Origin of the sequence: Photobacterium sp. Hal280 (assembly GCF_037162255.1) — a bacterium.
GTDB lineage: Bacteria > Pseudomonadota > Gammaproteobacteria > Enterobacterales > Vibrionaceae > Photobacterium.
This window is the reverse complement of record NZ_JARLUO010000005.1, coordinates 1-57671: the sequence shown is the minus strand read 5'-3', so window position 1 is coordinate 57671 and position 57671 is coordinate 1. Positions and strand designations below refer to the sequence as shown.

General features: G+C 54.4%; 55 protein-coding genes and 5 pseudogenes (1 of these 60 running past the window's edge). 39 read left to right on the top strand and 21 right to left on the bottom strand.

Annotated elements, in window-relative coordinates; translation table 11 throughout:
• The 4 genes and pseudogenes from gyrB to dnaA all read right to left on the bottom strand — a co-directional run.
• A protein-coding gene (gyrB, locus tag P4S53_RS09300) for a DNA topoisomerase (ATP-hydrolyzing) subunit B (RefSeq protein ID WP_337112468.1) crosses the window boundary here: on the bottom strand, positions 1-403 show its 5' end (the start). Its footprint begins 2009 nt before the window's first position; 403 of the gene's 2412 nt are visible here — the first part of the coding sequence; its start codon is at positions 401-403; the stop codon falls past the left edge of the window.
• A 19-nt stretch (positions 404-422) separates the two neighbouring features.
• Positions 423-1513 (bottom strand): annotated as a pseudogene (gene recF / locus P4S53_RS09295) (DNA replication/repair protein RecF).
• A 3-nt stretch (positions 1514-1516) separates the two neighbouring features.
• Complete coding sequence (gene dnaN, locus P4S53_RS09290) at positions 1517-2617, bottom strand: DNA polymerase III subunit beta (RefSeq protein WP_337112467.1); 1101 nt, start codon at positions 2615-2617, stop codon at positions 1517-1519.
• A gap of 1 nt (position 2618) precedes the next feature.
• Complete coding sequence (dnaA, locus tag P4S53_RS09285) at positions 2619-4001, bottom strand: chromosomal replication initiator protein DnaA (RefSeq protein WP_120513843.1); 1383 nt, start codon at positions 3999-4001, stop codon at positions 2619-2621.
• A gap of 412 nt (positions 4002-4413) precedes the next feature.
• Between dnaA and P4S53_RS09280 the strand changes: the two genes are divergently transcribed.
• From P4S53_RS09280 to P4S53_RS09155, 26 genes and pseudogenes are all read left to right on the top strand, one after another.
• Positions 4414-5169, top strand: a complete 756-nt coding sequence (locus P4S53_RS09280) for an amino acid ABC transporter substrate-binding protein (protein ID WP_337112466.1) — start codon at positions 4414-4416, stop codon at positions 5167-5169.
• Between the two features lie 122 nt (positions 5170-5291).
• Complete coding sequence (locus P4S53_RS09275; protein WP_337112465.1) at positions 5292-5963, top strand: amino acid ABC transporter permease; 672 nt, start codon at positions 5292-5294, stop codon at positions 5961-5963.
• The gene (locus tag P4S53_RS09270; protein WP_337112464.1) at positions 5960-6697 is read left to right on the top strand and encodes an amino acid ABC transporter ATP-binding protein; all 738 of its coding nucleotides are present in this window, start codon (positions 5960-5962) and stop codon (positions 6695-6697) included. Before P4S53_RS09275 ends, P4S53_RS09270 begins: the two co-directional genes overlap by 4 nt.
• Positions 6698-6933: 236 nt before the next feature.
• Positions 6934-7068: a 50S ribosomal protein L34 gene (gene rpmH, locus P4S53_RS09265; RefSeq protein ID WP_081669218.1), complete on the top strand. Its 135-nt coding sequence runs from the start codon at positions 6934-6936 to the stop codon at positions 7066-7068.
• Positions 7069-7082: 14 nt separating this feature from the next.
• On the top strand, positions 7083-7439 hold the full coding sequence (gene rnpA / locus P4S53_RS09260) for a ribonuclease P protein component (RefSeq protein WP_027251744.1): 357 nt from the start codon (positions 7083-7085) through the stop codon (positions 7437-7439).
• Entirely contained in the window at positions 7406-7663 is a 258-nt protein-coding gene (gene yidD, locus P4S53_RS09255; protein WP_081669217.1) for a membrane protein insertion efficiency factor YidD, read from the top strand. Before rnpA ends, yidD begins: the two co-directional genes overlap by 34 nt.
• Positions 7664-7665: 2 nt before the next feature.
• Positions 7666-9285, top strand: a complete 1620-nt coding sequence (gene yidC / locus P4S53_RS09250) for a membrane protein insertase YidC (protein WP_337112463.1) — start codon at positions 7666-7668, stop codon at positions 9283-9285.
• Between the two features lie 129 nt (positions 9286-9414).
• Positions 9415-10781: pseudogene (mnmE, locus tag P4S53_RS09245) on the top strand (tRNA uridine-5-carboxymethylaminomethyl(34) synthesis GTPase MnmE).
• Positions 10782-11212: 431 nt separating this feature from the next.
• Entirely contained in the window at positions 11213-11653 is a 441-nt protein-coding gene (mioC, locus tag P4S53_RS09240) for an FMN-binding protein MioC (protein ID WP_337112462.1), read from the top strand.
• Positions 11654-12083: 430 nt separating this feature from the next.
• Positions 12084-13988 carry a tRNA uridine-5-carboxymethylaminomethyl(34) synthesis enzyme MnmG gene (mnmG, locus tag P4S53_RS09235; RefSeq protein WP_337112460.1) on the top strand — a complete coding sequence of 635 codons (1905 nt, stop codon included), beginning with the start codon at positions 12084-12086 and terminating at the stop codon, positions 13986-13988.
• Positions 13985-14608 (top strand): 16S rRNA (guanine(527)-N(7))-methyltransferase RsmG, encoded by a 624-nt coding sequence (gene rsmG, locus P4S53_RS09230; RefSeq protein ID WP_337112459.1) that lies wholly within the window; start codon positions 13985-13987, stop codon positions 14606-14608. The genes mnmG and rsmG overlap by 4 nt, the downstream gene beginning before the upstream one ends.
• 17 nt (positions 14609-14625) lie before the next feature.
• Positions 14626-15420 (top strand): ParA family protein, encoded by a 795-nt coding sequence (locus P4S53_RS09225; protein WP_027251738.1) that lies wholly within the window; start codon positions 14626-14628, stop codon positions 15418-15420.
• 12 nt (positions 15421-15432) lie between these two features.
• A complete protein-coding gene (locus P4S53_RS09220; protein WP_337112458.1) occupies positions 15433-16329 on the top strand; it encodes a ParB/RepB/Spo0J family partition protein in 897 nt (298 codons plus the stop codon).
• 177 nt (positions 16330-16506) lie between these two features.
• Positions 16507-16896, top strand: coding sequence for a F0F1 ATP synthase subunit I (locus P4S53_RS09215; protein ID WP_027251736.1), 390 nt, complete (start codon positions 16507-16509; stop codon positions 16894-16896).
• A gap of 8 nt (positions 16897-16904) precedes the next feature.
• Positions 16905-17711, top strand: a complete 807-nt coding sequence (gene atpB / locus P4S53_RS09210; RefSeq protein ID WP_337112457.1) for a F0F1 ATP synthase subunit A — start codon at positions 16905-16907, stop codon at positions 17709-17711.
• 65 nt (positions 17712-17776) lie between these two features.
• Positions 17777-18034, top strand: a complete 258-nt coding sequence (atpE, locus tag P4S53_RS09205; protein ID WP_005302247.1) for a F0F1 ATP synthase subunit C — start codon at positions 17777-17779, stop codon at positions 18032-18034.
• A gap of 49 nt (positions 18035-18083) precedes the next feature.
• The gene (gene atpF, locus P4S53_RS09200) at positions 18084-18554 is read left to right on the top strand and encodes a F0F1 ATP synthase subunit B (protein ID WP_027251734.1); all 471 of its coding nucleotides are present in this window, start codon (positions 18084-18086) and stop codon (positions 18552-18554) included.
• A 17-nt stretch (positions 18555-18571) separates the two neighbouring features.
• A complete protein-coding gene (gene atpH / locus P4S53_RS09195) occupies positions 18572-19105 on the top strand; it encodes a F0F1 ATP synthase subunit delta (RefSeq protein WP_027251733.1) in 534 nt (177 codons plus the stop codon).
• A 16-nt stretch (positions 19106-19121) separates the two neighbouring features.
• Positions 19122-20663: a F0F1 ATP synthase subunit alpha gene (atpA, locus tag P4S53_RS09190; RefSeq protein ID WP_027251732.1), complete on the top strand. Its 1542-nt coding sequence runs from the start codon at positions 19122-19124 to the stop codon at positions 20661-20663.
• A gap of 44 nt (positions 20664-20707) precedes the next feature.
• Positions 20708-21574 carry a F0F1 ATP synthase subunit gamma gene (atpG, locus tag P4S53_RS09185; RefSeq protein WP_027251731.1) on the top strand — a complete coding sequence of 289 codons (867 nt, stop codon included), beginning with the start codon at positions 20708-20710 and terminating at the stop codon, positions 21572-21574.
• A gap of 32 nt (positions 21575-21606) precedes the next feature.
• On the top strand, positions 21607-23013 hold the full coding sequence (gene atpD, locus P4S53_RS09180; RefSeq protein ID WP_337112456.1) for a F0F1 ATP synthase subunit beta: 1407 nt from the start codon (positions 21607-21609) through the stop codon (positions 23011-23013).
• 17 nt (positions 23014-23030) lie between these two features.
• Positions 23031-23453, top strand: a complete 423-nt coding sequence (locus P4S53_RS09175; RefSeq protein ID WP_027251729.1) for a F0F1 ATP synthase subunit epsilon — start codon at positions 23031-23033, stop codon at positions 23451-23453.
• Positions 23454-23675: 222 nt separating this feature from the next.
• Positions 23676-25037 (top strand): bifunctional UDP-N-acetylglucosamine diphosphorylase/glucosamine-1-phosphate N-acetyltransferase GlmU, encoded by a 1362-nt coding sequence (gene glmU / locus P4S53_RS09170; RefSeq protein ID WP_337112455.1) that lies wholly within the window; start codon positions 23676-23678, stop codon positions 25035-25037.
• 167 nt (positions 25038-25204) lie between these two features.
• Complete coding sequence (locus P4S53_RS09165; protein WP_337112454.1) at positions 25205-25984, top strand: DeoR/GlpR family DNA-binding transcription regulator; 780 nt, start codon at positions 25205-25207, stop codon at positions 25982-25984.
• Between the two features lie 20 nt (positions 25985-26004).
• Positions 26005-27837, top strand: coding sequence for a glutamine--fructose-6-phosphate transaminase (isomerizing) (glmS, locus tag P4S53_RS09160; protein ID WP_337112453.1), 1833 nt, complete (start codon positions 26005-26007; stop codon positions 27835-27837).
• A gap of 286 nt (positions 27838-28123) precedes the next feature.
• Positions 28124-28504, top strand: a complete 381-nt coding sequence (locus P4S53_RS09155; RefSeq protein WP_120513863.1) for a helix-turn-helix transcriptional regulator — start codon at positions 28124-28126, stop codon at positions 28502-28504.
• A 110-nt stretch (positions 28505-28614) separates the two neighbouring features.
• On the opposite strand, the gene ilvA is transcribed toward P4S53_RS09155, so the two are convergent.
• The 5 genes from ilvA to ilvG all read right to left on the bottom strand — a co-directional run bounded on the left by ilvA (position 28615) and on the right by ilvG (position 34946).
• Positions 28615-30168: a threonine ammonia-lyase, biosynthetic gene (gene ilvA / locus P4S53_RS09150; protein WP_337112452.1), complete on the bottom strand. Its 1554-nt coding sequence runs from the start codon at positions 30166-30168 to the stop codon at positions 28615-28617.
• A gap of 5 nt (positions 30169-30173) precedes the next feature.
• On the bottom strand, positions 30174-32015 hold the full coding sequence (ilvD, locus tag P4S53_RS09145) for a dihydroxy-acid dehydratase (protein ID WP_337112451.1): 1842 nt from the start codon (positions 32013-32015) through the stop codon (positions 30174-30176).
• A 76-nt stretch (positions 32016-32091) separates the two neighbouring features.
• Positions 32092-33024 carry a branched-chain amino acid transaminase gene (locus tag P4S53_RS09140; protein ID WP_337112450.1) on the bottom strand — a complete coding sequence of 311 codons (933 nt, stop codon included), beginning with the start codon at positions 33022-33024 and terminating at the stop codon, positions 32092-32094.
• Between the two features lie 15 nt (positions 33025-33039).
• Positions 33040-33300 carry an acetolactate synthase 2 small subunit gene (gene ilvM / locus P4S53_RS09135; RefSeq protein ID WP_027251721.1) on the bottom strand — a complete coding sequence of 87 codons (261 nt, stop codon included), beginning with the start codon at positions 33298-33300 and terminating at the stop codon, positions 33040-33042.
• Positions 33297-34946 carry an acetolactate synthase 2 catalytic subunit gene (gene ilvG / locus P4S53_RS09130; RefSeq protein WP_337112449.1) on the bottom strand — a complete coding sequence of 550 codons (1650 nt, stop codon included), beginning with the start codon at positions 34944-34946 and terminating at the stop codon, positions 33297-33299. Before ilvG ends, ilvM begins: the two co-directional genes overlap by 4 nt.
• A gap of 414 nt (positions 34947-35360) precedes the next feature.
• On the opposite strand from ilvG, the gene P4S53_RS09125 reads away from it, so the two are divergent.
• Genes P4S53_RS09125 through P4S53_RS09115 form a run of 3 tightly spaced genes read left to right on the top strand, consistent with a single transcriptional unit; the run spans position 35361 to position 37825 of the window.
• Entirely contained in the window at positions 35361-36887 is a 1527-nt protein-coding gene (locus P4S53_RS09125; protein WP_337112448.1) for a YifB family Mg chelatase-like AAA ATPase, read from the top strand.
• A gap of 54 nt (positions 36888-36941) precedes the next feature.
• Positions 36942-37469: a DUF2059 domain-containing protein gene (locus P4S53_RS09120; protein ID WP_337112447.1), complete on the top strand. Its 528-nt coding sequence runs from the start codon at positions 36942-36944 to the stop codon at positions 37467-37469.
• Between the two features lie 44 nt (positions 37470-37513).
• Positions 37514-37825 (top strand): hypothetical protein, encoded by a 312-nt coding sequence (locus tag P4S53_RS09115; RefSeq protein ID WP_337112446.1) that lies wholly within the window; start codon positions 37514-37516, stop codon positions 37823-37825.
• A 73-nt stretch (positions 37826-37898) separates the two neighbouring features.
• Here the strand turns inward: P4S53_RS09115 and P4S53_RS09110 are convergent.
• From P4S53_RS09110 to P4S53_RS09095, 4 genes and pseudogenes are all read right to left on the bottom strand, one after another.
• Positions 37899-38499: pseudogene (locus P4S53_RS09110) on the bottom strand (thiol:disulfide interchange protein DsbA/DsbL).
• A gap of 72 nt (positions 38500-38571) precedes the next feature.
• Positions 38572-39561, bottom strand: coding sequence for a serine/threonine protein kinase (locus P4S53_RS09105; protein WP_337112444.1), 990 nt, complete (start codon positions 39559-39561; stop codon positions 38572-38574).
• Positions 39562-39661: 100 nt separating this feature from the next.
• Complete coding sequence (ccoG, locus tag P4S53_RS09100) at positions 39662-41092, bottom strand: cytochrome c oxidase accessory protein CcoG (protein ID WP_337112443.1); 1431 nt, start codon at positions 41090-41092, stop codon at positions 39662-39664.
• A 177-nt stretch (positions 41093-41269) separates the two neighbouring features.
• Positions 41270-41536 (bottom strand): YihD family protein, encoded by a 267-nt coding sequence (locus P4S53_RS09095; protein ID WP_337112442.1) that lies wholly within the window; start codon positions 41534-41536, stop codon positions 41270-41272.
• Positions 41537-41697: 161 nt separating this feature from the next.
• Between P4S53_RS09095 and P4S53_RS09090 the strand changes: the two genes are divergently transcribed.
• Complete coding sequence (locus tag P4S53_RS09090) at positions 41698-42492, top strand: sporulation protein (protein WP_337112441.1); 795 nt, start codon at positions 41698-41700, stop codon at positions 42490-42492.
• Positions 42493-42609: 117 nt separating this feature from the next.
• Complete coding sequence (gene trhA, locus P4S53_RS09085; protein WP_337112440.1) at positions 42610-43278, top strand: PAQR family membrane homeostasis protein TrhA; 669 nt, start codon at positions 42610-42612, stop codon at positions 43276-43278.
• A gap of 19 nt (positions 43279-43297) precedes the next feature.
• On the opposite strand, the gene P4S53_RS09080 is transcribed toward trhA, so the two are convergent.
• The 5 genes and pseudogenes from P4S53_RS09080 to def form a co-directional block, all read right to left on the bottom strand.
• On the bottom strand, positions 43298-44743 hold the full coding sequence (locus P4S53_RS09080; RefSeq protein ID WP_337112439.1) for a TrkH family potassium uptake protein: 1446 nt from the start codon (positions 44741-44743) through the stop codon (positions 43298-43300).
• Between the two features lie 6 nt (positions 44744-44749).
• Complete coding sequence (gene trkA, locus P4S53_RS09075) at positions 44750-46180, bottom strand: Trk system potassium transporter TrkA (RefSeq protein WP_327078759.1); 1431 nt, start codon at positions 46178-46180, stop codon at positions 44750-44752.
• Positions 46181-46272: 92 nt separating this feature from the next.
• A complete protein-coding gene (gene rsmB / locus P4S53_RS09070) occupies positions 46273-47571 on the bottom strand; it encodes a 16S rRNA (cytosine(967)-C(5))-methyltransferase RsmB (protein WP_337112438.1) in 1299 nt (432 codons plus the stop codon).
• 139 nt (positions 47572-47710) lie between these two features.
• On the bottom strand, positions 47711-48655 hold the full coding sequence (gene fmt, locus P4S53_RS09065; RefSeq protein WP_337112437.1) for a methionyl-tRNA formyltransferase: 945 nt from the start codon (positions 48653-48655) through the stop codon (positions 47711-47713).
• 15 nt (positions 48656-48670) lie between these two features.
• Positions 48671-49179: pseudogene (gene def / locus P4S53_RS09060) on the bottom strand (peptide deformylase).
• A gap of 260 nt (positions 49180-49439) precedes the next feature.
• Here def and P4S53_RS09055 point away from each other — a divergent pair.
• The 4 genes from P4S53_RS09055 to P4S53_RS09040 are packed head-to-tail and all read left to right on the top strand — an operon-like array spanning position 49440 to position 52281.
• Entirely contained in the window at positions 49440-50126 is a 687-nt protein-coding gene (locus P4S53_RS09055; RefSeq protein WP_337112436.1) for a hypothetical protein, read from the top strand.
• Positions 50119-51213, top strand: a complete 1095-nt coding sequence (gene dprA, locus P4S53_RS09050) for a DNA-processing protein DprA (protein ID WP_337112435.1) — start codon at positions 50119-50121, stop codon at positions 51211-51213. Before P4S53_RS09055 ends, dprA begins: the two co-directional genes overlap by 8 nt.
• A gap of 2 nt (positions 51214-51215) precedes the next feature.
• On the top strand, positions 51216-51689 hold the full coding sequence (locus P4S53_RS09045; protein WP_046222121.1) for a DUF494 family protein: 474 nt from the start codon (positions 51216-51218) through the stop codon (positions 51687-51689).
• A gap of 31 nt (positions 51690-51720) precedes the next feature.
• Positions 51721-52281, top strand: coding sequence for a DNA topoisomerase family protein (locus tag P4S53_RS09040; protein WP_337112434.1), 561 nt, complete (start codon positions 51721-51723; stop codon positions 52279-52281).
• Positions 52282-52359: 78 nt separating this feature from the next.
• Here the strand turns inward: P4S53_RS09040 and P4S53_RS09035 are convergent, their stop codons facing one another.
• Both P4S53_RS09035 and purE read right to left on the bottom strand, forming a co-directional pair.
• Entirely contained in the window at positions 52360-53484 is a 1125-nt protein-coding gene (locus P4S53_RS09035) for a 5-(carboxyamino)imidazole ribonucleotide synthase (protein ID WP_337112433.1), read from the bottom strand.
• A 2-nt stretch (positions 53485-53486) separates the two neighbouring features.
• Complete coding sequence (purE, locus tag P4S53_RS09030) at positions 53487-53975, bottom strand: 5-(carboxyamino)imidazole ribonucleotide mutase (protein WP_120513885.1); 489 nt, start codon at positions 53973-53975, stop codon at positions 53487-53489.
• 199 nt (positions 53976-54174) lie between these two features.
• On the opposite strand from purE, the pseudogene tsaC reads away from it, so the two are divergent.
• From tsaC to P4S53_RS09010, 4 genes and pseudogenes are all read left to right on the top strand, one after another.
• Positions 54175-54731 (top strand): annotated as a pseudogene (gene tsaC, locus P4S53_RS09025) (L-threonylcarbamoyladenylate synthase type 1 TsaC).
• Between the two features lie 7 nt (positions 54732-54738).
• The gene (gene hemF, locus P4S53_RS09020) at positions 54739-55641 is read left to right on the top strand and encodes an oxygen-dependent coproporphyrinogen oxidase (RefSeq protein ID WP_337112432.1); all 903 of its coding nucleotides are present in this window, start codon (positions 54739-54741) and stop codon (positions 55639-55641) included.
• Positions 55642-55705: 64 nt separating this feature from the next.
• Positions 55706-56545, top strand: coding sequence for a shikimate dehydrogenase (aroE, locus tag P4S53_RS09015; protein ID WP_337112431.1), 840 nt, complete (start codon positions 55706-55708; stop codon positions 56543-56545).
• An 8-nt stretch (positions 56546-56553) separates the two neighbouring features.
• Positions 56554-56817, top strand: a complete 264-nt coding sequence (locus P4S53_RS09010; protein ID WP_337112430.1) for a DUF1488 domain-containing protein — start codon at positions 56554-56556, stop codon at positions 56815-56817.
• Here P4S53_RS09010 and P4S53_RS09005 read toward each other — a convergent pair.
• Positions 56804-57358, bottom strand: coding sequence for a gamma carbonic anhydrase family protein (locus P4S53_RS09005; RefSeq protein ID WP_337112429.1), 555 nt, complete (start codon positions 57356-57358; stop codon positions 56804-56806). The genes P4S53_RS09010 and P4S53_RS09005 overlap by 14 nt on opposite strands.
• Positions 57359-57671 lie beyond the last annotated feature (313 nt).

The following is a 57671-nucleotide window of genomic DNA, read 5'->3' as shown; positions in this document are numbered from 1 at the left end:
GAATCGTCAGTTCCAGTTTGTCAGACAGGGCGTTCACGACGGATACACCGACCCCGTGCAAACCGCCGGAGACTTTATAGGAGTTGTCATCGAACTTACCGCCGGCGTGCAGGACTGTCATGATAACTTCAGCGGCGGACACTCCTTCTTCCGGGTGCATGTCTGTCGGGATACCACGACCATCATCGCTGACAGAGACCGAGCCATCCTCATGAATCGTGACTACGATATCTTCACAGTGACCAGCAAGAGCTTCGTCGATAGAGTTATCGACGACCTCAAAAACCATGTGGTGCAAACCTGTACCGTCATCCGTATCGCCGATGTACATACCCGGACGCTTACGTACCGCATCAAGACCCTTTAATACCTTGATACTTGATGAATCGTAATTGTTGGACATTGAGTTACTCTCGCTTTAATTATCTTGCGGTTATTTTACCCTGTTCGACATGAAACATCTTGCCCTTTTCGGCCTTCATATCGCCCAGTTGCTCCTCGCTGATGGCACTGATGACCACCTGAGCCTGAGTATCATGTAATCCCTTTGCCAGCAGGGCTCGTTTGCTGCTGTCGAGCTCTGAGGCAAAGTCGTCAATCAGGTAAAGACACTGTTTGCCTGTTGCCTGACGCAACTGCTGACCCTGTGCCAGTCGCAGCGCACACATCAAGAGTTTCAGCTGGCCGCGGGACAGAACATCGTCCACAGGCATCGCCGACACCTTGAGCCGCAGATCCGCTTTATTGGGACCGCTGACGGTATAACCGAGCTGCAGATCGCGCTCAAAGTTGGCAGCCAGCAGCTCGCTGTAAGGGGTCGTTTTTTCCCAGCCACGGTAATAACCGAGCTGAATCTCGTATTCCGGCAGAAAATCGGCACAGAAGGCGGTGGCCTGCTCGCGCAGGGCATCCACGTAATCACGACGCCAGCCGTCAATCACTTCTGCCAGTTGGGCCAGTTCCTGATCCCAGTAACTGAGTTCACGGTAGCTGCGGGCGGTTTTCAGCAGCGCATTGCGCTGCTTGGTCAGTCTTTTTACCCGGCTCCAGGCCTGATAAAAGCGCGGTTCCACGTGAAACACCCCCAGTCGATAAACGCACGACGGAACTTGGGGCCGCCCACCATCAGTTCAAAACCTTCCGGGGTGATCAGCTGCAGCGGCAGAATCTGCGCCAGCTGCGCCACTTTCTGGCCCGTCTGGCCGGCTATTTTAACCTGAGTCGTGCCATCCCGCTGCTTTCTGATCCCCAGTGGTCGCTCCAGATCACCTTTCAGTGCACTGTCCGCATGCACCCGGCCATGCAGCACCAGTTCATCCTGACCATGACGGATAATCCGGCTGGTCAGGTGACTGCGAAAGGATCGGCCATGGCCGAGAAAATAGATGGCTTCCAGCAAACTGGTTTTACCGCTGCCATTGGCACCGACCAGAAAATTGAACCCCTCCGAGAAGGTGAGATCGCAGGCCTCAAGATTACGAAAATCTTTCACAATGAATCGCGTTAACGCCATAGGTTACAGCCGGATCGGCATCACCACGTACAGCGCATCACTGTCAGCGACATCTTCAATCAGGGTACTGGCTGTCGCGTCCGTCATCGAAATCCGCACCTGATCGCACTTCAGGGTATTGAGCACATCCAGGATGTAGCTGACATTAAAGCCAATCTCCAGCTCGTCGCCCTGGAAATCGACATCCAGCACTTCTTCCGCTTCTTCCTGCTCCGGGTTGTTGGCAGTGATCCGCATTTCATTGTTGATCAGGTTCACCCGCACGCCGCGGAATTTCTCATTTGATAAGATGGCGGCACGGGAAAAGGCCTGGCGCAGTTCCTCACAGCTGGCTTGCAGAAACTTGCTGCTGTTTTGCGGCAACACGCGGCGATAATCCGGGAAACGGCCATCAACCAGCTTGGAAGTGAAGATAAAATTGTTGACCACAGCCCGCAGGTTCGACTGGCCAATCTGCAGCACCACCTCGGCATCCGGGCTGTCTAACAAACGCATCAACTCCATCACCCCTTTACGCGGCAGGATAATTTGCTTGCCCGGCATGTCAGTCTCGGTATTGACGGTGCAGACCGCCATCCGGTGTCCGTCGGTCGCCACAGAGCGCAGCTGTTTACCGTCGGTTTCCATCAGCATTCCGTTCAGGTAGTAACGCACATCCTGATTGGCCATGGAAAACTGGGTGCTTTCGATCAACTGGCGCAACTGACCCTGCGCCAGATGCAGTTCGACATCGCTTTGCCAGTCTTCAATATTGGGAAAGTCACCGGCCGGCAGCGTTGTCAGTGAGTAACGACTCCGGCCTGAGCGCAGCAGCAGCCTGTCACCCTGCAATTCAATCTTGAGCTGCGCACTGTCTGGCAGTCCGCGGCAGATATCGAGAAATTTACGGGCAGGGACAGTGGTCGCTCCCGGTTCCCAGTCGCCGTCCAGAGCCAGATTGGCCACCAGCTCCACTTCCAGATCGGTCGCAGTCAGAGACAGCTTGCCCGCTTCTACCTGCAGTAACAGGTTGCCGAGGATAGGCAGCGCCGGACGGCCACCCAGTGCACCGTTTACCTGCTGCAGCGGTTTAATGAGATGTTCTCGTTCAACGGAAAATTTCATATTACGACGACAATGTCCTGATCAGGTTAGAATAATCTTCTTTAATATCATGGCTTTCTTCACGCAGCTGTTCGATTTTACGACAGGCGTGGAGCACAGTGGTATGGTCACGGCCGCCAAATGCATCCCCGATTTCCGGCAGGCTGTGGTTGGTCAGCTCTTTAGCCAGCGCCATCGCCATCTGACGAGGACGGGCCACCGAACGGGAGCGGCGCTTGGAGAGCATATCAGCCATCTTGATTTTATAGTACTCGGCCACTGTCTTTTGAATGTTATCAATGGTGACCAGCTTTTCCTGCAGCGCCAGCAAGTCGCGCAGCGCTTCGCGGACAAAATCAATCGTGATCGCCCGGCCGGTAAAGTTGGCGTTGGCAATCACCCGGTTCAGCGCTCCTTCCAGCTCACGCACGTTCGAGCGCAGTCGCTTGGCAATGAAGAAAGCCACTTCGTCGGCCAGACGAATATTGTGGTCTTCGGCCTTTTTCATCAGGATTGCCACCCGGGTTTCCAGCTCCGGCGGCTCAATCGCCACCGTCAGTCCCCAGCCAAAGCGGGATTTGAGGCGATCCTCCACCCCGCTGATTTCACGCGGGTAACGATCGGAAGTCAGGATGATCTGTTGATTCCCTTCCAGCAGAGCATTAAAGGTATGGAAAAATTCTTCCTGCGAGCGCTCTTTATTGGCGAAGAACTGGATATCATCGATCAGCAGGGCATCGACGCTGCGGTAGTAGCGCTTAAATTCTTCAATCGCATTGTTCTGCAGGGCTTTGACCATGTCCTGAACAAAACGCTCCGAATGCATGTAGACCACTTTGGCGTTCGGTTTGCGATCGGCAATGGCGTTACCCACAGCATGCAGCAAGTGGGTTTTACCCAGGCCGGTGCCACCATAAAGAAACAGCGGGTTGTACGCCGCTCCCGGGTTATCCGCCACCTGGCGGCAGGCGGCCAGCCCGAGCTGGTTCGATTTACCTTCGACAAAATTGTTGAAGTTATGTTTCGGGTTCACGTTGGAGCGGTAACCCTTTTGCGATTCCGGCTGGACCGGCGACGGAGCTGGTTCCCAGGTCGGTGACGGCGGATCGATTTTATCCCCGCTCACCACAGCAGCGGGCTGGGGCGGCGGCACAGTCACAGGCTTGCTGCCCACTTCAAAACGCAGCATTGGGGTATCAGCACCGCAGAATTCATTTAACAGGCGGTTGATACTATTGAGGTACTTATCCCGTACCCAGTCCAACACAAAGCGGTTCGGGGCGAACAAGGTCAAGGTGTTGTCGTTTAACTCGGCCTGTAGCGGACGAACCCACATGCTGAATTCCGTGGCAGGGAGTTCTTCCTGAAGGCGTTGAAGGCACTGCAGCCAAAGCGAAGATGACAAGTTCGACTCCACATTGAATAACGAAAATACGAAAAGGGACGCAATTTTATACCTGCTGGCTTAGGATCTCCAGCAAAGAGATCCCAGATCCAGTGAATAAGATCTAAGTTATTCACACAGATCCCACAACCAAGGGCCAGATCAGCACAGTTTAGCCTAGCCTTACCCACAGTTATTTGCACAATCAACAGGATCTTGAGGATAAAAACAGCAGGTTGCCGGTCCAGACGCTAAGATTGTCTACCTTATATAAGCGGTAACCGCTTTTACCGGCACAAAGTTTTCCGCTTGGCCGAGTAATCGCCCCTATAGTTATTACAAATAACTTTTGGTTATTTAAGCATTGTTCTTACTGACAAGTAGGATGATAGGAATCACCCTACAAAAATAACATCATCTCAGGAGCAGACAGATGAAAAACTGGGTTAAAGCTTCATTAACCGCGCTTACACTTGGTCTGAGCGTCAGCCAGGCAGCCATTGCTGCTACTGACGTTAAAGTCGGCATGTCTGGCCGCTACTTCCCGTTCACGTTCGTCAAACAAGATCAGCTGCAGGGCTTTGAAGTCGATCTGTGGCATGAAATCGGTAAACGGAACGATTACAAAGTGGAATTTGTTACGGCGAACTTCTCCGGTCTGTTTGGCTTGCTGGAAACCGGCCGTATCGACACCATTTCCAACCAGATCACCATTACTGATGAGCGTAAAGCCAAATACGTCTTCAGCGACCCTTATGTGATTGACGGGGCGCAACTGGTGGTCCGTAAAGGTAACGACAACATCAAGAGCACTGACGATCTGAACGGCAAAACCGTGGGCGTGAACCTGGGCTCTAACTACGAGCAACTGCTGCGTGGTCTGGATAATGCCGACGAGATTACGATCAAAACCTATGACACAGGGATTGAACACGATGTCGCGCTGGGCCGGACGGACGCTTTCGTGATGGACCGTTTGTCTTCGGTTGAACTGATCAATAAAGCAGGCTTACCGCTGCAATTGGCGGGAGCGACGTTTGAGCGCATCGAAAATGCATGGCCTTTCCAGAATAACGAAAAAGGCCAGCAGCTGCGTGACCAGGTCAACCAAGCGCTGAACGCCATGCGTGAAGACGGCACGCTGACCGAAATCTCACAAAAATGGTTCGGTACTGACATTACCCGCTAATTGACAGTAATTAATCCTGCCATTTCAGGTCACCATCCTTATACTAATACGTAATATCAAGACTCACCTTTCGGTGGGTCTTGTCACTTTCGTTATCAATACTCCACGGAACACGCATCCATATGGGCTTCGATTTTGAATACATGCTGTCGCTCATGCCTATTTTGCTCAAATACCTGGGCACAACCATGGGCATGGCGGTATGGGGACTGGTTTTTGCGCTGGTGATCTCTGTCACCCTGGCCTTGGTTCGGGTCTATCGGTTACCCGTACTGGATCAGCTCAGTCAGATCTATATCAGCTTCTTTCGCGGCACACCTTTGCTGGTACAACTGTTTTTGCTCTATTACGGCTTGCCGCAAATCTTTCCGCCGCTGGTCGGCCTGGATGCCTTCAGTGCGGCCGTGATCGGACTCAGCCTGCACTTTGCCGCCTATATGGCGGAAAGCATCCGCGCTGCCATTATCGGGGTCGACCACAGCCAGCGCGAAGCCAGCCTGTCGATCGGGATGACGGAAATGCAGGCCATGCGCCGCATCATACTGCCGCAGGCGACCCGGGTCGCCCTGCCGTCGCTGATGAACTATTTTATCGACATGATCAAATCCACCTCGCTGGCGTTTACCCTGGGCGTCGCCGAGATCATGGCCAAGGCGCAGATGGAAGCCTCTTCCAGTTTCAAATTCTTCGAAGCCTTCCTGGCCGTTGCCCTGATTTACTGGGGAATTGTGGTGGTGCTGACCCGGGTGCAAAACTGGGCAGAAGTGAAACTGAACAGGGCATACGTACGATGATCGAGCTGCATAACTTAAGTAAACGCTTTGGCGACAATACAATTTTCTCAGGAATTGACCTGTCGATCAGTCAGGGGGAGATCGTGGTGATTATCGGCCCGTCCGGCACCGGGAAATCCACCCTGCTGCGCTGTATCAATTTTCTCGAAACAGCCAATACGGGTCACCTGACCATTGACGGCATCCATGTTGAAACCCCGGTGGCGACCAAAAAAGACATCCTGGCCATTCGGCGCAAAACCGGCTTCGTGTTCCAGAATTATGCCCTGTTCGCCCATATGACGGCCCGCCAGAACATCGCCGAAGGCCTGATCACGGTCAAGGGCTGGAATAAACAGGCCGCCAACGACAAAGCCCAGCAAATTCTCGATGACATCGGGCTGGGTGACAAAGGCGACAGCTACCCGGCAGCCCTGTCCGGCGGCCAGCAACAACGAGTCGGTATCGGCCGGGCCATGGCGCTGGAAGCCGAGTTGCTGTTATTTGATGAGCCGACCTCCGCGCTGGACCCGGAATGGGTTGGCGAAGTGCTGAACCTGATGAAAATGCTGGCGACACGTAACCAGACTATGCTGGTGGTAACCCATGAAATGCAGTTTGCCCGGGAAGTGGCGGATCGGGTGATCTTCATGGCCGACGGTGAGTTTGTCGAACAGGGATCTCCGCAGGCGATCTTCAACCATGCACAGGATCCGCGGCTGAAAAAATTTCTGCGCCAGGTCGGGATCCAGTAAGGATCCTTGCACTCCGCCCAACAAAACGTATAATTCAGCGCCCGGGTGCATCCTGACAAAAACAGGATAAAAACCGACCCACAGGCAGGGGGTAAAGATTGACTCCGAGCGGGTCAGTGATTACAATTCCGCCTCTTTGTGGACGTAATGGGTTTTTTTGAAGACCTTCCAGAGGTCCTTCGGGCAACCGGTTAACACAAAAACTTAAAACTGATCAGTAATTTTAAGGTAAAACCATGAAACGCACTTTTCAACCTTCAGTTCTAAAGCGCAAGCGTACTCACGGCTTCCGTGCACGCATGGCAACTAAGAACGGTCGCGCTGTAATCAATGCACGTCGCGCCAAAGGCCGCAAGCGTCTGTCTAAGTAATCATTGCGATTATTTTGACTAAGTACGCTTTTTCTCGGGAGTTACGTCTGTTAACTCCCGAAGATTATAAACATGTCTTCCAGCAAGCTCACAGTGCTGGCTCTCCTCACTTCACCATTCTGGCCCGCAACAATGACCTGAACCATCCACGGCTCGGTCTGGCAGTCCCTAAAAAACAAATCAAAACCGCGGTAGGCCGCAATCGATTTAAACGCCTGGCACGGGAACGCTTCCGTCTCAAGCAACATGATCTGCCTGCGAAAGATTTTGTGGTGATTGCTAAAAAAAGTGCCAGTGAAATGAGCAACGCCGATCTGTGTAAGTTGCTTGATAAGCTATGGCATCGCCTGTCTCGCCCCTCGCGTGGCTAGTCGTAGGACTAGTCCGCTTTTACCAACTGGCAATCAGCCCGCTGATCGGGCCACGTTGTCGTTTCACCCCGACCTGCTCCCAGTATGCGATTGAAGCACTAAAAACTCATGGGGCAATAAAAGGTTGTTGGTTCACGGCGAAACGTCTATTAAGATGTCACCCTTTGAACAATGGTGGCTACGACCCCGTTCCGCCAACCCAGGATAACGACAGAGAACATTAACGATGGATTCCCAACGCAATATTCTGTTAATTGCCCTGCTGTTCGTGTCTTTTCTGCTGTTTCAACAGTGGAATACCGACACCAGCACGCAACCTCAGAACCAGACAGCTGCGCAAAGCGCGACGACCCAGGGCGATGTCCCGTCACACAGTGGCGAGAGTCAAACAATCCCAGGGCCTAGCAGTTCCGACAAGCTGATCCACATCCGCACCGATGTGCTGGATCTGACTGTTGATACTCTGGGTGGCGACATTGTTGAAGCCAAACTGCTGGCTTATGACAACGAACTGGATTCGAGCGACCCCTTCGTGCTGCTGAAAAACGAACCGGCGCACCAGTACATCGCCCAGTCGGGTCTGATCGGTGCCAACGGTATCGACTCGACCGCCGGCCGCGCGCAACTGACCGCAACAGCCACTGACTTTGTGCTGGCCGACGGTCAGAACGAACTGGTTGTTCCGCTGACCTACAGCAAAGACGGTATTGAGTACACCAAAACCTTCACTCTGACCCGTGACAGTTACGCGGTGGACGTGTCTTACACCATCAACAACCAGTCTGACGCACCTGCCACAGTACAGATGTACGCACAGCTGAAGCAAACCCTGCTCGATGACGGTGGCAGCCTGACCATGCCGACCTATCGTGGTGGTGCTTACTCGGCTGACGACGAGAAATACAAGAAGTACAGCTTTGATGACATGGCCGACAAGAACCTCAACCTGAGCATGACTCAGGGCTGGGCGGCCATGATGCAGCATTACTTTGTCTCGGCGTGGATCCCGCGCACCGAAGACACCAGTAACCTGTTCTCTCGCACCAGCCAGGGCCAGGGTTATATTGGTGTCCGCCTGCCTAGCGCCACTGTGGCACCGGGTACCGAGCAGACGCTGACGGCCACCTTGTGGTCCGGCCCTAAACTGCAGGACAAGCTGGAAGCAACCGCCACGAACCTGAATCTGACCGCGGATTACGGCTGGTTATGGTTCATCGCCAGCCCGCTGCATAAACTGCTGTCGATTATCCATGATTTCGTGGGTAACTGGGGTATCGCCATCATGATCCTGACGTTTATCGTCCGGGGTGTGATGTTCCCGCTGACCAAAGCCCAATACACCTCCATGGCCAAAATGCGCATGCTGCAGCCAAAACTGCAGGCAATGCGTGAGCGCTTCGGCGACGACCGTCAGCGCATGAGCCAGGAAATGATGGAGATGTACAAGAAAGAGAAAGTGAACCCGCTGGGTGGCTGCCTGCCGTTAATCCTGCAGATGCCAATCTTCATCGCCCTGTACTGGGCCCTGATGGAGTCAGTGGAACTGCGTCACGCTCCTTTCTTCGGCTGGATCCATGACCTGTCTGCTCAGGACCCTTACTACGTGCTGCCGATTCTGATGGGTGTCACTATGTTCCTGATCCAGAAGATGAGCCCGACCACAGTGACCGATCCGATGCAGCAGAAGATCATGACCTTCATGCCTGTGCTGTTTACCGGTTTCTTCCTGTTCTTCCCGGCAGGTCTGGTACTCTACTGGCTGGTCTCGAATATCGTGACCCTGATTCAGCAGTACATCATCTTCAAACAGCTGGAGAAGAAAGGCCTGCACAGCAAAAAAGCGTAAGCCTGCTTCTGAGATGAAAGATGACAAGGCGGCCTTATGGCCGCCTTTTTGTTGCCCGCTCGCAGAGTTGGCTATCCTGATCAACACTGATTACAATAGCGCCCACGCTCAAAGACGAAACCTATCATGATGACTCAGACAACGGACACTATCGTCGCTCAGGCCACCCCTCCGGGCCGTGGCGGAGTCGGCATTATCCGCGTATCCGGTCCGCTGGCCGGCCTGGTGGCCGAAGCCGTGACCGGACGCAGCCTTAAGCCACGTTACGCCGAATACCTGCCCTTCAGGGCCGCAGACGGCACAGCACTCGATCAGGGTATCGCCCTGTATTTCCCGAATCCGAATTCTTTCACCGGTGAAGATGTGCTGGAATTGCAGGGCCACGGTGGTCCGGTGCTGATGGACATGCTGATCAAACGCATCCTGCAGATTGAGGGGTCCGCCCTGCCCGTCCGGGCGAGTTTTCCGAACGCGCCTTCATGAACGACAAGCTGGATTTAGCCCAGGCCGAAGCCATTGCCGATCTGATTGACGCCAGCAGTGAAGAAGCCGCCAAGAGTGCCTTCCAGTCGCTGCAGGGCGCCTTTTCCCAGCGCGTCAATGCGCTGGTGGAAGCCCTGATCCACCTGCGTATCTATGTGGAAGCTGCGATTGATTTCCCGGAAGAAGAAATTGATTTTCTGAGTGACGGCAAGGTCAGCGCCGATCTGGACCAGGTCATGGCAGAGCTCAATGCGGTGCGCCGCGAAGCCAATCAGGGCGCGATTATGCGCGAAGGGATGAAAGTGGTGATTGCCGGCCGCCCGAATGCCGGTAAATCCAGTCTGCTCAATGCCCTGTCCGGCAAAGACAGCGCCATTGTCACCGACATCGCCGGCACCACTCGTGACGTGCTGCGCGAGCACATCCACATTGATGGCATGCCGCTGCACATCATCGACACCGCCGGCCTGCGCGATGCCAGCGACGAAGTCGAACGTATCGGGATTGAACGGGCCTGGGACGAAATCCAGCAGGCGGACCGCGTACTGTTTATGGTGGATGCCACCACCACAGATGCCACGGACCCGGCAGAGATCTGGCCCGACTTTATCGAACGGCTGCCTGATTCTATGGGCCTGACCGTGATCCGCAACAAAGCGGAGCTGACCGGTGAAACAACCGGCATCTGCCATGCCAGCCAGCCGACCCTGATCCGGCTGTCGGCCCGGACGGGTGACGGCGTGGAAGCTCTGCGCGACCACCTCAAAGCCTGCATGGGCTTTGCCGGCACCACAGAAGGTGGCTTCATGGCCCGCCGCCGCCACCTGGATGCCCTGGAGCGTGCCGCCATGCACCTGGAGACAGGAAAATCGCAGCTGGAAGGCTATATGGCGGGCGAAATTCTGGCCGAAGAGCTGCGCCTGGCGCAACAGCATCTGAGCGAAATCACCGGTGAATTTACCTCCGATGATTTGCTGGGCCGCATCTTTACCTCTTTCTGTATCGGGAAGTAAAGCCGACTCCGCCAATCACACAGCCCTGCCAGACTGGCGGGGCTTTTTTTCACCTCACAGCAATGATCAGTACGGTGATCCTGTTCAGCAACCGTGACCAGTGCTGCGAGTACAAGATCCTGGGGGCCGGCAACGATCAAAAGCCGTTGATAACTGCCATTTTGAGGATGATCAAGCACAGAGGATCCTTGGGATTAGCTGTTGGTAACTGAGCTAATCGACTGAAATAAATAACAATGCCATATCGATGCTGGTATTGGCCGTCACCGGCCACCTTCTCGACCCAGCCGGATGCCTGACTTGACACTGACCCGTCACAGCTCAGCGGCGCTAAAAGGCGGACAACAGGCACATTTTTCCAGGGGTTTTCTTATCGCCAACTCAGAGTACAATTCAGCCGTTCTGACATTTGTCTATATAAAGAGGCCCCTATGGCGACCATTACCCTAATCACCGGCAGCACTCTCGGCGGCGCAGAATATGTCGCCGATCACCTGGCCGAACTGCTCACCGACGCCGGTCACGACACCGAAACCCTCAACCAGGCCGCCCTGGATGAGCTGAATACAGACCATATCTGGCTGTTGATTTGCTCAACCCATGGTGCAGGCGAATTCCCCGATAATATTCAGCCTTTTGTCAACCAGCTGAAGGATCAGCAGCCCGACCTCGGCGCGCTGAAATACGGTGTGGTGGCCATTGGCGACAGCAGTTACGACACGTTCTGCCAGGCAGGTAAAGAGCTGGATCAACTGCTGGCCGATTTGGGCGCCCAGCGTCTTGGTGAACGGCTCGACATCGATGTTTCTCAGGATCCTGTACCGGAAGACCCGGCTGAAATCTGGCTGGACGGCTGGAAAAATCTTCTTTAAACCATCTCGACTGGCGAAAATTACTCCCAATTACGCCAGTTTTTTATTTTTATTCTGTGTATAACTATAGATCTAAACGGTGTTCAACCACTTGTTATCCAATGAACAACTTGATCATCATTTCCCCCTTGTGGATAAAGTGCCATTTAGATCCCAGGTAGTCCTTGCGAAGATCCCACACACCTAACAAGAAGTGATCCTTCCTAACATCATGATCATTAGGATCAAAAGCCACTTATCCACACGATCGGACGATCCTAATAGTAGATCTAATAAGAGATCTTCTTAAAAGATCTTATATATATTTAGGATCTCAGCGCCTGATCATTTGATCGCCAAGAGTGATTCTTTCTTGCCTGGAAACGAGGTAGAATATCCCCCCTTTGCTTCAAGCAAATTGAATGGCTAATTGATCACCTGAGGTAATTTCATGTTTTACCAGGAAAATTTTGATGTCATCGTAGTTGGTGGCGGTCATGCCGGAACGGAAGCCGCATTGGCAGCAGCACGCATGGGTCAGAAAACCCTGTTGCTGACCCATAATATCGATACCCTGGGCCAGATGTCCTGTAACCCGGCGATTGGCGGGATCGGCAAAGGCCACCTGGTAAAAGAAGTGGATGCTTTGGGTGGTATCATGGCGCAAGCCATTGATAAAGGCGGAATTCAATTCCGTACTCTGAATTCATCAAAAGGCCCGGCTGTACGTGCAACCCGTGCTCAGGCAGACCGGGCGCTTTACAAAGCCGCGGTTCGTGAAGCGTTGGAAAACCAGCCAAATCTGATGCTGTTCCAACAGGCGGTGAACGATCTGATCGTCGAGCAGGATCGTGCTGTGGGCGTGGTGACCGAAATGGGTCTGAAATTCCGTGCCCGTAGCGTGGTATTAACCGTTGGCACCTTCCTGGGCGGCAAGATCCACATCGGGCTGGAAAATTACAGCGGCGGCCGTGCCGGCGATCCTCCGTCGATCGCCCTGGCGGATCGTTTGCGTGCCTTGCCTTTCCGTGTTGATCGTCTGAAAACCGGTACGCCGCCACGCATTGATGCCCGCACGGTGGATTTCAGCCAGCTGGAAGCCCAGCATGGTGATAATCCGACCCCGGTATTTTCTTTCCTGGGCAAACACTCAGATCATCCACGTCAGATCCCGTGTTTTATTACCCATACCAATGAAAAAACCCATGATGTGATCCGCAATAATCTGGATCGCAGCCCGATGTATTCCGGTGTGATTGAAGGTATTGGTCCACGTTATTGCCCGTCGATCGAAGACAAGGTGATGCGCTTTGCCGACAAGAACAGTCACCAGATTTTCATTGAGCCGGAAGGCCTGACGACGCACGAACTCTATCCGAACGGGATTTCCACCAGCCTGCCGTTTGATGTTCAGATGCAAATTGTCCGTTCAATGAAAGGCTTTGAAAATGCCAGCATTATTCGCCCTGGCTACGCCATTGAATACGATTTCTTCGATCCGCGTGATTTGAAACCCACGCTGGAAACCAAATTTATCAGCGGTCTGTTCTTTGCCGGCCAGATCAATGGCACCACAGGTTACGAAGAAGCCGCTGCCCAGGGGCTGTTGGCGGGCATGAATGCTGCTTTGCAGTCACAGGACAAAGAAGGCTGGAGCCCGCGCCGCGATCAGGCTTATCTGGGTGTACTGATTGACGATTTGTCGACCATGGGTACCAAAGAGCCGTACCGCATGTTCACCTCGCGTGCTGAATATCGTCTGTTGCTGCGTGAAGACAACGCCGATATTCGTCTGACCGAACTGGGTCGCCAGTTTGGTCTGGTTGATGACGTACGCTGGTCCCGTTTCAATGAAAAAATGAACGCCATTGAGCAGGAGCGCCAGCGCCTGAAAGACATCTGGATCCACCCGGGCTCAGAGCACGCGGTGACGATCAATGAGATTCTGAAAACCCCGCTGACCCGTGAAGCCAGTGGTGAGGATCTGCTGCGCCGCCCGGAAGTGACCTACGAGCAACTGACGGCTCAGGCGCCGTTTGGCCCGGCCAGCGCCGATGCCGAAGCCAGCGAGCAGGTTGAAATCCAGGTTAAATACCAGGGCTATATCGACCGCCAAAGAGAAGAGGTGGAAAAATCCCTGCGTCATGAGCAGAGCAAACTGCCGGCTGATCTGGATTACAAGCAAGTGAAAGGCCTGTCCAATGAAGTGATTGCCAAGCTGAACGACGCAAAACCTGCGACGATTGGCATGGCATCGCGTATCTCCGGTGTAACCCCGGCGGCCATTTCGCTGCTGCTGGTGTACCTGAAAAAACACGGCCTGCTGAAAAAAGGCGACTCGGAGGTGGCTGCGTGAAAGAGCGTCTGGCACAGCTGATTGCAAAAACTGAACTCAAGGTCACAGAACAGCAACTTGAGCAACTGGTGGGCTATGTTAGCCTGCTGCACAAATGGAACAAAGCGTATAATCTGACGTCAGTCCGGGATCCCAATGAGATGCTGGTCAAGCACATCATGGACAGTCTGGCCGTCAGCCCTTACCTGTCGCAGGGAACGCGGTTTATTGATGTCGGCACCGGCCCTGGCCTGCCGGGCATTCCGCTGGCCATCATGCTGCCCGAGAAGCAATTTACCCTGCTCGACAGTCTGGGTAAGCGGATACGTTTTATCCGTCAGGTGATCCATGAACTGAAGATTGACAATGTCACACCTGTGCAAAGCCGGGTCGAGGCCTTTATCCCAGAACAGGGGTTTGATGCTGTACTAAGCCGGGCATTTGCGTCCATGTCTGATATGGTTAACTGGTGCCGTCATCTGCCTGCTGCGCAAGGTCAGTTTATGGCGCTCAAAGGCCAGGTTACTGAAGAGGAACTGACAGAATTACCGAGCTGGTGTTCTGTGAGTGAGGTCAAATCTTTGCATGTCCCCGACTTGGAGGGGGCGCGTCATTTAGTACTCTTGACGGCAAAGGAATGAATGAACGAGGGTGTTTCGTGGGAAAAGTCATCGCTGTTGCCAACCAAAAAGGTGGTGTGGGTAAAACCACAACCTGTGTCAATTTAGCTGCGTCACTGGCTGCCACCCAGCGTAAAGTGCTGGTGATTGATCTCGACCCGCAAGGGAATGCCACCATGGCCAGTGGTGTCGACAAATATCAGGTTGATGCCACGGCCTATGAGCTTCTGGTCGAAGAAACCCCGTTTTCAGAAGTCGTGATCACCGAAAATGCCGGTGGGTACCACCTGGTGGCCGCCAACGGTGATGTGACTGCTGCCGAAATCAAACTGATGGAAGTGTTTGCCCGCGAAGTGCGGTTACGTACCGCGCTGGAACCGGTACGGGATAAGTACGATTTTATTTTTATCGACTGTCCCCCTTCCCTCAACCTGCTGACCATCAATGCGATGACAGCGGCGGATTCTGTCCTGGTACCGATGCAGTGCGAATATTTCGCCCTGGAAGGTCTGACGGCCCTGATGGACACCATCAGCAAGCTGGCAGCCGTGGTCAATGCCGATCTCAAGATAGAAGGCTTGCTCCGCACCATGTATGATCCGCGCAACAGGCTGGCGAATGAAGTGTCCCAGCAACTGAAGAAGCATTTTGGTGATAAGGTGTACCGCACCGTGATCCCACGCAATGTGCGTCTGGCCGAAGCCCCGAGTCATGGCTGCCCGGCCATGTACTACGATAAGACCTCCAGCGGTGCCAAGGCTTACCTGGCGCTGGCCGGAGAGATGATTCGTCGTGAGGAAACCGCGCGGGAACCAGCTCAGGTAGAGGCGTAAGCAAGCATGACCATGAATAAACGAGGCCTGGGAAAAGGCCTTGATGCACTGCTGGCCACCAGTTCGGTGGCCCGTGAGAGACAACAGGCCGCAGAGGCTGTCAGCAAGGAAGAAACGGTACCGGAAGAAGGCGCGTTGCGCGAACTGCCGGTCAGTCAGCTGCAACCGGGTCAGTATCAGCCACGTCAGGATATGTCAGCAGAAGCGCTGGCAGAACTGACTGATTCTATCCGTGCCCAGGGGGTGATCCAGCCGATTGTGGTTCGCCAACTGGCCCCGCAACAGTATGAAATCATCGCCGGCGAACGTCGCTGGCGGGCGTCACGCCAGGCCGGCCTGTCTAAGGTTCCCTGTCTGGTCAAAGACGTGGATGATCGTGCCACCGTCGCGATTGCCCTGATTGAAAACATCCAGCGCGAAGATCTCAATGCCATTGAGGAAGCTCAGGCGCTGGAGCGATTGCAGAATGAATTCTCCCTCACCCATCAGCAAATTGCCGAAGCGGTCGGCAAATCCCGTGCTGCTGTGTCTAACCTGCTGCGTTTAAACCAGCTGGAGCCACAGGTGAAGCGGTTGCTGGCCCAGCGGCAGCTGGAAATGGGTCACGCCCGTGCATTGCTGTCACTGGTTGCTGAACAGCAACTGGAAGCGGCTCACACCGTCGTGGCGAAATCTCTAACGGTCAGGGATACCGAGCGTTTGGTGAAAAAACTGCTCACCCCTGCCCCTGAGGTCGCCCCTGTCTCTGTCGATCCCAAGGTTGAAGCGATGGAAAATCGTCTGAGTGAGCAATTTGGCACTCAGGTGGCGATTAACCAAAGCAAAAGCGGTAAAGGTAAAATAATCATAAATTTTGACGAGCCCCAGAAGTTACAGCAACTTTTGGCAATGTTAAGTTCAGAAGTGTGACCGGATTCTTACTATTTTTGCCGTAAAAATGACCACTGCGTGATCGGGATAATGTGTTATAAATTCTAACTGTTTTTTTATTGTGATTAGATTGCATTCAATCTAATGAACCGTATAATTTTCGCAGTTTTCCCAGCACGACGTATGTGTAGTGGAACGGACTCGAGGAATGAATACATGGTTTCGACGCTAGTCAGGCCGGGACGCCAATTGGCGAAGCGGTTGTTGTTACTACAATCTGGCGTCGTTTTGACAACGGCAATCATGGCAGTGTTTGCTGTCAATGTTGACTGGGGAATCTCTGCACTGATCGGTGGCGGCATCTTTGTGATAGCTAACGCCGCTTTTTCTGTGTGCGCTTTTCTCTTCGGCGGGGCCACGAAGGCCCGTCTGGTGATGGCGTCATTTTACGGCGGAGAAGTGCTGAAAATCCTCATTACAGTCATCTTGTTTTCCCTTGTCTACCTGTATGTCGAGGTGGAACTTGTTCCCCTCAAGCTGACCTATTTGCTGGCTCTGGGTATTAATATCTGTGCGCCGGTTTTATTCATTAACAACAACAAATAGGATGAGTTATGGCTGCGCCAGGTGAAGCGCTTACACCTTCCAGTTACATCACTCACCACCTGACCAACTTATCAACTGATAAGCTGGGTCTGGTGGCCGAGGGAAGTTTCTGGGCGGTACACATCGACAGCCTTTTCTTTTCTGTTTTGACCGGTGCGATCTTTCTGGGATTGTTCCGTCTGGCAGCGAAGAAGGCAACCTCAGGGGTGCCGGGTAAGCTTCAGTGTTTTGTGGAAATAATGGTGGAATTCGTTGACAACAGCGTTAAAGAAACCTTTCATGGCCGCAACGCGCTGATAGCTCCGCTAGCTCTGACGATTTTCTGCTGGATTTTTCTGATGAACGTCATGGACCTGGTTCCAATCGACTTTCTTCCGTATCCGGCGGAGCATTGGCTAGGTATTCCTTATCTGAAGGTCGTACCGTCTGCTGATGTTAACATCACCATGGCTATGGCGCTGGGTGTCTTTGCATTGATGATTTACTACAGCATCAAGATCAAAGGCCTGGGCGGTTTTGCCAAAGAACTGGCACTGCACCCGTTCAATCACCCGGTTATGATTCCGTTCAACCTGCTACTGGAAGTAGTTTCGCTGCTGGCGAAGCCTATTTCTCTCGGCATGCGTCTGTTCGGTAACATGTTCGCCGGTGAGGTGGTGTTTATTCTTATCGCGGCGCTGATGCCGTGGTGGGCACAATGGCTGGGCTCGGTTCCGTGGGCAATTTTCCACATCCTGGTCATTACGATTCAATCTTTCGTCTTTATGATGCTGACTATCGTGTACCTGTCTCAGGCCCACGAAGACAATCATTAATACGTAAACAATTTTATTTTTTATTTACTGGCATTTAGGCCGACAACAATAAACTGGAGATAGTGATGGAAACTTTACTAAGCTTTTCTGCAATTGCCGTGGGCATCATTGTAGGTCTTGCTGCCCTGGGTACTGCGATTGGTTTCGCCCTGCTGGGTGGTAAGTTCCTTGAAGGCGCTGCTCGCCAACCTGAAATGGCTCCTATGCTGCAAGTTAAGATGTTCATCATCGCAGGCCTGCTGGATGCGGTTCCAATGATCGGTATCGTTATCGCTCTGCTATTCACATTCGCTAACCCATTCGTTGGACAGCTGGCTGGTTAATCCACGAACGTAACGGACCCATAGCTACCCTGTTTAAGGAGATGCCGTTGTGAATATGAATGCAACATTACTGGGTCAGGCTATCGCGTTTTTCCTGTTTGTGGTCTTCTGCATGAAATATGTATGGCCACCAATTATGGAAGCGATTGAAGAGCGTCAGAAAAAAATTGCTGACGGTTTGGCAGCAGCGGATCGCGCTGCCAAAGATCTCAACCTGGCGCAGGCAAATGCTTCTGATCAACTGAAAGAAGCAAAACGTACTGCAACTGAACTGATTGAGCAAGCGAACAAGCGTAAAGCTCAAATCATCGAAGAGGCCAAAGCGGAAGCGACGGCCGAGCGTGAAAAAATTCTGACTCAAGGTCGTGCTGAAATTGATGCAGAACGGAATCGCGCGCGCGATGACCTAAGAAAACAAGTTGCAACTCTGGCTGTGATTGGTGCTGAGAAAATCATTGGGCGTACTATCGATAAAGACGCTCATGCTGATGTTCTTAACAAAGTCACTGCAGAACTGTAATAGAAGGGGCAAGCACCATGTCGGAAATGACTACTATCGCACGCCCCTACGCTAAAGCAGCCTTTGATTATGCGGTTGAGAAAGGTGAGCTGGCCCAGTGGTCAGAAATGCTCACCTTTGCTTCGGAAGTCGCGAAAAACGACACCATTCTGGATGTACTGGATGGTGGTTTTGCGGCAGACAAGCTGACGGAAATCTTTCTGTCAGTGTGCGGCGAGCAACTCAACGACGCCGGCCAGAACCTGATTAAGGTCATGGCCGAAAACGGACGCCTGAAAATTCTTCCTGAAGTCTGTACTCAGTTCCTGTTCTTGAAAGATGAACTGGAAAAAACCATCGAAGCCAGTGTGATCTCTGCGGTCACCCTGGACGAAGGTCAAATGAGTGCAATCATCAGTAAGCTGGAACAGCGTCTGGCGCGCAAGGTTAAGCTGAACTGCAGTGTAGACGAGACCCTGATTGCCGGGGTTGTAATTAGAGCCGGAGACTTAGTCATCGATCAGTCAGTACGAGGCAAACTTGCCCGTCTGAACGATACTTTGCAGTCTTGATTTGGGGAATTGGAGCATGCAACTTAATTCCACGGAAATTAGCGCACTGATCAAGCAACGGATTGAAAATTTCAATGTTGCCAGTGAAGCGCGTAACGAAGGCACCATCGTTTCTGTAAGCGACGGTATCATTCGTATCCACGGCCTTGCAGATGTCATGCAAGGCGAAATGATTGAACTTCCAGGCGGCCTGTACGCACTGGCACTGAACCTTGAGCGTGACTCGGTCGGTGCTGTTGTCATGGGTCCATATGCCAGCCTTCAGGAAGGCATGAAAGTGACCGCAACCGGTCGTATCCTGGAAGTGCCTGTTGGCCCTGCCCTGCTGGGTCGTGTGGTGAACACTCTGGGTGAGCCGATTGATGGTAAAGGTCCGATTGAGACCGATACTTTCTCTCCGGTAGAAGTAATCGCACCGGGTGTAATCGACCGTAAATCTGTTGACCAGCCTGTTCAGACTGGTTACAAGGCGGTTGACTCAATGATTCCAATCGGCCGTGGCCAGCGTGAGCTGATCATCGGTGACCGTCAGATTGGTAAAACAGCCCTGGCGATCGATGCCATCATCAACCAGAAAAACTCTGGTATTTACTCTATCTATGTCGCTATCGGCCAGAAAGCGTCCACTATCGCCAACGTGGTACGTAAACTGGAAGAGCACGGTGCACTGAAGAACACTATCGTTGTTGTGGCGTCTGCTTCTGAAGCAGCAGCACTGCAATACCTGGCACCATACTCTGGTTGTGCCATGGGTGAATACTTCCGTGACCGCGGTGAAGATGCCCTGATCGTATACGATGACCTGTCTAAGCAGGCTGTTGCTTACCGTCAGATCTCTCTGCTGCTGCGTCGTCCACCAGGCCGTGAAGCTTTCCCTGGTGACGTTTTCTACCTCCACTCCCGTCTGTTGGAGCGTGCTGCTCGTGTCAGCGAAGAGTATGTAGAAAAGTTCACGAACGGTGAAGTGAAAGGTAAGACGGGTTCTTTGACTGCTCTGCCAATCATCGAAACTCAGGCGGGTGACGTCTCTGCGTTCGTACCGACTAACGTAATTTCGATCACCGATGGTCAGATCTTCCTGCAAACAGAACTGTTCAACTCTGGTATTCGTCCAGCGGTTGACCCAGGTATCTCTGTATCGCGTGTAGGTGGTGCTGCTCAGACCAAGATCATCAAGAAACTGTCTGGTGGTATCCGTACTGCACTGGCTCAGTACCGTGAACTGGCAGCCTTTGCTCAGTTCTCCTCTGATCTGGACGACGCGACTAAGCGTCAGCTGGACCACGGTCAGAAAGTAACTGAGCTGATGAAGCAGAAGCAGTACTCGCCAATGTCTGTCTTCGAGCAGGCGCTGGTGATTTTCTCTGCTGAGAAAGGTTACCTGAAAGATGTTGAGCTGACTAAGCTGGCAGATTTCGAAGCTGCGTTACTGTCTTACGCCAAGAGTCAATTTGCTGAGCTGGTAGCTCAAATTGATGAAACGGGTGCGTGGAACAATGAAATTGAAGCCCAGTTCGTGAAACTGGTTGAAGATTTCAAAGCGACCCAGACTTGGTAATTGGTTGGTGATCGCATGCGATCACCAGCTCAAGGAGAGTAACGATGGCCGGCGCAAAAGAGATACGTAACAAGATCGGTAGTGTGAAAAACACTCAGAAGATCACTAAAGCGATGGAGATGGTTGCTGCGTCTAAAATGCGTAAATCGCAAGACGCTATGGAATCATCACGTCCATACGCACAAACAATGCGCAAAGTGATCGGTCATATCGCCCTTGGTAGCCTCGAATATAAGCATCCTTATTTAGAGGAGCGTGAGGCCAAGCGCGTAGGTTACATCATTGTTTCAACTGACCGTGGTCTGTGTGGCGGTTTGAACGTGAACTTGTTCAAACAAGCCATCGCAGGGATGAAGTCATGGTCAGATCAGGGAGCTGAGGTTGAACTGGCGCTGATTGGTGCTAAAGCGACAGCTTTCTTTAACAACTACGGCGGCCGTGTTGCGGCTCAGGTAACAGGTCTGGGCGATAAGCCTTCTGTTGATGAGCTGATCGGTACCGTAGGTGTGATGCTGAAGAAATATGATGAGGGCCAGCTGGACCGTTTGTATCTGGTGTACAACAAGTTTGTCAACACCATGGTTCAACAGCCAGTGATCGATCAATTGCTGCCTTTGCCTAAGTCAGAAGACGAAGAAATGAAACGCAGCCATGCTTGGGACTACATTTATGAGCCTGAGCCTAAACCTCTGCTGGATACCTTGCTGGTTCGCTATGTCGAATCTCAGGTCTATCAGGGTGTGGTCGAAAACCTTGCCTGTGAGCAAGCGGCCCGAATGGTTGCGATGAAAGCGGCAACGGATAACGCAGGTGATCTGATTGACGAACTGCAACTTGTGTACAACAAAGCCCGTCAGGCTGCGATTACACAAGAGCTGTCGGAAATCGTTTCCGGTGCATCCGCTGTTTAAGGCAAAGAATTAATAAGTTTAGAGGATTAACGATGGCTACAGGTAAGATCGTACAGATCATCGGTGCGGTAGTCGACGTAGAGTTTCCACAGGACTCTGTACCACAGGTATATGATGCCCTACACGTTGATGCCAAAGAAAAAGGTACGCTTGTACTGGAAGTTCAGCAGCAGCTGGGTGGCGGCGTAGTTCGTGGTATCGCCATGGGTAGTTCTGATGGTATGCGTCGTGGTCTGACTGTTGAAAATACAGGCCGACCAATTGAAGTACCGGTAGGTACAGCGACTCTGGGACGTATCATGAACGTTCTGGGTCAGCCTATTGACGAATGCGGTGCTATCGGTGAAGAAGAGCGTTACGCGATTCACCGTGCAGCACCAAGCTATGAAGAGCAGTCTAACGCGGTTGAACTGCTGGAAACCGGCGTAAAAGTTATCGACCTGGTTTGCCCATTCGCTAAGGGTGGTAAAATCGGCCTGTTCGGTGGTGCGGGTGTAGGTAAGACCGTCAACATGATGGAACTTATCAACAACATCGCCCTGAAACACTCAGGTCTGTCGGTATTTGCCGGTGTGGGTGAGCGTACCCGTGAAGGTAACGATTTCTACTACGAGATGCAGGAAGCCGGGGTTGTAAACCTGGAAAATCCAGCAGAATCAAAAGTAGCAATGGTTTACGGTCAGATGAACGAGCCACCGGGTAACCGTCTGCGCGTTGCACTGACTGGCCTGACCATGGCTGAGAAGTTCCGTGATGAAGGCCGTGATGTACTGCTGTTCATCGATAACATCTATCGTTATACCCTGGCCGGTACTGAAGTATCAGCACTGCTGGGTCGTATGCCATCTGCGGTAGGTTACCAGCCGACGCTGGCAGAAGAGATGGGTGTTCTTCAGGAGCGTATCACCTCGACGAAGACGGGTTCTATCACTTCTGTTCAGGCCGTTTACGTTCCTGCGGATGACTTGACTGACCCATCACCAGCGACCACGTTCGCCCACCTGGATGCGACCGTTGTACTGTCTCGTCAGATCGCTTCTCTGGGTCTGTACCCAGCGATCGACCCACTGGATTCTACATCGCGTATGCTGGATCCGCTGGTGGTTGGTCAGGAGCACTATGACATTGCACGTGGTGTCCAAAGCACCCTGCAGCGTTATAAAGAGCTGAAAGACATCATCGCAATCCTGGGTATGGACGAGCTGTCTGAAGACGACAAGCAAACTGTTGCCCGCGCACGTAAGATTGAGCGTTTCCTTACTCAGCCTTACCACGTAGCACAGGTCTTCACTGGCGACCCTGGTATCTATGTTCCTCTGAAAGATACCCTGCGCAGCTTCAAAGGCCTGCTGGCTGGCGAATACGATGATATTCCAGAGCAGGCATTCATGTACTGCGGCGCGATCGAAGACGCACTGGAAAACGCGAAGAAGCTGTAAGCTGAACAGGAGGCGATATGGCAGCGATAACTTTCCATCTGGACGTAGTAAGCGCAGAAAAGAGTCTTTTCTCTGGTCGTGCTGAAAATATCCAGGTGACCGGTAGCGAAGGTGAACTGGGTATTCACGCAGGCCACACCCCGCTGCTGACCGCTATCACGCCAGGAATGGTTCGGATCGTGAAACAACACGGTGGCGAGGAAGTCATTTACCTCTCCGGCGGTATGCTGGAAGTGCAGCCTGGTGCAGTGACTGTCCTGGCTGATACGGCAATCCGTGGTGTTGATCTGGACGCAGCCAAGGCTGAAGAAGCGAAACGTCAGGCTGAGGAGCGTATCCACAATCAGCATGGCGACATCGACTTCGCCCAAGCGGCCAGTGACCTGGCGAAAGCAATCGCCCAGCTTCGAGTGATCGAGCTGACCAGGCGTAAGCGTTAATCAGGTATCTGTGCAAAAAAGCGGCCTCAGGGTCGCTTTTTTTGCCTGAGGGCGGCGGAATGGCGCCCGACTGGCGGTGAAATGTCTTGGCTGAGTTCACAAAGCCGCGGTTTGTCTGTGTCTGCTGTGTCAATAATGATCGACAAAGACTTATATCGGACGCAGCGAGCCGATACAATGCATCCAGATATCTACCACATTGACAAGAAGGGACACTGATTCATGAGCTTCAGCGCTGTGATCCTGGCCGCGGGTAAAGGTACCCGCATGTATTCTGCTCTGCCGAAAGTTCTTCATACGCTGGCAGGTAAGCCGATGGTAAAACACGTAATCGATACCTGCAGTGATTTGGGGGCCGCGAATATTCATCTGGTGTATGGCCATGGCGGCGATCTGATGCAGGCGCGTCTGGCGGAAGAATCCGTAAACTGGGTACTTCAGGCTGAGCAGCTGGGCACCGGCCATGCCGTGAATCAGGCATCGGGTGATTTTGGGGATGATGAGCAGGTCCTGATTCTCTATGGCGATGTGCCCCTGATCAGTGGCGAAACGCTGGAGAACTTACTCCAGGCCCAGCCAGAAGGTGGTATTGGTCTGCTGACTGTGGTACTGGATGATCCGACTGGTTATGGCCGTATCGTGCGTGAAAATGATGCCGTTGTGGCTATTGTGGAGCAAAAAGATGCCACGCAAGCCCAACAGCACATTCGTGAAATCAACACAGGGGTCATGGTCGCCAATGGCGGTGATCTCAAGCGCTGGCTGAGCCAGCTGAAAAACGACAATGCGCAGGGTGAATATTATCTCACTGACGTGATTGCCATGGCTCATGCGGAAGGCCGTCATATCCAGGCGGTCCACCCGGCCTTAGCGGTTGAAGTGGAAGGCGTGAACAACCGCCTGCAACTGGCGCGTCTGGAGCGGGCTTACCAGTCTCTTCAGGCTGAGCGTTTGCTGGTACAAGGCGTGATGCTGCGTGACCCGGCCCGTTTTGATTTGCGCGGTACCCTGCAATGCGGCCAGGATGTCGAAATTGATGTCAATGTCATCATCGAAGGTCATGTCACCCTGGGTGACAATGTGGTGATCGGGGCGGGTTCGGTGCTGATTGACTGCGAAATCGATGATAACACCCTGGTGCGTCCTTACAGCATTATCGAAGGCGCGACGGTCGGGGAAGACTGTACGGTGGGGCCGTTTACCCGCCTGCGTCCGGGCGCTGAGCTGGTGGGGGATTCCCACGTCGGTAATTTCGTCGAAATGAAGCAATCCCGCCTCGGCAAAGGCTCTAAGGCCAGCCACCTGACGTACCTCGGTGATGCGCAAATCGGTGATCGGGTCAATATTGGCGCAGGCACCATCACCTGTAATTATGACGGTGCCAATAAGTTCCGGACTGAAATCGAAGACGATGTCTTTGTCGGTTCAGACACGCAGCTGATCGCCCCGGTGAAAATCGGTAAGGGTGCCACGATCGGGGCTGGGGCAACCATCAACCGCGATGTGGGTGATGGTGAGTTAGTGATTACTCGCGCGCCGGCTCGGACAATCAAAGGCTGGAAGCGTCCGGAAAAGCAAAAATAATCCGGTATGGTTAACAGACAGGCAGCGCTCAGGCGCTGCTTTTTTTGTCGTAAACTCAGCTTGCCGCACACCTTCTGGCCTGTCATCTTGGTATTTTCTTGATCTTACTTCTTTTGTTTTGCTATATTTGGTTTCAGTTCGAAACTTAAATCACAAGTAAAACTTACATGTCGAAACGAAACACTCAGCAGAGACGCCACGCCATCGTCGCTCTGGTTAATGAACAGGGCGAGGTCAGTGTCGATGCGCTGGCTCAGCAATTTGCCACTTCCGAAGTGACGATTCGTAAAGATCTTGCTGCCTTGGAGAAAGCCGGCCTGCTGCTGCGCCGCTATGGCGGCGCGATTGCCATGCCCTCAGAGATTGTGGCGGCGGGTCATGAACCGGAAGTTTCGATTCGAAAGCAAGCGATCGCCCAGGCTGCTGCAGCCCGTATCCGCGATCATAACCGCATTATTATCGACAGCGGCAGTACCACGGCCGCACTGATTGGCCTGCTCGGTGACAAGCAGGGCCTGATCGTGATGACCAACTCACTCAATGTCGCCAATGCCCTCAATGAGCTGGAAAACGAGCCGACCCTGCTGATGACGGGCGGCACCTGGGATCCGCATTCCGAGGCGTTTCAGGGCCAGGTCGCCGAGTCTGTCCTGCGCTCCTATGATTTTGATCAGCTGTTTATCGGTGCCGACGGCATTGATATCACGCGCGGGACCACCACTTTCAACGAACTGATCGGCCTGAGCCGGGTGATGGCCGAAGTCTCCCGTGAAGTGGTGGTCATGGTCGAATCGAGCAAAATCGGCCGCAAAATTCCGAATCTTGAATTGCCGTGGCACAGCATCAGCACCCTGATCACCGATGAAGGTCTGGATCCGGCTGCCAGGGCAGAAATCGAACAGCAAGGGGTGCAGGTGATCTGCGCCGCCGTCAAAGCATCCATCTAAATTTTTCAGGAGTATTTTCTATGTGTGGAATCGTCGGGGCGGTTGCCCAACGCGATGTGGCTGGCATTCTGATTGAAGGCTTGCGCCGGCTGGAATACCGGGGGTATGACTCTGCCGGTGTGGCTGTAGTCGGCAGCGACAATGCCCTGCAACGTGTTCGTCGTTTGGGTAAGGTGCAGGAACTGGCCGACGCCGTGGCCGCCAACCCGTTGTCGGGCGGCACCGGTATCGCCCATACGCGCTGGGCCACGCACGGTGAACCTTCCGAAGTCAATGCGCACCCGCATGTGTCCGGCGAGCACATCGCGATTGTCCATAACGGCATCATCGAAAATCACGAATCGCTGCGCACTGTGCTCACCGAGCGCGGCTATACCTTCGTGTCGCAGACAGATACCGAAGTGATTGCTCACCTGGTGGACTGGGAACTGCGCAGCGCCGACAACCTGCTGCAAGCGGTGCAAAAGACTGTGTCTCAGCTCGAAGGTGCCTATGGCACTGTGGTGATGGACAGCCGCGATCCGAGCCGGATTGTGGTGGCCCGCTCCGGCAGCCCGCTGGTGATCGGCTATGGCGTTGATGAGCATTTTGTTGCTTCTGACCAGCTGGCCCTGCTGCCGGTGACCCGCCGTTTTGCGTTCCTGGAAGAAGGGGATGTTGCCGAAGTGACCCGTTTTGAAGTGAACATCTTCGATAAGCAGGGTGAACCGGTTGAGCGTGAGATCAAAGAATCGGAAGTGTCGCACGATGCCGGTGACAAAGGTCAGTACCGCCATTACATGCTGAAAGAAATCTACGAACAGCCGGTGGCGCTGCAGCGCACTATGGCAGGCCGGCTGGCAAACGGTAAGGTGCTGGCATCCGCCTTTGGCGATAACGCCGAAGCCCTGCTGCAGAATGTGAAACACGTACAGATCATTGCCTGCGGCACCAGTTATCACGCCGGTCTGGTGGCGCGTTACTGGCTGGAGCAGTGGGCGGGCGTCTCCTGCAACGTCGAGATTGCCTCCGAGTTCCGTTACCGCAAATCCCACGTGTATGAGAACAGTTTGCTGGTCACCCTGTCCCAGTCAGGTGAAACCGCCGATACTCTGGCAGCGCTGCGTCTGGCGAAAGAAATGGGTTACATGGCCAGCCTGACCATCTGCAACGTGCCGGGCTCATCGCTGGTGCGTGAATCTGATCTGGCCTATATGATGAAAGCCGGTGCGGAGATCGGTGTGGCATCTACCAAAGCCTTCACCGTGCAGCTGGCCGGTTTGCTGATGCTGGTGGCGGCGATTGGCCGCGGTAAAACCATCGATGATGCGCTGGAAGCCAAGCTGGTGGCGGCACTGCAAAGCCTGCCGGCCAAAATTGAGCAGACGCTGGCCATGGCTGACGACATTGAAGCGCTGGCCGAAGATTTTGCCGACAAGCACCATGCCCTGTTCCTGGGTCGCGGTGAGCAGTCGCCGATTGCGATGGAAGGTGCGCTCAAGCTCAAAGAGATCTCCTACATCCACGCCGAAGCCTATGCCGCCGGTGAGCTGAAACACGGCCCGCTGGCCCTGATTGATGCCGACATGCCTGTGATTGTGGTGGCGCCGAACAACGAGCTGCTGGAAAAACTCAAGTCGAATGTTGAGGAAGTGCGTGCCCGTGGCGGCCTGATGTATGTGTTTGCCGATGTGAATGCCCACTTCGCCAGCGACGACACCATGACAGTACTGAACGTGCCGCACTGCGACGAGTTCATTGCGCCGATCCTCTACACCCTGCCGCTGCAGTTGCTGTCGTACTATGTCGCGCTGATCAAAGGCACGGATGTCGACCAGCCGCGCAACCTCGCCAAGTCGGTGACCGTGGAATAAGACCCAGCTGTCTTAGCCCTGAGATAAAGGCGTCAATTGTGGCGCCTTTGTTCGTTTTGCCCTTCGCCCCAACGCCCAGCGTCTATGATTTAGTACAGAAGTGACGTTTTTTGTTTGCGAAATCAGATGCTTTGGTTGAATTCTTCCTGTTTTGCGTTGCGCTTTGCAATCCTAAAACGTCTTCTTCTTTAACTGTTTGATTATCCTATAAAAATAAAAACACCTGAGTTGGCTGATTTTATGCTGACCTGTTTGGTCGGAACATATTGCAGTGGTGGAGGTATTGATGACAGATCCTAAAGCGACAATCGCCTCGCGGATCAAGGAAGCGCGAGAGTGGAAAGGCCTGACTCAGGTACACATGGCCCAGCAACTGGGGGTTGCCCGGCAAACTTATCTGGACCTGGAAACCGGTAAAACCGAACCGAAAGTACGTTTGTTGTCGGCGATTTCAGAAATCACCGAGCGACCGCTGACCTGGTTCGTGTACGGGGATGAAGGATTAGAAATTCTGGAAAGCGAATATAAAGAAGAAATTGACCGCTTGCTCCAGTATTTCAGCCGCCTGCCCCACTCGGCCCGGAATGTGATTTTGCAGCAGAGTATCAATCTGGCCGGTTTCATGGCGGAATATACCCGGGCGCTGACCCAGAAAGATAAATCCTGACGGGGTGAGAAAGGGAAATGAAAAGGGATACAGGTGAAAGAAAACAGCCCCGTTATATACGGGGCTGTGTCTTTCCGGCCGGTAGCTGACCGGCTGATTGACGTCTTCGATTACTGGGCAAGGAAAAACTGATAGGCCGGATTGCCAGTCTCGTCTTTCCACTGGTAACCCAGTTCCCGCAGATGGCTGGTGAAGGACAACAGATCATGATCTTCAAGTTCAAATCCGCATAACACCCGGCCGTAGTCGGCACCGTGGTTACGGTAATTGAACAGGCTGATGTTCCAGTGAGTGCCCAATGTGGTCAGGAATTTCAGCAGCGCCCCCGGGTATTCCGGAAACTCAAAGCTGTACAGACGCTCTTGCAGTGGCTTGGACGGGCGGCCGCCAATCATATAGCGCACGTGCACCTTGGCCATCTCATCATCCGACAGATCCACCACAGGATAACCGCCCTTGCGCAGATCGGTAATGATGCTTTCCAGCTCTTCCTGCCCCTGCAGCAAACGGACGCCGACAAACACATTGGCCAGGGTATCGTCGTTGTAGCGGTAGTTGAACTCAGTGACGGCCCTGCCGCCCAGCAGGTGGCAGAAATCAAGAAACGCACCCGGCCGTTCCGGCACAGTGACGGCCAGCAGGCCTTCGCGTTTTTCACCCAGTTCGCAACGCTCAGACACATAGCGCAAGCCGTGGAAGTTCAGGTTGGCGCCCGACAAGATCGATGCCAGCTGCTGGTCTTTCAACTGATGCTGCTCGCTGTATTTCTTCAGACCGGCCAGCGACAGTGCCCCTGACGGCTCGGCAATGGCGCGGGTATCTTCAAAAATGTCTTTGACGGCGGCGCAGATCTCGTCACTGCTGACCGTAATCACATCATCAAGATACTGCTGGCACAGCCGGAAGGTCTCGTCGCCGATCCGTTTTACCGCCACCCCGTCGGCAAACTGGCCTACCTGATCCAGGGTGACCGGCTCACCGGCATCCAGCGCGGCCCGCAGACAGGCGGAATCCTCGGCTTCGACACCAATGATCTTGATTTCCGGCATCAGCTGTTTGAGCAGCACCGACACCCCGGCGGCCAGGCCGCCGCCACCGACGGGCACAAAAACATAATCGAGGTGGCCGTTTTGCTGCACCAGCTCAATGCCGATGGTGCCCTGCCCGGCAATTACTGCCGGGTGGTCGAACGGCGGAATAAAGGTGAATTGGTGCTTCTCAGCCAGTTCAATGGCGTAGGTTTTGGCTTCATCAAAATTGCTGCCATGCAGCACCACTTCGCCGCCGAAGCTTTTGACCGCTTCCACCTTGATATCCGGAGTGGTGCGCGGCATCACAATCACGGCTTTGACGTCCAGCTGGCGGGCTGACAATGCCAGACCCTGCGCATGATTGCCCGCGGATGCGGCAATCACACCGGCCTGGCGTTGTGCTGCGGTCAGCTGAGACATCATGTTGTAAGCGCCACGAAGTTTGAATGAGTGCACTGGCTGGCGGTCTTCGCGCTTGATCTGGATACGGTTCCCCAAACGCTTGGATAACCTTTCCATGTCCTGCAGCGGCGTGACCAGCGCCACCTCGTATACCGGGGCCCGCAGGGTTTCCCTTAAATAGTCAGCGCCGCTGAGAAACTCAGCAGCCCTGGCCTGTGTCACCTCACTCATCATACTTACCCTTCCAGTTTGGATTTGTCGCGGACTGCGCCTTTATCGGCACTGGTCGCCAGGTTGGCGTAGGCACGCAGAGCAAAGGAGACGCTGCGCTGACGATCGACCGGTTTCCAGCCGCGCTGATCGGCAGCGGCACGGCGCTGTGCCAGGGTGGCGTCGTCCACATTCAGCTCGATGCCGCGGTTCGGGATGTCGATGGTGATCAGATCGCCGTCTTCAATCAGGCCGATGGTGCCGCCATTGGCCGCTTCCGGTGATACGTGGCCAATCGACAGGCCGCTGGTGCCGCCGGAGAAACGGCCGTCGGTGATCAGGGCGCATTCTTTACCCAGTCCCATCGACTTGAGATAAGTGGTCGGATACAGCATTTCCTGCATGCCCGGGCCGCCTTTCGGGCCTTCATAACGAATCACCACCACATCACCGGCTTTGACCTTGCCGCCTAAAATACCTTCAACCGCGGTTTCCTGGCTCTCGAACACCACGGCCGGGCCTTTGAAGGTCAGGCAGCTTTCATCAACGCCCGCGGTTTTCACGATACAGCCGTCAACCGCCATGTTGCCCGACAGCACAGCCAAGCCGCCGTCCTGGCTGAAAGCGTGTGCTTTGCTGCGGATACAGCCGTTCTCGCGATCGTCATCCAGGGTGTCCCAGCGGCAGTCCTGTGAGAAAGCCTGGGTGGTCCGGATTCCGGCCGGACCGGCGCGGAAGAAGGTGGCCACCGCTTCAGAGTCGGTTTGTTTGATGTCGTACTGGGCCAGGGCTTCTGACAGCGTCATGCCCAGCACGTTGGGAACGTCTGAGTGCAGCAGGCCGGCACGGTCCAGTTCACCCAGAATGCCGTACACGCCCCCGGCGCGGTGAACATCTTCCATGTGGTATTTCTGCGTTGACGGCGCCACTTTACACAGATGCGGCACCCGGCGGGACATGCGGTCGATGTCTTCCATGGTGAAGTCGATCTCGCCTTCCTGCGCCGCCGCCAGCAGGTGGAGTACGGTATTGGTGGAGCCGCCCATGGCAATATCCAGTGCCATGGCATTTTCGAAGGCTTTCTTGCTGGCGATATTGCGCGGCAGCACGCTGTCGTCGTCCTGCTCATAGTAACGCTTGGTCAGACCGACAATGCGCTGACCGGCTGTGATGAACAGCGCTTTCCGATCGGCATGGGTGGCCAGGCAGGAGCCGTTGCCCGGCTGGCTCAGACCCAGGGCTTCGGTCAGGCAGTTCATCGAGTTGGCGGTGAACATGCCTGAGCAGGATCCGCAAGTCGGGCAGGCTGAGCGCTCGATCTGCTCGCTTTGCTCGTCAGAGACTTTCGGATCGGCGCCCTGGATCATGGCATCGACCAGATCCAGTTTCAGGATCTGATCGGACAGTTTGGTCTTCCCGGCTTCCATCGGGCCGCCGGAGACGAAGATCACCGGAATATTGAGGCGCATGGACGCCATCAGCATCCCCGGGGTGATCTTATCGCAGTTGGAGATACAGACCATGGCGTCGGCACAGTGGGCATTGACCATGTATTCGACCGAGTCGGCAATCAGCTCGCGCGACGGCAGGGAATACAGCATGCCGCCGTGGCCCATGGCAATCCCGTCATCAACGGCAATGGTGTTGAATTCTTTGGCAATCCCACCGGCTTTCTCGATTTCAGCGGCAACCAGCTGGCCCAGATCTTTCAGGTGAACATGGCCTGGTACGAACTGGGTGAAGGAGTTGACGACGGCGATGATAGGTTTGCCAAAATCTTCATCTTTGACGCCGGTGGCACGCCACAGGGCGCGGGCACCCGCCATATTACGGCCGTGGGTGGTGGTGGCTGAACGGTACTTAGGCATAACGTGAAATTCCTTTTGGCCGCCGGTGCCGTCTGACACCAGCGGGGACATTGCTTCTCTTGCTTTTAAGTGTGGCTTATTTTGCCGGATATACAGGATCCAGCCAGCCCCACTTGTCTTCAGTCTGGCCGTTGAACAGGCCAAAGAAAGCCGCCTGAATCTTTTCAGTGATCGGGCCGCGTTTGCCTTCGCCGACGGTGATCTGATCCACACTGCGTACCGGGACGATTTCCGCCGCGGTGCCGGTCATGAAGACTTCATCGGCCAGATACAGCGCCTCGCGGGCAATGTTTTCTTCGCGGATCTCATAACCCATGTCTTTGGCCAGGGTCACGATGGCATCGCGGGTAATGCCCGGCAGAATGGCGCTGGTGGCCGGTGGGGTTGAAATCACCCCGTTGCGGATCACAAAGATGTTCTCACCGGCGCCTTCTGAGAGGTAACCGCGCACATCCAGTGCAATGCCTTCGGCATAACCGTGACGACGGGCTTCACCACCGACTAACAGCGAAGACAGGTAGTTACCGCCCGCTTTGGCGGCGGTCGGAATGGTATTCGGTGCGGCGCGGTTCCAGCTCGACACCATGGCATCGACCCCGTTGGCCAGTGCTTCTTCACCCAGATACGAGCCCCAGGAGAACGCCGCGATGATCAGATCCATTTCCGTGCCGTTCGGCGGACAGACACCCAGACCCACGTTCGGCACATAGCCCAGCGGACGGATATAGGCAGAGTTGAGTTTGTTGGCGCGCAGCGTTTCGCGGCAGGCTTCCATCAGCTCATCAACCGTGTAAGGGATCGGGAAGCGGTAGATCTTGGCAGAATCTTTCAGTCGGGCCATGTGTTCACGGTGACGAAAGACCACTGGGCCATTTGGTGTGTCGTAACAACGAATGCCTTCAAATACCGAGGTGCCGTAGTGCATCGCGTGCGTCAGCACGTGCACTTTCGCGTCTGCCCAAGGCACCATGTCGCCGTTAAACCAAATGTAATCTGCTGTGTTTGCCATTGTGTAATCCTTTCGTTATGCGCTGATTTGTTGTTTTTGTTGTTGCTCTAAAATGGTGACGCCGTTGACATCCCACAGTTTGTCCAGCTGGTGATAGAGGGCACTGATGGGACGCTCGCTGTCGACCGTGACTTCAATGTCGACGGACTGACAATCTTCACTATGCGCCATTGAAAACTGTTTTACCATGAATCCGCGGTGGCGTGTGATTCTTAGAACACGTTCCAGTAATTCCGGACGGCTGGTGGCTTGGATAGTCAGGGTGTGCTGGGTCATACAGGTTCCTCCATCATGTCGTGGTTGGCACCACCGGGTGGAACCAGCGGCCAGACGTTATCAGCTTCAGAAATGGCAACGTGCAGCAGGTAGGCTGTCTCGCTGGCCAGTAGGGTATCTAATGCAGGACCGACTTCTTCCTTGCGGGTAATGGTCTGGCCCGGAATGCCGAAGGCACTGGCCAGGGTGACGAAATCCGGGTTATCGGACAGATTGGTTTCGCTGTAGCGGCCGTCAAAGAACAGCTCCTGCCACTGGCGCACCATGCCCAGGCGCTGGTTGTCCAGCAGTACAATCTTGACCGGCAGGCCGAGACGGCGAATGGTGCCCAGTTCCTGCACATTCATCATGAAAGAGCCGTCGCCCGACACCAGTATCGACTGATCGTCCGGACGGGACAGCTTGGCGCCGATCGCGGCCGGCAGGCCAAAGCCCATCGTACCTAACCCGGCGGAGGTCAGCAGATTCTGCGGCTGTCTGTGGGTCATGTGCTGGGCCACCCACATCTGGTGCTGGCCGACATCGGTACTGATCACAGTGTTGTCGTCCATCTTGTCTGACAGCTGCTTGAGCAGCAGCGGTGCGAAAATGCGCTCACCCGGATGATCATAGCGCCAGCCGTTGTCTGCCATCAGGCTGCTGAGGTGTTGTTGCCAGGGCGCGAGAGAGAGCGGACGGGCCAGTTGCGGCAGCACAGTGTTGATATCGCAACGCAAAGCGGCATGGGCCTGGCGCAGTTTGCCCAGCTCTGCGGTATCGATATCCAGATGGACCACTTTGGCATGCGGTGCGAAGGTATCCAGTTTGCCGGTCACCCTGTCATCGAAACGGGCGCCGACCGCAATCAGCAAATCGGCTTCCTGGACTGCCAGGTTGGCCGCTTTGGTGCCGTGCATCCCCAGCATGCCCAGGTGGTACGGGTAGTTTTTCTCAACACAGCCCAGCCCTTTCAGGGTCGAGACTGCCGGCATGTGCGTGATGTCGAGAAACTCGCGCACGCTGGCCACGGCATCTGCCAGCTGTACCCCGCCACCGACATAAAGAATAGGACGCTGGCTGTCGGCAATGAGCTGCTGAGCCAGGGCAAACTGTGCGGGATCGGTCTCGGGCAATGCTGGTAATTCGTGCAGTGGGGCAAGCGGGTGTTCGATGGCGGCGATTTGTACATCTTTGGCGATATCCACCAGCACAGGGCCCGGTCGTCCGCTTTGTGCCACTTCGAAGGCCTCGCTCAGGACCGCGGGTAAATCTGCCGGATCAGTCACCAGAAAACTGTGCTTGGTGCACGACAGTGACATCCCCAGCACATCGACTTCCTGGAACGCGTCAGTGCCTATCATCGGGCTGGCAACCTGACCTGTGATAGCCACGAGCGGGATGGAATCGAGCATCGCGTCGGCCAGTCCGGTGATCAGATTGGTGGCGCCTGGTCCTGAGGTAGCCAGGCAAACACCGATGCCTTTGCTGGCTCTGGCATATCCGATAGCGGCGATGGCGGCACCCTGCTCATGGCGGCACAGGACGTGCCTGACGCCGCCATCGTACAAGGCATCGTAAATCGGCATGATGGCACCGCCCGGATATCCGAAGACTGTGCTCACCCCCTGTTGTTTCAAGGCTTCTACTACTAACTCTGCGCCTGTCATCATGGCTCCCTGTTTCTTGATGACCTCTGCCAGTGCTGCGGTTTATTGGAATAGTGCAGTCTGTCTGGCATCAGGTATGAAAAAGCCCCCGGACCTTGTCGGTGCGGGGGCTTTTTCTGCGTGTGTTTGCGTTTGTGCTATTTTACGCCTGCCAGCCCCCGTCGCGGTGAAATAATCACCACGATGACGTTAATAATGAGGACCAGTAGGTTAACGTTGAATAGCATTGGCTTGTCTGTCCAAAATTCTTGTTTATGTGTTGTTCGCCCTTAGTCTTAACACAGACATTCGTCGCATGACAAGAAATTTGTTGTGGTTATTTTCAATCCGCCTTGGATATCTTGCGTACATTGTGCTGATAAAACGTATTTATCCAGTGATATGGCAGTTAATTAATTTATTGAGAGGTTGAAAATGACGCTGGCGATAGTTCACAGCAGGGCTTGTGTCGGGGTGGATGCGCCGGCGGTTACCATCGAGGTTCACCTTAGTAATGGCCTGCCGGCGGTCAATTTGGTGGGGTTGCCTGAGACCACAGTGAAGGAGGCCAGAGACCGAGTCAGAAGCGCGATCGTGAATGCCAATTTCGAATTTCCGTCGCGACGGATCACGGTCAATCTGGCTCCGGCCGATTTGCCCAAAGAGGGCGGGCGGTTTGATTTACCCATCGCGCTGGGCATTTTGGCCGCATCGGGTCAGATCCCCGACACGAAGCTGCACGATCATGAATTTTTGGGCGAGTTGGCCCTGTCCGGCGAGTTACGTGCCGTCAAAGGCGCGCTGCCGGCGGCGCTGGCCGCTAAGCAGCAGAACCGCTGCCTGGTGCTGCCCGATGCCAATGGCGATCAGGCGGCGCTGGTGGGCCGGGATAAACACAAATCTGCAGCCAGCTTACTGGCCGTGTGTGCCTATCTGTGTGGTCAGGAAGCGCTGTCGCTGCATTGTCGCGCGCCCGGTCAGGCGCTGCCGAAGGTACATGGCCGCGATATGCAGGACATCATCGGCCAGCAGCAGGGTAAAAGGGCGCTGGAGATCGCCGCGGCAGGCGGCCACAACCTATTGTTCGTCGGCCCGCCGGGCACCGGCAAGACCATGCTGGCCTCGCGATTGTGCGATTTGCTGCCGGAGATGGATGTTGAGGAAGCACTGGAAACCGCTGCCATTACTTCTCTGACCGCTCAGTCGCTCCATGCCGGTAACTGGCGCAACCGTCCGTTTCGCGCCCCGCATCATTCCAGCTCAATGGCGGCGCTGGTGGGCGGCGGCTCCATCCCCCGCCCCGGTGAAATTTCGCTGGCTCATAACGGGATTTTGTTTTTAGATGAAATGCCGGAGTTTGAGCGAAAAGTGCTGGATTCTTTGCGGGAACCGCTGGAATCTGGCGAGATCGTGATTTCCCGGGCCACCAGCAAAACCACCTTTCCGGCCCGGTTCCAGCTCATTGGCGCCCTCAATCCCAGCCCGACCGGCTACTACGAAGGCAGCCAGACCCGCACCAATCCGCAGGCGATCCTGCGCTATCTGGGGCGTTTGTCCGGCCCGTTGCTGGACCGGTTTGATATGTCGATTGAGATCCCCGCCCTACCCCGAGGCACCCTGGCACAGGGTGGCGACAGAGGGGAAACCACCGGGGTGATCAAAGCACGGGTGCAGGAAGCACGGGACCGGATGCACAGCCGCGGCGGCAAGATCAACGCCCTGCTCGGGACCCGCGAACTGGACCTGCACTGCGCACTGACCAAAGCCGACGCTGAGTTTCTCGAAACCGCGCTGCACCAGCTCGGCCTGTCAATCCGCGCCTATCACCGGATCATCAAAGTCGCCCGCACTATCGCCGATCTGGCCGGTAAACCTGAGATTGAACGGGCCCATCTGGCCGAAGCCTTAGGCTATCGCGCCATGGATCGGTTGCTGAAGCAGATCACCAGCCAGGTGGTGTGATTACCTGGGAGAGAATAAACGCTGTGTAAAACAGGCTAATTATGGTTAAATTATATGGTTTTGATTTCATATGGGTTTTGGTTTGATGAAGTACTTGTTTGTATGGACTGTTCTTTTTTTCCTTTTTCAGTATCAGCGGATGCTCATGCAGAATCCGCTGAAAAGCTCATCGAAGCTTTGAATATTGGTGAGTCAATAGATGTAACAGTGGAAGGTCTTAGATCTATAGCCTTAAGCCAATATGCGCAGTTTATTGATGTTGATAATAAAGAGGAAGCATCGTTAGCGGTTAGTTATAGTTATATGCATAAGCAAGTTTTATCCGAATTTTATCATTCAAAAAAAGTAATGAACTTAATTTTTACGCTTTATAAGGAAGCATTTACAAAAGAGGAACTGGATGAAATAATTGATTTTTATATGTCCTCTACGGGTAAAAGACTAGTTCAAGAACTACCTCGGATACAACAAAAGATGCAACCAGTGATGATTTCTGAAGTGAAACAACTTCAGCCAGTAACGGATGGTCTTATGGTCGAGTTTAAAGAAGAATTACAAAGAATGAGAGACAGTAACCGTTAATACTGTGATAAAAATCACTGAGGTTATAAAGGATATTGGCTGGGATGATATATAGAGAGAAGAAATCGAAACTAAAAGATTATCCATTTTCCATCGCTGAAGGCCGAACAAAGTTTCACCGATTTTTACGTATTACATTAATGAATATAGCGTTTGCAATTGATGGTGTTTTGATCGCAATTTTTATCAATATGATCCCTAGCTTATTTGGCATTGAGATTGATGCCCCTGTCATGAATATGACAAATAAGTGGGTGGTTATTGGTCTTATTTTTCTGATAGGTTTGGGTTTTGTTTTCTTGATGTATTATTCTTTGCGAGCCTGTGACTGGGTCTGCAAACAGCTCAGGATCTAGTGGTTGTTTATTTTGATGATGCATCAAGATACAAAAAAGGGCCTTTCGGCCCTTTTTCACAGAAAAAACAAACTTACTGCTTGAGCAGGAAGTTGATCAGCTCGAAGTATTCATCGGCGGATTTCACTTTGTCGGTTTTCACCAGGTATTTGTTGTTGACCACCACGGCTGGGACACCGGTCAGGCCGCTGTCGCGGAACCCTTTGTTGAAACGGTTGACCATTGAGTTGACGGCGAAGCTGTTGAAGGCGCCGTCGAAGTCTTCGGCTTTCACGCCGTTATCGAGAAAGATCTGGCGCAGCTCTTCATCGTTGCGCGGCGGTTTGTTTGCCTGATGGATTTGGCTGAACAGTACCGGGATCATTTTGTCATCAATCCCCAGAGTGACCGAGGTCGCGTAAGCCTTGCTCATCGAGGTGCCCATGTTGCCGCCCATGAAGGAGACATGGCTTTTCTGGAACTTGGCGTTGTCCGGGATTTTGGTTTTCAGCTGCTGAATCAGCGGTTCAAAGTTGAAGCAGTGCGGGCAGTAAAACGAGAAAAACTCGTTCACCACAGGTGTGGATGATTTCGGCAGTTCCAGCACCTGGTAGTAATCGCCTTCGCTAAACTTGGCGGCGTGGGCAGAAAGAAAGCAGCGCCGCTGTTGCCAGCGCAAAAAGTGTTTTCAACATGTAAGGGTTCTCCCTGAAAAATCAATACAATACCTTTTACAGGTACGGCTGTTCGGATTCAAGTCAGACTGATTACCATTGCGGCATCAGCTGCAGTGGCGGCTCTTCAAGGGCAGCCAGTTGTTCTTTGATGGCCAGTACCTGACCTTCCCAGTATTTTGCATCAGCAAACCAGGGGAATGCACGCGGGAAAGCCGGATCCTGCCAGCGTTTTGCTAGCCATGCCATGTAATGCACCAATCTAAGACCGCGTAATGGTTCAATAAGTTGCAATTCACGGGGATCAAAATCGGCAAATTCGCCATACGCTTCCAGCAGGGTGTCCAGCTGCATCAGCTGATCCTGGCGGCTGCCGTTGAGCAGCATCCACAAATCCTGCACCGCCGGCCCGTTTCGCGCATCATCCAGATCGACAAACAGCGGGCCGTCGCGCCACAGTATGTTGCCCGGATGACAGTCGCCGTGAATCCGCTGCGACTGCCAGTCGCTGTGCCAGCGCTCACTCAGTAAGGCGATCAGGCGGTCCAGATCGCCGAAAAAGGCCGATTCCAGATGCGTCGGGATAAACCCGGACTGCTCCAGGACGAGCCGGGGCTGAACCAGATATTCTTCCAGGCCGATGGTCGGTCTGTGGCTGAACAGGGTGTGCTGACCGACTTTGTGGATGCGGCCCAGGAAGCGGCCGACCTGCTCAAGCTGATCCACATTATCGACTTCAAACTGGCGGCCGCCGACGCTGGGAAACAGCGCGAAACGGTGGTGTTCATAGTGATGCAGGGTTTGGCCGTTGATTGCCAGGGGCGCAGCCAGCGGAATTTCCTGCGCAGCCAGTTCGGCGGCGAAGTCATGTTCTTCCTGGATCTGGGCATCACTCCATCGCTGCGGACGGTAGAATTTGGCGACGTAGCGGCGGCCGTCATCACTGCTGAACTGGTAGACCCGGTTTTCATAACTGTTGAGGGGCAAGAGTCCCGATGAGGCATAGACGCCTGTGCTCTCGAGCGCATTGAGCAGTAAGTCCGGGGTCAGATCAGCAAAGCTGAAATCATCAAGTGCTGTCATAGTGTTACAGCCATGGTTATAAATGTCGCATCAGTATACAGCATAATGAAAAAGGGCCGTAATCGGCCCTTTATTTACGGATTGGTGGCGTGAGAGGCTTTTAGCGTAACTCGCCGATAAAGCGGCTGTCGGTCACCAGACGACGCGTTTCCTCGCTGCCCTGATGCTCCATGATAAACCGGATGTCGACAATCGGCCGCTCCAGCTCATACGGGTCAACCCCCAGACTGATCGGCAGGGTAAACACTTCACCGGCATTCACCGTCACTTGTTGAGGGCCATACCATTGGGCATTGTCCAGACCTTCAACCCGCAGCTGATACGTGGCATCCTGCTGAGTCTTGTTGAGGATTTTCAGGGTGTAGGTATTCTCGACCAGCCCCTCGGTATTGATACGGAACAGCTGGTTACGGTCGCGGATCACATCCAGTCCCATGGGCTGTACGGAAACCACCAGGTAGGCCATCAGGCCGAACATCGCCAGCATCACAGCGCCGTAGCCGATCAGTTTTGGCCGCATGATATGGGTTTTCTTGCCTTCCAGCTTGTGCTCTGTGGTGTAAGTGATCAGATCGCGCGGATAGCCCATTTTGTCCATCGTCTGGTTACAGGCATCGACACAGGCACCGCAGTTGATGCATTCGTACTGCAGGCCGTCCCGGATATCAATGCCGGTCGGGCATACCTGGACGCAGAGGTTACAGTCGATACAGTCGCCCAGCCCCTGTGCTTTATGATCGGTTTTGCGCGAGCGCGGGCCGCGTTTTTCGCCCCGGGCGGCATCATAGCCGACGATATAGGTGTCTTTGTCGAACATGGCGGACTGGAATCTGGCATACGGACACATGTGAATACAGACGATAGAGCGCATCCAGCCCGCGTTGCCATAGGTGCAGAAGGTGAAGAACAGCACCCAGAACACGGCCAGGAAGCTGGCACTAAAGGTGAAGAAGCCGGGAACTAATTCACGGATCGGCAGAAAATAGCCGACGAAGGTCAGGCCGCTGATCAGGGCGACCACCAGCCAGGCTATGTGCTTGAGGGTTTTGCGCACAATCAGTTCGGAGGTCAGTGCTTTGCTGTCCTGAGTGCGGCGCTTGTTGGCCGGCCCTTCCAGTTTTTCCTCGAACCAGATGTAGATGAAGGTCCAGACCGTTTGCGGGCACATATAACCGCACCAGACCCGGCCGAGAAAAGTGGTGACAAAAAACAGCGCAAAGGCCGCGACCATCAGCAGGCTGGCCAGTAACATCAGATCCTGAGGCCAGAAAGTTGTCCCGAAAATGTTGAACTGCTGGCGGCCGATATCAAGCAAAATCGCCTGCCTGCCATTGTAGGTGATCCACGGCAATATCAGGAACAGGCCCATCATTAACCACCCCATACGTTGGCGCAGCTGCTGATAAACCCCTTTCATGGCCCGCACATAAATCCGGTTGCTCGGGTTGAAGCGGTCGTCGCCGCCTTTATGGGTCTTAGGGTTGTACTCTTTGGGAGTGACATCCTTGATTTTGATTCTCTCTTGGTTCATGGCATTGCATTCCTTGGGCTAGCCAGTCTGTACGCTGGCAGATGTGCCCGGGTGCATCGCCTGGGCAATCATAAATTCAGGTGCGATTGCTCCTGATAGTAATAAGCTCGGATTATACCTTATCTAACTGGTTGAATATTCTACCTCGCTCAAAAAATGCGCTTAAGGTTTTTAGGGTTATTTGATGATCCCTCTGGCTTTGAGCAGGGCGGTTTTAAAATCGGGCTCGCAGTCTTTCGCCAGGCCAGGAATCATAGCCTCTTGCTTTTCCTGTCGCATTTTCAGCTGATAAATCAGCATATCATCGCTCACATCGATCAGTTGGCCCTGAAATCCGGCTTCGTTTGCCAGCTGTGCCATGACCCCGCTCAGGCTTAAATCCGGGTACTGCTGCCAGTAAGGTTTGAGAAGTGCCAGCATTTCGGTCATGCGGTGCTCAGCCATGGTCCGGCTCCTTTGTTAAGCTTACTTTTAGTGTGGATTATACCAGACGGTGATGTCAGAACCCAAACGCTGTCAGTTTCAGCGCATGCCTTGCTGAACCCCAATTGGCTATATAAACTGGTTTCATACTCACAATGGATGACGACGGACAAGGAGTCATGATGTCGCTTTTTCACAGAACACTGGCCAGTTTAGGTTTGGGGGGCGCCAGAGTCGATACAGTGCTGGAAACCGAAGTGTTGATCCCGGGTCAGGCTCTGCCCGTTCGTATTGAGGTCAAAGGCGGAAAAGTTGCGCAGGCGGTGGATAATGTGCATTTGTATCTGTGCTGCAGCTTTGAAGATGAGCAGGCTGTCAGTCGGGGGGACAGCGAGCGGCGGATGGAAAAAGTCACCCGAACGCACACCCTGGCCCAGTGGCATTTGCCACAGGCCTTTACCCTGGCTGCCGGTGAAGCGCGTCAGTTTGACTGCCGGTTTGAATTGCCGCTCAACACCCCAATCACTATCGGCTATTCGGGCGTGTGGCTGGAAACGCACCTGGATGTGCCCTCGGCCTTGGATCCCAAAGATAAAGATTCCCTGACCGTGCGGCCGGATCGGTTGCTGGACGGCGTGTTCACTGCCCTTGAGCAAGCGGGACTGCGAATCTTACAGGTGGAATGCGAAGCGGTGCGCGGGTTTGAACTGCCCTTTGTGCAGGTGTTTGAGTTTGTGCCTGTGTCCGGTCCTTTTCACGGCCGCTGGCGTGAACTGGAGCTGATCACTCAGCGTGACGATGACTGCCTCAGGCTGTGGTTCTCGATTGATCGCCGCCAGCGCGGGGTGGGCGGTTTGTTGTCCGGCCTGCTCGGCAGCAGCGAGCTCAAACGACAGTTGCGGTTGCCGTTGGATTTGTCCCCGTCAGAAGCCGGAGAGCGGATGCTGCAGTATCTGGAGCAGGTCGATGATCTGTGATCAATCGTGAATCTGGCGATCAATATCTTCATCCAAGCGCGATAAAATTCAGCTTACACGTGTAAGCTAAACTGTGCCATACTGCTGGAAAGTACAGAAGATAACGGATTGCTTTACATGGTTGAACCACAAAAAATAACGTACTCGGCAGCCGAGGAAACCGCCAACAGCCTCAGTCACGGGGCCGGTATGGTGTTTGGTATCGTTGCGCTGGTGATGCTCTTGATGCGGGCGGTCGAAGTGAATGCTGATGCGCTCAGTGTGGCCAGCCTGAGTATTTATGGCGCCAGTATCATTTTATTGTATCTGGCCTCCACCCTGTATCACGCCATTCCGTTTGCGCGGGCCAAACGCGTGCTGAAAACCCTGGATCACTGCGCGATTTACCTGCTGATTGCCGGTACGTATACCCCTTTCCTGCTGATTACCCTGCGAACGCCGCTGGCGGTGACGCTGATGGCCGTGATCTGGACGGTCGCCTTGCTGGGGATCATGTTCAAAGTGGTGTTTATCTACCACTTTAAGCGCTTGTCTCTGGTGATCTATCTGGCGATGGGATGGCTGTCGCTGGTAGCCGTGTATCCGCTGGCGATGGCCATGTCGGCGGCCGGACTGATCTGGCTGGCCGTGGGCGGTGTGGTGTATTCCCTTGGCGTGGTGTTCTACGTCAATCAACGGATTCCCTACAATCACGCCATCTGGCACCTGTTTGTGCTGGGCGGCACGGTTTGCCATTTTCTGGCGATTTACTGGTATGTGGCGCCAGCGGCCGGGCTGCCGGGCTAACCCGGCCATGCACCACGGATCAGTTTTTCCAGAAGGCCGGGAATGCCAAGACCAGTACGGTCAGGATTTCTAAGCGGCCCATCAGCATGCCAAGGCTGAGGATCCATTTGGCGGCATCCGGCAGGGAGGCGAAATTACCGGTCGGGCCAATCATCGTCCCCATGCCCGGCCCTACATTGGCCACGGCTGTCACCGAGCCGCTGATGCTGGTGATCGGATCCAGTCCCAGCATGGCCAGTAAAGCGGCAATGATGATGATGGTCATGATGAAAGTCAGGGCGAAGGCCACCACAGAGCGGACAATCGCATCCGTCACCGGTCTTTGATTATATCGCTGAATAAACACCCCGGACGGGTGAATCAGCTGCATCAGCTGTTTGCGCAGCAAGGCGATGGCAACCTGAAAACGGAACACTTTGAAGCCGCCGGCCGTCGATCCTGAGCAGCCACCGACCAGCATCATGAAAGCAAACACCACGGTCGGAAACGCGCCCCAGGCGGTAAAATCTTCCAGCCCGAATCCTGTGGTGGTGACCACTGAAACGATATTGAACATGGCGACCCGAATGGCATGACTGAAGTCATAACCATCCTGCCAGCACAGCCAGAGGGCAACCATCAGGCTGACGATCAGCACAGTGATCGTATAACCCCGGACCTGTGCATCCCGAAATAATGACGCCGGCTGTTTTTTGCGCAGCATCTGCACAAAGAGCAGAAACGGCAGTCCGCCGGCAAACATAAACACAATGGCGACCCAGTGCGCGGCCGGTGAGAAGTGGTTCATCGAGCTGTCTGAAGTGGAATAGCCACCGGTGGATAAGGTGGTGAACGCATGATTGACCGCATCAAATGTGTTCATGCCCGCTGCCATAAAACCGAGAATGCACATCGCCGTGAGGCTGAGATAAACAATCACAATATTGGTGGCTACGTTTTTGGTGCGCGGCGAGCTTTTTTCCGACCAGTCCGAGGATTCGGTCTGGAACAGGCGCATCCCGCCAACGTTGAGCATCGGCAGAATGGCGACCCCCATCACGATAAAGCCGATCCCGCCCAGCCATTGCAGGGTGGAGCGCCACAACAGAATGCTGGGGGCCATGTCATCGAGACCGCTCAGTACCGTTGATCCTGTGGTGGTGATGCCCGACATGGTTTCGAAATAGGCGTCGGTAAAGCTGATGTGGTTGATCAGCATAAAGGGGAGCGCGGCAAAGGCACTGGCCACCGTCCAGACCAGAGTGGTCAGCAGGAACATGTCCCTGACCCCGAGCTTGAAATCTGTGACTTTTCCGAATGTCAGGCAAGCAAAGGCCACGATATGGGTAATGATAACCGCGGTCGCAAAATCAATGAAGCCGCCCGTACCGGTCAGAAAAGCCAGTATGGTGGGCAGGTACATGAACAGGGCGATCTTGGACAAGACCAGCCCTATGACAAAAATGATCGGACGAAGATTAACCATAGCTGCTCAGAGAAAGAAAGGACTGGGCTGGAACAGGCGTTCTACATCCGGGATGTACTTCTTGTCGACCAGGAACATGACCACGTGGTCGTCCTGCTCTATCACGGTACGGTCGTGGGCAATCAGCACTTCTTCGCCGCGCACGATGGCGCCAATGGTGGTGCCCGGCGGCAGCTTGATATCCCCGATGGCTTTGCCAACCACTTTGGAGGTGCTGGCATCGCCGTGCGCGATGGCTTCAATCGCTTCTGCCGCGCCGCGCCGCAGCGAGGAAACGTTGACGATATCGGCTTTACGCACATGGGTCAGCAAAGCAGAAATCGTGGCCTGCTGCGGTGAAATTGCGATATCGATTGTGCCGCCCTGCACCAGATCGACATACGCGCCGCGCTGGATAAGCACCATCACCTTCTTGGCACCCATGCGTTTGGCCAGCATGGCCGACATGATATTGGCTTCGTCATCGTTGGTGACGGCGATGAAGACGTCGATCTGCTCGATATGCTCTTCGCTCAGCAGTTCCTGATCAGAAGCGTCACCACAGAAGACGATGGTGTTGGTCAGCATTTCCGATAAGCTTTCTGCGCGCTGCGGGTTGTGTTCGATCAGCTTGACGCTGTAGCTGTTTTCCAGCCGTTTGGCCAAACCGGCGCCGATGTTGCCGCCCCCGACGATCATCAGGCGTTTGTACGGTTTTTCCAGACGCTGCAGCTCACTCATCACTGAGCGGATATGGTTGCTGGCGGCGACGAAAAACACTTCATCATCGGCTTCGATAATGGTGGTTCCCTGCGGACGGATCGGTCGCCCCTGACGGAAAATTGCTGCGACACGGGTATCGACGTGCGGCATGTGCTCGCGCAGCGCGGACAGTGCATTGCCGACCAGCGGACCGCCGTAATAGGCTTTGACCGCTACCAGCCCGACTTTGTTGTCGGCAAAGCCCACCACCTGCAGTGCACCCGGGTAAGCAATCAGGCGTTCAATATAACCTGTCACCAACTCTTCCGGTGCAATCAGGTGATCGACCGGCACTGCATCGGTATGGAACAGCTGATGTTTTTCTTTGAGATATTCCGGAGAACGGATACGGGCCACCCGGTTCGGGGTGTTGAACAGAGAAAAGGCGATCTGACAGGCAATCATGTTGGTTTCGTCAGAATTGGTGACGGCAACCAGCATGTCTGCGTCCTGCGCACCGGCGTCCCTGAGGGTACGGGGATGACTGGCATACCCCTGAACCACCCGCAAATCGTATTTGTCCTGCAGTTCGCGCAAGCGTTCAGGGTTGGAGTCGACAATGGTGATGTCATTGTTCTCGCCAACCAGGTTTTCTGCCAGCGTACCGCCGACCTGGCCTGCGCCAAGAATGATAATTTTCATAGCTGATGCCTGATGAGTGTTCTCAGATCCTTGCTGTTTGTCGTTAGGGTACACTGAGTTGGTGAGAGAAGCAGCAATTTCAACCCGTTTGCACAAAGACTTAACCTTGTTTTGCGGAATGCACTGATACTTCTCTCACCACGGGATCAGGCCGTGACGCGTTTCTCCAGCACCGCGTAATAGAAGCCGTCCATGTCCGCTTCACCCGGCAGAATCTGGCGTCCTGGCGCGTCAGCGGTGCCGTTGTCTGCCCCTTCGGCCAGCACTGCATCTGGCGTGCGCGACAGGAAGGCTTTCACTTGCTCGCGGTTTTCCTGCGGCAGAATGGAGCAGGTTGCGTACACCAGCGTGCCGCCCGGTTTCAGCTGTTGCCACATGGCATCCAGAATCTCGGCCTGCAGGGTAGCCAGTGCCGCAATGTCGTCGGCGCGGCGCAGCCATTTGATGTCCGGATGACGGCGGATCACCCCGGTTGCCGAACACGGCGCGTCGAGCAAAATCCGGTCAAAGGCACTGCCCTGCCACCATTGCTGCGGATAACGGGCATCGGCACACAAGACTTCGGCGTCCAGTTTCAGGCGCTGCAGATTGTCTTTGATTCTCAGCAGCCGCTGTTCATCACAGTCGATAGCGACGACACTGGCGCCCGGCTCGCGCTCCAGAATATGGGCGGTTTTGCCGCCCGGTGCGGCGCAGCAATCCAGGATCAGCTCACCGGCCTGCGGCTTGAGGTAATCGACGGCCAGCTGTGCGGCGGCATCCTGCACCGAGACCCAGCCATCGGCAAACCCCGGCAGCAACTGAACATCACAGGCGCGTTCCAGCTTCAGCGCATCGCCGGCCTGCGGATGGACAGTCGCCCTGATCTCCGTTTCGTCCAGCAGGGCCAGGTACTGATCCCGGCTGTGGTGACGGCGATTCACACGCAGCCACATCGGGGCTTTGGTGTTGTTGGCGGCGGTCACGGCGTCCAGTTGCGCCGGGTAATGCTCGCGCAGCAGCTTGAGTAACCAGCCGGGATGGCCGTACTTACCGGCATCATGGCTCATTGCCTGCTGATCCAGCGCTTCTTGCTGACGCTGATAGTTACGCAAAATTGCGTTGATCAGGCCGCGAAGCTGGGGCTTTTTCAGTGTCTTGGTGGCATCGACAGTTTCGGCCACGGCGGCATGCGCCGGAATGCGCATATACCCGAGCTGGTACAGGCCGACCAGGATCAAATGATGAAACACACGTTGTTTGCCTTTCAGCGGCTTATCCATCAAGGACTGAGTGACAGATTCCAGGCGCGGCAGCCAGCGCAGTACGCCGTAGCAGATTTCCTGCAGCAGGGCGTGGTCACGGGGTTTGATCCCCTGTTGCGCGGCTGGCAGAGCAGTAGCCAGCGATTGGCCTTGATCCACCACCTGATAGATCACCTCGGCCGCAGCAGCTCTTACATTCATGATTGCATTCCTGACTAGATGAGCTTATGGCAGTTTGCTGACTGCCATGGTTGCCGCATGAGCGGCGAATGAAAAAGCCAGCGCAACAGCAAATCTGCCTTGTTCACTGGCTAAAAACCGTTTGTAGGGGCGCATCTGTTTACAGCACGGCACCCGGGGTAAACCACTCGCGGCGTGAGTTCAGCAGATCCTGCGCGGCCATGGCTTTCTTGCCCGGCGGCTGCAGTTGTACCAGACGCAAGGCGCCTTTGCCGGTGGCAACCAGGATGCCCTGTTTGTCGGCTGACAAAATGGTGCCAGGGGCCTGGCCCTGGTGATCGGCTTCCACCTCGGCCTGCCAGACTTTGACGTTTTGCTCTGCCACGGTAAAAAAGCTCATCGGCCACGGATTGAAGGCGCGAACACAGCGCTCAATCGCTTCGGCGTCCATGGTCCAGTCGATTTTCGCTTCTTCTTTGCTGAGTTTTTCTGCGTAATTGGCACGCTCGTCATTTTGTTTTTCCGCCACGGCGCGGCCTGCGGCGATATCGTCCAGGCAGCTCAGCAGCGTGTCCGGTCCCAGCCCGGCCAGTTTGTCGTACAGGCTGGCACTGGTATCTGTTGCGGCGATCGGCAGTGAGGCGATTTTCAGCATGTCGCCGGTATCGAGACCTTCATCCATCTGCATGATGGTCACGCCGGTTTCTGCATCCCCGGCCCAGATAGAGCGCTGGATCGGTGCGGCGCCCCGCCAGCGCGGCAGAATGGAGCCATGGACATTAATACAGCCCAGACGCGGCGTATCCAGGACCACTTTGGGCAGGATCAGGCCATAGGCCACCACCACCATGAGGTCAGCGTTCAGGGCGGCCAGTTCCTGCTGGGCGGTTTCATCGCGCAGGGTTTTCGGCTGGTAAACCGGGATATTCTGCTCCAGCGCCAGATGTTTAACCGGGCTGGCGGTGAGTTTTTTGCCGCGGCCGGCAGGCTGGTCCTGACGGGTGTAAACGGCGATAACCTCGTGCTGTGAAGATAATAACGCCGCCAGATGACGGGCGGCGAAATCAGGCGTACCAGCAAATACGATACGTAAGGGTTGGCTCAAGATAACCTCGGCTTCTTAGACTTGCTCTTGGTAGCGCTTCATTTTTTCCAGCTTTTTCTGGATCCGCTGGCGCTTGAGAGGTGACAGGTAATCTACGAAGAGCTTACCGGCCAGATGGTCCAGTTCGTGCTGTACACAAATGGCCAGCAGATCGTCGGCTTCAAAAGTGTATTCCTTGCCGTCACGGTCCAGGGCGCGCACTGTGACTTCCGCAGCGCGGGGACCAGTGCCCGGGCGCCAGGCACAGACAGGCAACCTTCTTCGATGCCGTCTTCGCCGCGTTTTTCCAGGATTTCCGGGTTGATCAGCACCATCGGCTGGTTGCGTTCTTCCGAGATATCAATGACAACGATTCGCTGATGAATATCAACCTGTGTGGCCGCCAGGCCGATACCATCTTCGTCATACATAGTGTCCAGCATGTCATCGACGATTTTCTGGATTTCAGGCGTGACCGCTTCGACTGGCTTGGCGACAGTCCGCAGGCGATCATCAGGGAAAGTTAACACGTTTAAAACAGACATAGATTCCCGTAAATAGTGACGTATAAAAAAGGACAATAGCTTATTTGCTCTAATTCTAGTCATTTTCATCCTCAAAGAACAGCTTTCGACACCTTTGTCTGCCGGACAAGCGGCTGTGATACCGGCCGTCAGTCCGATTACCTGCATGATGAAACCCGAATCTGAAAGCGAGAATTCTGCCGCAAAGATCCAACCATCACATAGCAACAGACGACTTTGCCTGACAGGCTGCACCAAGCGTGGAGTGAGAGGGACGATTGATGATGCGTATGTGTGTATGGGTGAGTGTACTGTGGCTGTCGGCGTTAACGCCGGCCGTTGCCGGGTTCGGGTTACCGGGGCGTTTAGTGACCGCGGAGCAGCTGGGATTAGCCCCGAGAGTGATCCCAGTGATGAACGGGCGTCAATACCTGACCCGCGACGATGAACTCCTGGTCAAAGAAGTGCTCGAGAATGGCAGTACCTGGCATATCTACCGCCCGACACGGGCATTCAGCACGACTGAACCTTCCTATCATTCCGCCGCCGATGTGTGGGGTATGCTGCCGGTGGCGAGTGTCACCGTGGTGACCAATGATGATCAGGGCAGCCGGCTGGCGGTGACCGCAGGGATGCAGGAAATCCGCCCGGGTGATCGCCTGCTCAGGCCCACGGCTCCCCATTCAGCCGGTCAGTCCGATGTCCCTCCGGAGGCTGTCAGAGTGCTGGGAGGTTTGCAGGACCACCATTATATGCAGGACTGGCTGGTGCTGGATCACGGCGCGGAGCATGGCCTGGAGCCCGGTCAGCGCTGGCGGATTGAACATCACTTGCTGGGACAGCGGCTGGTGGCGGATGTGGAAATCGGCGATACCCTTGACCAATTCAGTCTCGCCCAGGTCATTCGCAGCCAGGGACCGATCAAAATCGGCGATATTGCAAAACGCATTGAGCGCGAACATGAATGACAGGGAAGACTGGCTGGCACTGGCCGCCGTGCCCGGTCTGGGCGGACAGCGAATCCAGCAATTGCTGGCGCAGGCCACTGTGGCCGAGATCCGTAACATGCCCGAACCGCACCTGATGGCGATGGGGCTGAAAGGGCGGCAAATCAACCTGTTGCGACGGCCGGACAGCAAGCGCTTGCACGAAGCCCTGCGCTGGTGCGAACTGGATAACCAGCACCTGCTGGTCTTAAGTGACCCGGCTTACCCCCGCCTGCTGAAGGAAATCAGCTCACCGCCGCCTGTCCTTTTTATTCGCGGACAGCCACATTGGCTCAGTGAGCCGCAGCTGGCGATTGTCGGCAGCCGGCATGCCAGTCTTGATGGTCGAGAGGCGGCACGGGAGTTTGCCGCGGCGATGGTTGCCGCGGATTATGTCGTGACCAGTGGCCTGGCGCTGGGAGTGGATGGCCACGCCCATGACAGCGCGCTGAAAAATGGCGGCGCGACTGTGGCTGTGCTGGGATCGGGTCTGGGCCGCATCTATCCCGCCGCTCATCGGGAACTGGCGGGCCTGATTGCGGAGCAAGGTGCTCTGGTTTCTGAGTTCTGGCCGTCAGAGCCTCCCAGGCCGCAGCATTTTCCCCGCCGTAACCGTATCATCAGCGGGTTGTCTGTCGGCGTGCTTGTGGTGGAGGCCGCACTGAAGAGCGGCTCGCTGATCACAGCACGCTATGCGCTGGAGCAAGATCGCGAGGTGTTTGCCCTCCCCGGCTCTATTTATGCACCCGGCAGCAAAGGCTGTAACGCGCTGATTAAATCCGGTGCTAAACTGGTGGAAAGCCCGGTCGATATCTTTGAGGAGGTTGGCGCACTCACCCACTGCGCAAAAAGTAGTCAAATGAGCGTATCGCTGCCACATCCTGAAAATGAGCAATTGCCATTTAATGCGGTGTTGGCTAACGTAGGCAATGAAGCAACACCCGTAGATGTGGTTGCTGAACGTTGTGATCAACCTGTCCATGAAGTAATGACGCAATTGCTGGAGTTAGAATTGCAAGGGGTTATCACTTCAGTGCCCGGTGGCTATATCAGATCGAGGAGGGGCTAGTCATGATGGATATACTCATGTACCTGTTTGAAACCTATATTCACAGTGACGCTGAATTAATGGTAGATCAGGACGAACTGTCCGAAGAATTACTGCGCGCAGGATTTCACCAAGAAGATATTTATAAGGCTCTGAACTGGCTAGAGAAACTTGCAGCGCTGCAAGATACCGACCATACCCCTTATATGAACACCAGTGCGGTAACCTCAATCCGTGTTTATACACAGGATGAGATGAATCGTCTGGACGTCACTTGCCGTGGTTTCCTGACCTATCTGGAGCAAATCCATGTTCTGAGCTCTGAAACTCGGGAGATGGTGATCGACAGAGTCATGGAACTGGAAACGACAGAATTTATTCTCGATGATCTGAAGTGGATCATTCTGATGGTGCTGTTTAATGCGCCGGGTAATGAAAGCGCCTACAGCCAGATGGAAGAGCTGCTTTATGGTGCAGAGGACGGCTATCTTCATTAATTGCGACATCACAGAAGCGAAGGCCTGAGGTATGGCCCGTAAAATTAACCCTGAGCTGTTTTCCCACCAGGTTCACCAAGAGACGCCCTGCCCTCAATGCGGGGCGGCTCTGTTCATGCGCCATGGAAAACACGGTCCCTTTTTGGGTTGCAGCGCCTATCCGGCCTGCGATTACATCAAACCCTTGCATCAGAATGACGGCCACATCGTCAAAGCGCTGGGTGTGCCATGTCCCGAGTGCCAGCATGAGCTGGTCCTGCGCCAGGGACGCTACGGCATGTTCATCGGCTGCAGCAATTACCCAGCGTGTCACCATATAGAAACGCAAAATGCGCCACCTGCAGAACCGCAGGAGAATGCCAGGTTATGTCCTGAATGTGGCACGGGGCATCTGGTGAAACGTAACAGCCGTTACGGCAAGGCGTTTTACGGCTGCGATGGCTATCCCAAGTGTAAATTTGCCGTCAATGCGCAGCCTGTTGCCGGACAATGTGAGGCCTGTGGCTATCCGTTGCTGGTGCAAAAAAAGCTCGCCAGCGGCGAAAAGCACCAGTGTGCTCACCGTAAGTGTCAGCATATCCAGTCGTCCTGAGCGGATTTCAGTATTCACTTAGCGTAAATGACAAAAGCAAAAGGACGCAGACGGTTGATGCCGCCTGCGTATCAGGAGTTAGTGTTGGTATTGCTGCAGAGCCGGGAAAGTGCGAGGGTTTAAGATCTCTGCCAGTGACGCAAGGCGCGATTCCAGCTGACTGTCTGTGTCGGCACAGACATTGATATGCCCCATCTTGCGCCCTGCGCGTTTTTCCTTGCCGTACCAGTGAATATGGCAGCCCGCCATGGCCAGCAAGGCCTCGGGCAGGGTGTCTTCCCCCAGAATATTGATCATCGCTGTAGGACGAATCAAATCCGTGCTGCCCAGTGGCAAGCCGCACACTGCCCGTAAATGATTTTCGAACTGACAGGTTTCTGCGCCCTGCTGGGTCCAGTGGCCTGAATTGTGCACCCGGGGGGCAATTTCATTGACCAGCAACTGGCCATGCACATCAAAGAATTCCAGCGCCAGGACGCCGACATAATCCAGGCTGTCCGCCACCGCGGTGAACATTTCTTTGGCTTGCTGCTGCAGCTCAGGGCAATGGATTGCGGTAGACAGGCTCAGCACACCATCGGTGTGTACATTTTCCGCCAGCGGATAAACAGCGATGTCCCCGTTTTTGCCACGCACACCGACCAGAGAGACTTCGCGATCAAAAGGCACAAATTCTTCTGCCACAATAGCCTGAGTGGGGGTGGCGGCGATGCATTGTGCCATTTCCGGCCAGATAAGATCAGCATCGGCAGCGCTTTTCAGCCGCCACTGACCTTTTCCGTCGTAGCCGCCCAGGGCACTTTTCAGCACCATAGGGACACCAACATGTGCAATGGCGGTGTTGAAGTCATCGCGGCTCTGAATCACAGTATATCGGGCATTTTTTACGCCGGCGGTATCCAGCAAAGTTTTCTCTATGCGTCGATCACCGCCGGCTTTGATCGCCGCTGTCGTCGGCAGGAACTTGCCGCTTTTTTCGCAGATATCCAGGATATTGTGCGGGATGTGCTCGAACTCTGCGGTGATGACGTCGCATTGGGCAATCGCGCTGTCCAGTCCGTGGCCAAGCACGGTTTGCGTCAGCGGATGCACGATGTTCTCGCTGTTCACGTCGTAGGCGATCACATCAATATTTAACGGGGCACCCGCCAGCGACATCATACGGGCCAGTTGCCCGGCACCTAAAACCAGAACCTTTTTCATGCTCAGATTTCCTCAGATGGATCCGGCTGGCTCAGCACTGTGTCAGTCTGCTCTTTGCGGAAGGCATCAATCGCCGCCATCACGCCGGCATCCTGAGTGCCTATGATTTGTGCCGCCAGTAAACCGGCATTCGCCGCGCCTGCTTCGCCAATGGCCAGTGTTCCTACCGCTACCCCTTTGGGCATCTGAACAATCGACAGCAGCGAGTCCATGCCTTTCAGCGCCCGTGACTGCACAGGGACGCCAAGCACCGGCAGGCTGGTGAACGCGGCGGTCATGCCCGGCAAATGGGCGGCGCCGCCAGCCCCTGCGATAATCACTGAAATGCCGCGCTGATGCGCGGTTTCGGCGTATTCGGCCAACAGGTGCGGAGTCCGGTGCGCGGAAACGACTCTGGTTTCGTAGGCAATATTGAAGCGATCCAGCATCTCAGCTGCATGTTGCATGGTTGGCCAGTCAGATTTTGAGCCCATGATAATACCGACTTTCATCCCGAACTCCTTAGGGTTATGTTAATCAGGCAAGAGGGTTTGCCGCGCATTATACGGAGATTTTTCCTTAAGGAAAACGTTTGCGTCGCGGTCTGGGGCGTAATTGATGCAGTTCGCTGAGATTGAGTTAAAATAACGCCCCAGAGAATAACAACCGTCGCCAGCGGGTCTGGTGCGGTATCAAGCCATTGAGGACAGTGTGGATAATTTAAGCCAAGTGGTCACCGCGTTACAGCAAGGTGAAGTGATTGCCTACCCGACAGAAGCCGTCTTTGGGGTGGGCTGCGATCCCGATAATCCGGAGGCGGTTGCCAGGCTGCTGGCGCTGAAGCAACGACCGGTTGAGAAAGGCTTGATTTTAATCGCGGCCGATTATGCTCAGCTGGCGCCGTATATCGATGACAGCCAGCTCACCGATGAGCAGAAAACCCGTATTATGGCCACCTGGCCGGGCCCGGTAACCTGGGTCATGCCCACCAAACCCCAGGTACCCGCTTTTTTGACCGGACAATTCACCACGATTGCGGTTCGGGTGACCGACCATCCGCTGGTGCAGCAGCTGTGCCGTGAGTTTGGTAAGCCGCTGACCTCAACCAGTGCGAACCTGACTGGCGAACCACCATGCCGGACAGTGGATGAGGTGGTATCCCAATTGGGGGATCACCTAAGTACCATCTTGCACGGTGAAACGGGGGGCGTGACAATCCGTCTGAAATTCGCGATGCTGCAACAGGGCATATTTTTCGACAGGGATAATTTACGCATGCAAGACGTTAACAAACACGCCGTGAAGGCGTTCTTACTGGAGCTGCAAGAGACCATCTGCCGGGCACTGGAAGCGCAGGATGGCCAGGCCTGCTTTGTCGAAGACAGCTGGGAAAGAGAAGAAGGTGGCGGCGGCCGCAGCCGGGTATTGCGTAATGGTGCTGTCTTTGAGCAGGGCGGCGTCAATTTCTCTCATGTGTATGGTGCCCAGATGCCGGCTTCGGCAACAGCTCACCGGCCTGAACTGGCAGGACGTCGCTTTGAGGCGATGGGCGTTTCTCTGGTGATTCATCCCAAGAATCCCTATATCCCGACGTCGCATGCCAATGTCCGCTTCTTTATTGCCGAGAAAGAGGGCGAAGATCCGGTCTGGTGGTTTGGCGGCGGTTTTGACCTGACTCCTTTTTATCCCTTTGATGAAGACTGTCGTCACTGGCATCAGGTAGCGAAAGAGATTTGCGCCCCCTTCGGCGACACGGTTTATGCCGAGCATAAAGCCTGGTGTGATCAATACTTCTTTCTGCCGCATCGTCAGGAAACCCGGGGCGTCGGCGGTTTATTCTTTGATGATCTCAATCAGTGGGGATTTGAAAAGTCCTTTGCGTATATGCAGTCAGTGGGCTTGGGTTTTCTGGATGCTTATCTGCCTATAGTAGACAAACGCTACCCTACCCCTTACGGTGAGCGTGAACGTCAATTCCAGCTTTATCGCCGTGGTCGTTATGTCGAATTTAACCTGGTCTATGACCGGGGGACCTTATTCGGCCTGCAAAGTGGCGGGCGCACTGAGTCTATTTTGATGTCGATGCCTCCTCTGGCACGGTGGGAGTATTGCTTCCAGCCAGAGCCGGATTCACAGGAAGCCCGTTTGTGCGATTACCTGACCCCGCGCGACTGGTAGTCCGGCGCCGGTGAATATGAAGAAAGTGATTAAGTGATTGAGTGATAAGGAAGACACAGCAACCATGAATCAGGCCAAGGATAAATATGTCGTATTCGGTAATCCGATTGCCCAGAGCAAGTCACCGTTGATTCATACCCTGTTTGCGCGTCAAACAGCACAAAACATGGTGTATGAGGCCCGGCTGGCGCCAGTGGCGGGTTTTCTGGCTGCCGCGGATCAGTTTTTTGCTGCCGGGGGACGCGGTTGTAATATTACCGTGCCTTTTAAAGAGCAGGCGTTTAGCTATGCCACCCAACTGACAGAGCGGGCGCAATCAGCCGGCGCCGTGAATACGCTGAAGAAACTCGATGATGGCGGTATCCTCGGGGATAACACGGATGGTGAAGGTCTGGTGCAGGATTTACTGCGCAATCAGGTGGCAATCCAGGGCAAGCGCATTCTTCTTATCGGAGCGGGAGGCGCGGCGCGCGGCGTCATTCTGCCTTTGCTGGCGCAGGCCCCTGCCAATCTGGTGATTACCAATCGAACCTTTACCAAAGCAGAAGAGCTGGCCGCCGTGTTTGCTGCTTATGGCAAGGTGGCGGGTATGGCATTGGATGATCTGGCTGATGCGCCGCATTTCGATGTGATCATCAATTCGACTTCTGCCAGCCTGAGCCAGTCACTGCCGGGCATTCCTGCTTCTCTTATTCATCCTGAAGTGGTGTGCTACGACATGGTTTATGGTCAGGAGCAAACCACATTTAATCAGTGGGCAGAGACATTAGGCGCCCGTCAGGTGATTGATGGCCTGGGTATGCTGGTGGGTCAGGCTGCTGAAAGTTTTATGCTGTGGCGCGGCATGCGGCCCGGTACCGAACAGGTACTGCGCGAGCTGCGTCGTACTTTACAGGCAAAATAGAGAATGCCATGAATCAAGATATTTTATTTGCCGACTTGCAAAGCTGGGACAGTGAGCGCCAGGCGGTATGCTTTCCCGCCCAGCAAGCCGGAGCGTTGATCCGTTGCTGGGTCAGGCTGGACTGGTTGGAAAAGCAAGCCGAGATGGCACTGACCGATGAGGCGGCTATATTAGCCGCCTTTGCCGAGTACCGTTTTGATCTTGAAGAGCTCGCCGAGACGTCGATTGACCAAGAGAACTTTAATCAAGACGGCGAAATCATGATTGGCTGATCTTATGCTCTTCGAGGTATTCATCTTTCAGTCGGACATAGTTCTCGGCTGACTGCGGAAGAAATGCTAATTCAGTATCGGTCAAAGGTCTCGCCTGCTTGGCGGGGCTGCCGACATACAAGTACCCGCTTTCCAATACTTTGCCTGGCGGGACTAAAGTCCCAGCCCCGATAATCACATCATCTTCGATCACTGCGCCATCAAGAAGAATGGCACCCATCCCTATCAGGACCCGATTCCCTACCCGGCAGCCATGCAGCATGGCTTTGTGGCCAATTGTCACATCATCACCAATAATCAGAGGATGGCCATCAGGATTGCTGTTGCTTTTGCGGGTGACGTGCAAGACAGTTCCATCTTGTACATTGGTACGCTTTCCTATCTTGATATGATTGACGTCACCCCGTGCTGCCACCAATGGCCAGATACTGCTGTGGTCAGCCAAGTGAATATCTCCTACCAGTACGGCTGACGGGTCGATATAGACTTCCTCGCCTATTGTGGGAGTGATTCCTTTATATGACCGGAGAGAGTTTTGCATCTGGTTACCTCGAATATCTGGAGCAGGATTACTGAGTCTCGGAACGTCTGCGGTGTTTATACCACCAAAATCACAAAAGGTTGTGTGAATCTTGCTCGCTTGGTCGAAAATGACAGAATTATTTCAATTTGGCTATTGCCAACGTGATCGAACTCTCTATAATGCCGCCTCACTGACACGGCAGAGCAGCAAAATTAAAACGCTAGGCAGTGTAAGCGGTTAGAAAAACAAATTGAAAAAAGTGTTTGACACTTCACTTTAATTAGTTAGAATGGCCGCCCGTTTCGAGAGATGAATCACAAAGATTCTTATC

Excerpts from the sequence above, each read along its gene's own strand:
- atpE (WP_005302247.1), top strand. The coding sequence starts at position 17,777 with ATGGAAACTTTACTAAGCTTTTCTGCAATTGCCGTGGGCATCATTGTA.
- yidC (WP_337112463.1), top strand. The coding sequence starts at position 7,666 with ATGGATTCCCAACGCAATATTCTGTTAATTGCCCTGCTGTTCGTGTCT.
- rsmB (WP_337112438.1), bottom strand. The coding sequence starts at position 47,571 with ATGAATGTAAGAGCTGCTGCGGCCGAGGTGATCTATCAGGTGGTGGAT.
- P4S53_RS09270 (WP_337112464.1), top strand. The coding sequence starts at position 5,960 with ATGATCGAGCTGCATAACTTAAGTAAACGCTTTGGCGACAATACAATT.
- rpmH (WP_081669218.1), top strand. The coding sequence starts at position 6,934 with ATGAAACGCACTTTTCAACCTTCAGTTCTAAAGCGCAAGCGTACTCAC.
- P4S53_RS09055 (WP_337112436.1), top strand. The coding sequence starts at position 49,440 with ATGATGCGTATGTGTGTATGGGTGAGTGTACTGTGGCTGTCGGCGTTA.
- mioC (WP_337112462.1), top strand. The coding sequence starts at position 11,213 with ATGGCGACCATTACCCTAATCACCGGCAGCACTCTCGGCGGCGCAGAA.
- atpD (WP_337112456.1), top strand. The coding sequence starts at position 21,607 with ATGGCTACAGGTAAGATCGTACAGATCATCGGTGCGGTAGTCGACGTA.
- mnmG (WP_337112460.1), top strand. The coding sequence starts at position 12,084 with ATGTTTTACCAGGAAAATTTTGATGTCATCGTAGTTGGTGGCGGTCAT.
- dnaN (WP_337112467.1), bottom strand. The coding sequence starts at position 2,617 with ATGAAATTTTCCGTTGAACGAGAACATCTCATTAAACCGCTGCAGCAG.
- P4S53_RS09045 (WP_046222121.1), top strand. The coding sequence starts at position 51,216 with ATGATGGATATACTCATGTACCTGTTTGAAACCTATATTCACAGTGAC.
- ilvG (WP_337112449.1), bottom strand. The coding sequence starts at position 34,946 with ATGACAGGCGCAGAGTTAGTAGTAGAAGCCTTGAAACAACAGGGGGTG.
- P4S53_RS09035 (WP_337112433.1), bottom strand. The coding sequence starts at position 53,484 with ATGAAAAAGGTTCTGGTTTTAGGTGCCGGGCAACTGGCCCGTATGATG.
- P4S53_RS09080 (WP_337112439.1), bottom strand. The coding sequence starts at position 44,743 with ATGGTTAATCTTCGTCCGATCATTTTTGTCATAGGGCTGGTCTTGTCC.
- P4S53_RS09125 (WP_337112448.1), top strand. The coding sequence starts at position 35,361 with ATGACGCTGGCGATAGTTCACAGCAGGGCTTGTGTCGGGGTGGATGCG.
- P4S53_RS09105 (WP_337112444.1), bottom strand. The coding sequence starts at position 39,561 with ATGACAGCACTTGATGATTTCAGCTTTGCTGATCTGACCCCGGACTTA.
- atpG (WP_027251731.1), top strand. The coding sequence starts at position 20,708 with ATGGCCGGCGCAAAAGAGATACGTAACAAGATCGGTAGTGTGAAAAAC.
- P4S53_RS09165 (WP_337112454.1), top strand. The coding sequence starts at position 25,205 with ATGTCGAAACGAAACACTCAGCAGAGACGCCACGCCATCGTCGCTCTG.
- P4S53_RS09140 (WP_337112450.1), bottom strand. The coding sequence starts at position 33,024 with ATGGCAAACACAGCAGATTACATTTGGTTTAACGGCGACATGGTGCCT.
- P4S53_RS09215 (WP_027251736.1), top strand. The coding sequence starts at position 16,507 with ATGGTTTCGACGCTAGTCAGGCCGGGACGCCAATTGGCGAAGCGGTTG.
- P4S53_RS09090 (WP_337112441.1), top strand. The coding sequence starts at position 41,698 with ATGTCGCTTTTTCACAGAACACTGGCCAGTTTAGGTTTGGGGGGCGCC.
- glmU (WP_337112455.1), top strand. The coding sequence starts at position 23,676 with ATGAGCTTCAGCGCTGTGATCCTGGCCGCGGGTAAAGGTACCCGCATG.
- dprA (WP_337112435.1), top strand. The coding sequence starts at position 50,119 with ATGAATGACAGGGAAGACTGGCTGGCACTGGCCGCCGTGCCCGGTCTG.
- atpA (WP_027251732.1), top strand. The coding sequence starts at position 19,122 with ATGCAACTTAATTCCACGGAAATTAGCGCACTGATCAAGCAACGGATT.
- trhA (WP_337112440.1), top strand. The coding sequence starts at position 42,610 with ATGGTTGAACCACAAAAAATAACGTACTCGGCAGCCGAGGAAACCGCC.
- ilvM (WP_027251721.1), bottom strand. The coding sequence starts at position 33,300 with ATGACCCAGCACACCCTGACTATCCAAGCCACCAGCCGTCCGGAATTA.
- P4S53_RS09280 (WP_337112466.1), top strand. The coding sequence starts at position 4,414 with ATGAAAAACTGGGTTAAAGCTTCATTAACCGCGCTTACACTTGGTCTG.
- aroE (WP_337112431.1), top strand. The coding sequence starts at position 55,706 with ATGAATCAGGCCAAGGATAAATATGTCGTATTCGGTAATCCGATTGCC.
- P4S53_RS09040 (WP_337112434.1), top strand. The coding sequence starts at position 51,721 with ATGGCCCGTAAAATTAACCCTGAGCTGTTTTCCCACCAGGTTCACCAA.
- atpH (WP_027251733.1), top strand. The coding sequence starts at position 18,572 with ATGTCGGAAATGACTACTATCGCACGCCCCTACGCTAAAGCAGCCTTT.
- ccoG (WP_337112443.1), bottom strand. The coding sequence starts at position 41,092 with ATGAACCAAGAGAGAATCAAAATCAAGGATGTCACTCCCAAAGAGTAC.
- P4S53_RS09095 (WP_337112442.1), bottom strand. The coding sequence starts at position 41,536 with ATGGCTGAGCACCGCATGACCGAAATGCTGGCACTTCTCAAACCTTAC.
- P4S53_RS09115 (WP_337112446.1), top strand. The coding sequence starts at position 37,514 with ATGATATATAGAGAGAAGAAATCGAAACTAAAAGATTATCCATTTTCC.
- glmS (WP_337112453.1), top strand. The coding sequence starts at position 26,005 with ATGTGTGGAATCGTCGGGGCGGTTGCCCAACGCGATGTGGCTGGCATT.
- P4S53_RS09005 (WP_337112429.1), bottom strand. The coding sequence starts at position 57,358 with ATGCAAAACTCTCTCCGGTCATATAAAGGAATCACTCCCACAATAGGC.
- hemF (WP_337112432.1), top strand. The coding sequence starts at position 54,739 with ATGCAAGACGTTAACAAACACGCCGTGAAGGCGTTCTTACTGGAGCTG.
- P4S53_RS09155 (WP_120513863.1), top strand. The coding sequence starts at position 28,124 with ATGACAGATCCTAAAGCGACAATCGCCTCGCGGATCAAGGAAGCGCGA.
- P4S53_RS09120 (WP_337112447.1), top strand. The coding sequence starts at position 36,942 with ATGGTTTTGATTTCATATGGGTTTTGGTTTGATGAAGTACTTGTTTGT.
- P4S53_RS09175 (WP_027251729.1), top strand. The coding sequence starts at position 23,031 with ATGGCAGCGATAACTTTCCATCTGGACGTAGTAAGCGCAGAAAAGAGT.
- atpB (WP_337112457.1), top strand. The coding sequence starts at position 16,905 with ATGGCTGCGCCAGGTGAAGCGCTTACACCTTCCAGTTACATCACTCAC.
- ilvA (WP_337112452.1), bottom strand. The coding sequence starts at position 30,168 with ATGAGTGAGGTGACACAGGCCAGGGCTGCTGAGTTTCTCAGCGGCGCT.
- yidD (WP_081669217.1), top strand. The coding sequence starts at position 7,406 with ATGGCATCGCCTGTCTCGCCCCTCGCGTGGCTAGTCGTAGGACTAGTC.
- purE (WP_120513885.1), bottom strand. The coding sequence starts at position 53,975 with ATGAAAGTCGGTATTATCATGGGCTCAAAATCTGACTGGCCAACCATG.
- P4S53_RS09275 (WP_337112465.1), top strand. The coding sequence starts at position 5,292 with ATGGGCTTCGATTTTGAATACATGCTGTCGCTCATGCCTATTTTGCTC.
- P4S53_RS09220 (WP_337112458.1), top strand. The coding sequence starts at position 15,433 with ATGAATAAACGAGGCCTGGGAAAAGGCCTTGATGCACTGCTGGCCACC.
- P4S53_RS09010 (WP_337112430.1), top strand. The coding sequence starts at position 56,554 with ATGAATCAAGATATTTTATTTGCCGACTTGCAAAGCTGGGACAGTGAG.
- ilvD (WP_337112451.1), bottom strand. The coding sequence starts at position 32,015 with ATGCCTAAGTACCGTTCAGCCACCACCACCCACGGCCGTAATATGGCG.